This window comes from Corynebacterium tuberculostearicum, assembly GCF_046097255.1.
Lineage (GTDB): Bacteria > Actinomycetota > Actinomycetes > Mycobacteriales > Mycobacteriaceae > Corynebacterium > Corynebacterium tuberculostearicum_J.
In genome coordinates, this window is sequence record NZ_CP175770.1 from 336,518 (window position 1) to 392,669 (window position 56,152).

The window sequence follows — 56,152 nt, forward strand, 5'->3', positions numbered from 1 at the left end:
TTATTCAGCTCCCCTGTACCGTCGTCAAGCTGCGTGGCGCCCGATTTAAGCATGCTCGCCTGGGCCTGCGCGCGGCTGGCCGCCTCGGCGGCTTCCTTTACCTCTGGCGAGGCGGAATTTTCCCGCGGCGCACCAAACGGCTGCGCGGCACTAGACCAGGTGTGGGCGGGTTCCCACTGCGCAAGGCCCGCCACCGCAGCGCCGATAATGAGCGGCAGGGCGAGCAGGAGGATCAAGAGGACGCTGCGCCACCGGGAAGGGGACGCAGCGTCTGGGGAAGCAAGGCGTGAGGTCATGGTACTGAACCTATCCGTGCAGGTCACTCCCCTGTTGCAGGCGCGCCGAGCACCCCCGCAATAGCAGTTCCTCTACGATATATGGCATGTCCCACAATTATTCCCTGACCCCTTCCCGCTACCTCGCCGCCGCGGCCATCGCGCCGCTGTGTTTCAGCCTTGTTGCCTGCTCCAACGACGCCGATACCTCGGCAGAACCGGAGTTCTCCGACGCCACCGCCGCAAGCTCGTCGGCCGAGGAGACCACGAGCGAGCCCGCTACCTCGGAAGCCGCAGACACCGTCACCGAGACCGCAGCGGCCGAGCCCACTTCTGCGGAGGCAGCTCCCGCTGAGGAGACCGCGGAATCCGGCAACGCGGAAAGCGAAGCCCCGGCCGCCGTACCCGCCGACACCGGCCGCGGCGACTGCTCCCCAGAAGCGCTACAGCCCGCAGCTCCCACCATGACCAATATCCGAGTCAATAACTGCGATGGCCAGTGGGCCCACTTTGCCAAAGACAGCACGGACTGGACTGCTTGGGCGCGCTACGAGGGCGGCCAGTGGGTAGCCATTGAATCCATTGGCGAGGCAACCTCCGGCATGGCCGCCCCGTGCTACGACGTGGATAAGTGGGCCGCCGAGGGCGCTCCCGCCTTTGTTACGGAAAAGATGCGCCGCTGCGACTAGCCGCACAGCAAACCGCCCCCGTACCGTGCAGTAAAGCAACTCGGTACGGGGGCGGCGTCGTTAGCGCACAAGCGCTGCCGGGAAAAGATTACTTCTTCTCGGCGTAGACCTCGCGCACGCGCTGGCCAAGGGCTGGGTGCACGTTGGTCCAGTATTCGTAGACGCGCTCCTCGGTCTCCTCGGATACACCGGCCATCGCGTTGGTGATATTGGTGACCAGGCGCTCCTTGGCGGCATCGTCATAGACGTTCTCGTACAGGTCGCGCGCCTGCACAAAGTCATCGTCCTCGGCGTGGCGAACGTACGGTGCACGCACCAAGTCGCTGCCGTGGGACTCCGGATTGATGTAGAGCTCTGCCGCGGTGGTGGTCTCGAGCTGGGAGCGGTCGTTTACAGCGGCGTCGTCAAGCACGCCCGTACCCTTCTCATGGCGGTTGGGCGAGTAGACCGGATCCTCCGGAGCATTGAAGAGGAACTGCATGCTGCCCTCGTGCTCGTAGGTATTGACCTCGTCCACATTCTGCGGCTGGTTAACCGGCAGCTGCTTGTAATTCGCGCCGATGCGGTAACGCTGCTGGTCAGCGTAAGCAAAGACGCGGGCCTGCAGCATCTTATCCGGAGACAGGCCAACGCCCGGCACGATATTGGACGGGTCGAGTGCTACCTGCTCAATCTGCGCGAAGAAGTTGCGCGGGTTGCGGTTGAGCACAAAGTAGCCCACATCGTGCAGCGGGTAGTCCTTCTTGGACCAGACCTTGGTCAGGTCGAAGGGGTTGAAGCGGTAATTCTCCGCCTCATCCAGCGGCATGATCTGCACCTTAACGTCCCAGATCGGGTAGTTGCCCTCCTCGATGGCGTTATAAAGATCCTCGCGGTGGCAATCCGGGTTCTGGCCGGCGGTGGTGGTGGCCTCTTCATCGGTGAAGTTCTCCACGCCCTGGCGGGACTTGAAGTGATACTTCACCCAGAAGGCCTCGCCTTCCTCATTGACCCACTGGAAGGTGTGGGAGCCGTAGCCATTCTGGTGACGGGTGGACTTCGGAGTGCCGCGGTCACCCATCAGATACGTGACTTGGTGGGCAGACTCTGGGTTGCGGGTCCAGAAGTCCCACTGCATATCGGCATCGCGCAGGCCATTGGTGCCCAAGCGCTTCTGGGAGTGGATGAAGTCTGGGAACTTAATGCCATCGCGGATGAAGAATACCGGGGTGTTATTGCCCACGATGTCGAGGTTGCCTTCTTCGGTGTAGAAACGCAGGGCAAAGCCGTGCACATCGCGCCAGGTATCCGGGGAGCCCTGCTCGCCGGCCACAGTGGAAAAACGGCCCATCATCGGGGTGACGGTGCCCTTCTGGAAGACCTTGGCCTTGGTGTAGGCAGACACATCTTCCGTGATGTGCAGCTCGCCAAAGGCGCCGTGGCCCTTAGCGTGCGGCGTGCGCTCTGGCACGCGCTCGCGGTTGAAGTGCGCGAGCTTTTCAATGAGGTGGATATCATTGAGCGCCACCGGGCCCTGCTGGCCGGCGGTCACCGAGGTATTTTCGGACGGCACCGGCTGGCCCGAGGGACGAGTGGTATTTCCCTTGCCAGCGGGGCGCTGGCCCTTGTTCAGGATGTCATCAGCGGTAAAGTCACTCATTTTTGCCTCCTGGCAATTCGCGGTCAGTTCTTCCCAGTGTGGCAAAACTTTGCACGGTTGTCAGGGCTCGCCAAAGAGAGTAAAGGGTGCTGGTAGATTCATTCAGGTGACTCACCACTCCGCAGCAGACGACGCCCGCGTCACCGACCTCGCCCTTCGGGCCGGTCGCGGCGACCGCGCGGCGCTGACGGAGTTTATCAAGGCCACCCAGGATGATGTGTGGCGCTTGCTGGCGCACTTGGGCGGGCCCGAGGGGGCCGACGATCTCACTCAGGAGACCTATCTGCGCGTCATCAGCGCCTTGCCGCGCTTTGCGGCGCGGTCCTCCGCCCGCACGTGGCTGCTCTCTTTGGCCCGGCGCGTGTGGGTGGACAATATTCGCCACGATATGGCCCGGCCGCGAAAGTCTGCCACCGAGTACGAAGACGCGATGGGTGCGGCGCCGGAAGAATCCGCGGCGTGGAGCGAGTGGATCGATGCCCGCACGCTTATCGACGCCCTCCCGGCCGACCGCCGCGAAGCCCTCATCCTCACCCAGGTACTGGGCTATACCTATGAGGAGGCGGCCAAGATTGCCGGCGTGCGCGTGGGCACCATCCGCTCCCGTGTGGCGCGCGCCCGCAAGGATCTCATCGCGGGGACAGGATAATACCCCCAATTAGCCCCCTGCGATTGCGGAGTTAATTTCACTCCCAAATTGTTACGCTCTGGTTACCTTTCGCCCCACGGGTCCCAAAATTTGGCACTTAGCTGCGCTTTGCGTACTACGGCCGGGGTGAACGAGACCACAGTTGTGGCGATTCTTGCCCGAAATACCTGTCCGATGTGTGGTTTATTAGATGTGAACACACGTGATAAATCGACCGTCGATCCGGGCCCGCGCGATACCAATGGCGGGCCCGGCGCGTGTGAGTAAGAGAGTTTCTCCCTTTCATGTTAAAACGCGCAATCGGAATTTCCATGGCGTTTATCGGCGTCGTCGTGGGCGCAGGCTTCGCCTCCGGCCAGGAGGCCATGCAGTACTTTGTGGCCTTTGGTAACTGGGGCCTGTGGGGTATCGCCCTAGCCGCTGGTTTGATGATGATCACCGGCATCTCCATCCTGCAGCTCGGCTCGTATTTCCAAGCCGAGGAGCACACCGCTGTCTACGACAAGGTCGCATCGCCATTTACCGCCAAGATTTTGGACTGGTCCACCCTGGTGACCTTGTTCGCCATCGGCTTCGTCATGTTTGCCGGCGGTGGTGCGAATATCAATCAGCAGTTCCCGTCCATCCCCGTGTGGGTGGGCGCCACCGCCATGCTGATTTTGGTGCTGCTCGTCGGCCTCATGGATGTCGACCGCGTAACCGCGGTCATCGGTACCATCACCCCATTCATCATCATCTTTGTGGTGATTGCCACCGGCTATACCATCTTGAACGCAGACGTTGATTTCTCTGCCATGAATGACTGGGCGGTCAACAATGTTGATACCTCGCTGCCTAACTGGTGGCTAGCCGCACTGAACTACACCGGCCTGAACGTGATGACGGCAGTATCCATGTCCATCGTTATTGGCGGTAACTTCCTGGATAACCGTGCAGTCGGCATCGGTGGCCTCATTGGCGGCCTGCTCTACCTAATCCTGTTGGCCCTGCTGGTCTTTGCGCTCTTCTTCGAGGCCGAGACCGTCAACGGCCAGGATATGCCGGTGCTAAGCCTGATTACCAGCATCCACCCGGTACTCGGCGTACTGATGACCTTTGTCATTTATGGCATGGTCTTTAATACCGCCATCGGCATGTTCTACGCGCTGGGCAAGCGCTTGACCCGCAATAACCCCAAGCGCTTCTACCCGGTTTATGCCGGCGCCTGCATCATCGGCTTCATCTTGTCTTTCGTGGGCTTCCAGGCCTTGGTCAGCAACGTCTACCCGATCCTGGGCTACCTCGGACTGCTGATGATCGTGGTGATGGTCTTCAACCGCATCAAGAACGGCAGCAAGCTCTCAGATGAGTCCGACCGCCGCATGCGCGCACACGAGCTGGTGTCCCGCCGCTTGGACCCGCGCAAGCGCTTTACCAAGAAGAACGAGCGCGAGCTGCGCAAGCTGGCTGCAGCATCCAATATGGAAACCACCGAGTTTGTCACCAATATCGCAGAAGAGATCCACGAGGAGCTCGAAAATGATGAGGATATTGAGTATGACCGCGAAGATCCGGAGCCGTCCGTGACCTACGTGCAGCACACCAAGCCGGAGGTTCCGTCGTCCACTAGCGACCTCGACTTTGGCAAGAAGAGCACTGGTGCCGACTCCGGCACTGGCACCGCCAAGCCGGTTTCTGAGGACTAGCCCCCTCGTCCACGGCTGATAGGCCAAAAGCTCGGCGCCCTCCTTCCCTTGCTATTAGGAAAGGAGGGCGCCGAGCTTTGTAATGCGACAGGCGGCGAAGTAGCGCTGTGCTAGACGAGCAGCTCTGCAATCTGGATGGTGTTGAGAGCAGCGCCCTTGCGCAGGTTATCGCCGGCGACAACGAGCACGAGGCCCTTGTTATCGTCCACCGTCTGGTCCTGGCGGATGCGGCCGACCAAGGACTCGTCGATGCCGGTGGCGGCGAGCGGAGTGGGGACGTCGGCAAGCGTAACGCCCGGAGCGCCACCCAACAGCTCGGTGGCCTGCTCTGGGGTGATGGGCTTATCGAACTCGGCGTGAATGGTCAGAGTGTGGCCGGTGAAGACCGGGATGCGCACGCAGGTGCCCGCGACCTTCAGCACCGGAATATCCAGGATCTTGCGGGATTCGTTGCGCAGCTTTTGTTCCTCATCGGTTTCCAGGGAGCCGTCATCGACGAGGTTGCCGGCCATCGGCAGGGCGTTATAGGCGATAGGTGCCACGTACGGGCCAAAGTCTTCGTCATTAAGCGCGGAACCATCGTGAACCAAGCCCACATTGTGCTCGCCAACGGAATAGACCTGTGCGGCCAGCGCCTGCACGCCAGCCAAACCGGAGCCGGACACCGCCTGGTAGGAGGACACGTGGAGCTTATTCAGGCCAGCGGCATCGTGGAGGACCTTCAGCACCGGCATGGCCGCCATGGTGGTGCAGTTCGGGTTCGCGATGATGCCCTTCGGGGTGTTCTTGGCTGCCTCGGGGTTGACCTCGGAAACGATGAGGGGAACCTCTGGGTCCTTGCGATAAGCCGAGGAATTATCCACCACGGTCGCGCCGGCCGCGGCGAATACCGGGGCCCACTGCTTAGAGGTGGAGCCGCCGGCGGAGAACAAGGCGATATCGACGTCGGCAACGGATTGTTCGGTGACCTCAGCGAGGTCTTCTACGGTAATCTGCTCGCCGCGAAAATCCAGCTCGGTGCCGGCAGACCGGGAGGAGGCGAAAAAGCGCACCTTATCCGCCGGGAAATTGCGTTCTTCCAAGATGGAGCGCATAACGCGGCCGACCTGGCCGGTAGCGCCTACGACTGCAACAGTGGTCATGACTTAAAAATCCTCTGTAGTTGCTTTTGGGTGTTTAACGTCCGGTTCCAGCATAAACCGTGGCTTCTTCTTCGCCACCGAGCTGGAACTTATCGTGCAGCGCACGGGCGGCCTTATCCAGGTCGGCCTCGCGGGTGAGCACGGATATGCGGATTTCGGAGGTGGAGATGAGCTCCATATTGACATCGACGTCGCGCAGGGCCTCGGTAAACTCGGCGGTCACGCCCGGGTGGGACTTCATGCCGGCGCCGACGAGGGAGACCTTGCCCACCTGGTCGTCGTAAAGCACATTGGCCCAGCCGCCCTCGGACTTCAGCTTGGTCAACAGCTCCATGGCGCGTGGGCCGTCGGCACGCGGGCAGGTGAAGGTGATATCGGTGGTGCCATCCTCCAGGGAGGAGACGTTTTGCAAGACCATGTCAATATTGATCTCTGCATCAGCAATGACACGGAAAACCTTCGCCGCCTCCCCGGGGCGATCCGGGATTCCAAGGACGGTGACCTTTGCCTCGGACTTATCGGTTGCTACACCAGTGAGTACTGCTTCTTCCACAGGGATATCCTCCATCGATCCGGTAACTAGGGTGCCGGGGTCATTTGAATAAGACGAGCGAACTCGCAAGGGTACATTGAACGCGCGGGCGTACTCCACGCTACGCAGAACCAAAATCTTGGAACCTACCGCGGCCATCTCCAGCATCTCCTCGAAGGAGAGCTTCTCTAGCTTCTGCGCGTCCGGGACGATGCGCGGGTCTGCGGTATACACGCCATCGACATCGGAGTAAATCTCGCACACGTCCGCATTCAGCGCGGCCGCTAGCGCCACCGCGGTGGTATCGGAACCGCCGCGGCCCAGCGTGGTGACATCGCGCGATTCCTTATTAACTCCCTGGAATCCGGCGACGATGCAGATCTTGCCCTCATCCAGCGCTTCAGTCAGGCGGCCTGGGGTAACGTCCACAATGCGGGCATTGCCGTGGCGCTCGGTGGTGAGCACGCCGGCCTGGGAACCGGTAAAGGACTGGGCATGGGCACCCAAGGATTCCACGGCCATGGCCACCAGCGCATTGGAGATGCGCTCGCCCGCGGTCAGGAGCATGTCCATTTCGCGCCGTGGTGGCACGGGGTTGACCTGGGCGGCAAGGTCGAGCAGATCATCGGTGGTATCGCCCATGGCGGAGCACACCACAACAACGTCGTTGCCCTGCTTCTTGGTGGCCACGATGCGCTCCGCAACGGCGCGAATGCGGTCTGCGGATTCGAGGGATGAGCCGCCATATTTTTGCACGATCAGGGCCACGGTAAGGATGCCGCCTTTCGTCTTTCAAGGCACCCTGGCGCGCGCGTCCGCACACCACCAGAAATACCTGTCGGTCACTAGTCAAATACCCATGCTACCCCGCAGGGGTCTAGTCCTCATCATAATTCCTAGACAATGCTTGCTTTTTATTCACACGCCTCAAGGGTAAAGCGCGCCATGCGCCGGCCGCCTCCAAGGAGAAAAACGCGCGCCATACAGCGCAGAATATGCATATAACAGGAATCTTTACTACCGTTGAGCGGGTGTTAAGCAACCTCCTCGCCATCTTTTTCGCGCTCGCATCCGCGCTGACGGTTGCTTGGGGCACGGTCATCCGCCACCGCATCGCCCTCGACGCCGATGATTCGGTCATGCGCGCCGCCATGTCTAACCCCTTGTGGTGGGTGGGCACCGCGGCCGCAATTGGCGCCTATGGCCTGCAGGTTATCGCGCTCGGCTTCGGCACCTTGCTGGTGGTCCAGCCCATCTTGGTACTGTCCTTGATGTTTACCCTGCCGCTATCGGCGTGGTATTCCGGCCGCAAGATGCCCTTCCACGAAGTTTTCTGGTCCATTGCGCTGACCATCGCGGTGGGCATCATGGTCATCTACGGCCGGCCGGTTGCCGGCAATCCCCGCCCCGAATGGAGCGACTGGTGGCCGGCGCTCCTTGTAGGGTTGGCCACCCTCGCAATCCTCGGCGCGGCGGCCGCAAAGCTACCAGATCAGCGCCCCTTAGCATTGGGCACGGCCTGCGGCGTTATCTATGGCTTCGTCGCCCTGCTCTCGAAGGCCGTGGTGGATATTTTCACCCACGAAGGCCTCACCACCCTGTTGGCCAGCTGGCAGTTCTACGGCCTCATCGGCCTCGCGCTCACCGGCACGGTGGTACAGCAATATTCCTTCAACGCCGGCCCCCTGGCCCATTCCCTGCCGGCCATGACCATCTTTGAGCCCATCGTGGCTTTCGGCTTGGGATACATGGTTCTGGGAGAGAAATTCCTCATCGATACGGCCGTCGGTTGGGCAATTATGCTCATCGCCCTGACCGTCATGGTGCTGTCCACCATCGTGCTCTCCCGCAGCCCGGTAAGCCAGCGCGGCTAGATGGCCCACTCAAATACGCCGAGCATGTAGGCCGAAAACCACGCGCCAAACAGGGCCCAGGCAAAAACCGCGACGCTTGCCGACGCCCCCTTTTTCACCCACGGCAACAACACGATCACCGCCGGCAGGAGCAGCCGGGGCCGCGAGTGCATAATGCCATCAGAAAGCAGCACATTGGCCATGAGGACGGCAGAAAATAGCCAGGCCGCCAACGGCAGGCGGCGCCACGCCAGCACCAGGCATACCGGGGCAGCGATCATTACGCCGGCGCTGAGCAGGTAGCCGCCATTGGTGGCCCCGGTGAGCGTCTCCCACAGCCAAATGGCCGTGGCTTTGCCGCCATCGAAGCCGGAATTCCAATGTTCCTTCTGAATGCCAAAGTAGCCGCCGACATCTTTCAAGTGGCTGCTCGACCACCACAAATAGCCCACCAGCGGCACGACGGAAAACACTACTGCGGCCCAGGCTCGCCAGTCCTTTCGCGCCCGCAGCAGCACCATGAGCCCAAAGACCGCAACGAGATCCACCGCGGTAAGGCGCACGAGCCCGGCCACAAAGATATACGCCGCGGCGGCCCACCAGCGCTCGCCCGCCAGCGCTACTACCGCCCAGATGGCCAGCGCCCCAAAGAGCGCCTCGGTATACGGCATGGAAAACACGATGGACATCGGCGCGCTGGTTACCACTACAGCGCTGAGCACTTGGGCCCACTTGCCCATGCCCATCTGCGCGGCCAAGGCCATCACACCGGCGGCCAGCGCGATGCTAAAGAGCACGTTAAGCGCAATAGCGGTGCCGGCCTCGCCGGTTCCCAGGATGCCGCTTATCGCACGCACGAGGAAAGGAAAGCCCGGAAAGAAGGCCATGGTCGTCTCGTGGACAGGCCCATCCGTAGAGATATCCGCACCGAAGTACCCGCCGCGGGCGATTTCTACGTAGTGCTTGGCGTCCCACTTATTGAGCAGGCCCCAGAGCTTATCGTCCTGCACGGCGGCCACCACCGCGAGCAGGCCCACGCGCACCGCGGCTCCGATAAGCGCAACGAGCGCGGCAGGCGCCCACAAGGTGCGCACTAAGGATGGCGAGTTGGATGCGGCATGGCGGGCTGTAGACACGAAAAGCATAGTACCGCACCGTCATCGCGTCTCACTGAATGAAATCTCTTGCCACACAGTGAGAGAGCCTGTAGTGTGACCGATATGACACAGCGGATTGACCTACTCCTTATCTTCCGCGGCGGGATTTCGGCCTAAGCACTGGCCAGCGCCCCGTCGCGGAGTCCGGCTGCCCAAGCCCAGCTGGCCGTCTCCCCATAGACACCACAGACAAGGAAACCGCACCATGTCCCCCACTGACTCTTTTATCAGCGCCCCTCGCGATATCACCACCCCCAACGGCCCACGCCGCGAGGGACAGCCCGCGTGGAATAAGCAGCGCGGCTCCGCCATGCCCCACGAGCGCTACCAGCCCTTCGCCGTCGAGGTGGAAGACATCGACCTGCCGGACCGCACGTGGCCCAGCAAGAAAATCACGCACGCCCCACAGTGGTGCGCGGTGGATCTGCGCGATGGCAACCAAGCGCTCATTGATCCCATGAGCCCAGAGCGCAAGCACCGCATGTTCGACCTGCTGGTCAAGATGGGCTACAAGGAAATCGAGGTCGGCTTCCCGTCCGCCTCCCAAACGGATTTCAGCTTCGTCCGCGAAATCATCGAGGGCAATAAGATTCCCGATGACGTCACCATCCAGGTCCTAGTCCAGGCCCGCGAGCACCTGATCCGCCGCACCTTTGAGGCCTGTGAGGGCGCCAAGAACGTCATCGTGCACTTTTATAACTCCACCTCGAAGCTGCAGCGCCGTGTGGTCTTCCGCAAGGACAAGCCCGCCATTAAGAAGCTGGCTACCAACGCCGCCGAGCTCATCAAATCCATCGCCGCGGACTACCCAGACACCACGTGGCGCTGGGAGTACTCCCCCGAATCTTTTACCGGCACCGAGCTGGACTTCGCCCGCGAGGTTTGCGATGAGGTAGTAGAGATCATGGACCCCTCCCCGGATAATCCGATGATCATCAACCTGCCCTCCACCGTGGAGATGATTTCACCCAATGTCTACGCCGATTCCATCGAGTGGATGCACCGCAACCTGGCCCGCCGCGAGGACATCTTGCTCTCGCTGCACCCGCACAATGACCGCGGCGAGGGAATCGCCGCTGCCGAGCTGGGCTTCATGGCCGGCGCGGACCGCATCGAGGGCTGCCTGTTTGGCAACGGCGAGCGCACCGGCAACGTCGATCTCATCACCCTGGGCCTGAACATGCTCACCCAGGGCGTGGACCCACAGATTGACTTCTCCGATCTGCCGCAGATCCGCGAGACCGTCGAATACTGCAACCAGCTGCGCGTGCCAGAGCGCCACCCCTATGGCGGCGAGTTGGTCTTTACCGCCTTTTCCGGTTCCCACCAGGACGCCATCAACAAGGGCTTGGATGCGCTGGCGGCCACCATCCGCCCCGGCGCGAACAATACCGAGGTCTCGTGGGAAGAACTGCGCGAGGCCATCTGGGAGGTTCCCTACTTGCCCATCGATCCCAAGGACGTGGGCCGCGACTACCAGGCGGTCATCCGCGTCAACTCCCAGTCCGGCAAGGGCGGCGTTGCCTACATCATGAAGACCGACCACGGCATCAATATGCCGCGCGCCATGCAAGCAGAATTTTCCACCGTGGTACAAGAAATCACCGACTCCGAGGGCGGCGAGGTCAATTCCAAGAATATGTGGGACATCTTCGCCACAGAATTCCTGGACCGCGAGACCCCGCTGGTCGTGGAGGCCTTCCACATAGACAATTCCCCGGCCGCTGACGGTGACGGTGACGTCGCCGTGACCGCCACGGTGGCCTTCCGCGGGGAAAAGTCCACCGTCTCCGGCACCGGCAACGGCCCCATCGCGGCGTATGCCAACGCGCTGGAATCCCTGGGCATCGACTTCGAGGTCATGGAATACTCCCAGCAGTCCCGCTCCGCCGGCGACGACGCTGAGGCCGCCTGCTATATCGCTGCCGACGTCAACCAGAGCAAGGTGTGGGGCGCCGGCATTGCCGGATCCACCACGCGGGCTTCCATTAACGCGATTAACTCCGCCGTCAACCGCGCCTTGGCCTAAGCGCGCTCGCCGGCGCTAAACACCAGCGTCGCGCCCCAGCGTGGTAGAAGGGTGGGTATGCCTTCTTCTACCTACCTCATTCCGCACCGCGGCTTGGGCGCCGTGCGGGCCCTGCCCATCTATGGTGCGCAGACGAAGGAAAACCAAGAGTTCACCGTCACCTTGGCGCCCCGCCAGGACGGTGGCCTGGAGGTGCGCACCGACTCCCCCATCGGGCACATCACCAGTGCCGACCGCGCCGAATACCCCGAGATAGATCTGCTCTTTCGCGCCGGGCTCACCCCTGCAGCCACGGCCGCGCCGCAGCCCGATGGCTCACTGTCACTGCTGCTGCCTCGGCCGGGCCTCTGCCTGCCGGCCAATAATCCGCCAGCGGGCCCGTGGACAATGCTGGGCTATGCCCCGCCCATCAATATCACCGATCTCCCCGCAGATCTGGATATTCCCGCCCAAGCCCGCATGCACGTATTGGTTACGCTCTCGCCCAGCACCACCGGTTCCGGCACCGATGCCTACCTGGGCCCGCGGTGGGTGGGGCGGTTGGAAGGGGTGGACGTCGCCAAGCAGGGCATAACCCTAGCCCACGCCTACCATGCGCCGCGCAGCACTGGCCGCGTGCTCAGTATCTATGCGGGTGCGCCGCTGCCGGATTCAAAGGAAGCCTCGCTTGCCGACGCCACCCCTACCTCCCCCGCCGCCACCGAAACCTTCGAAACCACGAGCTTCCGCGCCGTCAACGTCGATGACTCCGCACCGCGCCGCCAGCAGTGGTGGCCCACCCTCATTGCCCTGCTGGTAATTGCAGCGCTTATCGCCGTGCTTATTTTTATTCTGTAGAAACTTTTGGGGCAAGATAACACCCCTTTCTCGCCGGGTTGGGAAATTGGAAATCGCCCCTAGAGACGCTTAGAATGCAAAATAACTATTGTTTTGCATGGAAAGGCCCCAATGACTTCGCTGGATTCCGCCACCTACGTGGTCCCTGACCACGGTTTTGGCGTGATCCATTACCTGCCCATTGTGGATGTGTCGCCGGAGATTTTCAGCGACTTGCTCGAATCCACAGCCACGGAAGATGGTTACCTATCCGCAGAACTCGGCCCCCGTACCGCCGAGGAAGGCTTCGCGGTTCGGATCGATGACTCGCTTGTGGGCCACCTCAGCGCCGCCGATTCCCAGGCCTACGCCCTCTTTGACTGGATCCTCAGCGCCGGCCTGCGCCCGCGCGCCACCGCCCATGTGAGCATGACAGATGCCTCCGGCGAAGAATGGCCCACGCTCAACCTGCTCCTGCCGGCGCCACACCTGTGCATCCCCGCCAATAACCCGCCGGCGCAGCGCTGGACCATGCTACCCGGCGAGACCACCGCCACGATGACGGAGTTTTCCAAGGACGTCACCGCCTTTCCGCAAACTGACGAGCACTACCTTGTTTCTTTGCGCACCCGCGGTTTCCTGCGCCGCAATACCGTCGACGTCTATATCAATAGCACCTTCTTGGGCTCCCTTCCCCGGGAGGCCGCCCGCGAGATCGCCCCTGCCGTGCTCGACTGCACCAAGTCCGGCCGCCTCGCCATTGCCCACGGTTACTTCCATTACAACGCCGATGACCGCCCCGCGCTCACCATCTACGCGCACAACGCCGCCAATAGGCACCACGCCGGCCTAATTTTGGGTGTCGTCGCCGGTGGCACCGCCGTCATGTCCGCTGCCACCGCAGCCCGCGCACAGGCCGCATCCGCTGTTCCCGGCGGCCCCGCTGCCGGTGCCACTACCGCCGGCGCTTCCGCAACCGGCGGTTTCAGCGTCGCCTCTGCCGCCGGCGCATCCGGTGCCGTGACCTCGAACCTGCTGGCCGCAGCCGGCGTCGCCGTGCTCGTTGGCGGCGGCGCCACCGCAGCCACCAACCTGCTGAGCGACGACGAAGCCCTTTCGGACACCAACGCGCATTCCACCGCTCCTGCTCCGGAAGGCAACCATTCTTCCCACTTCGACGGCAATGGCCCCAAGCGCCCCGCGCACCCCGCCACGCCGCGCATCCACGATGCCGGCCCCACCAGCGGTACCTCGGCTCAGCCCTCGCTTGCCGACGCCCCCTCTTTTCCAGCACCGCACCACCACACCTACCCTTCGCAGACCACGAAAAAGCCCAGCGCGACGCACTCTCCTCATGCTGACCGTGCCCAGGCCGCTGCCTCCGACAACCGACGTGGCCACCACAGCGAACCCCGCGGCGGCCACCACGGCGACAGTTCCGACGCGATTTCTCGCGCCGCCTCCACCGCCGCTGCTGCCGCCAGTGCCGCAGCCGACAACGTCGACTCGGTCCGAACCTCTGCCCCGGCACCCGCACCGTCTCGGACCACGCCTGCCTCGACGCCATCCTCCAGCTCGGAACCCGCACCCCAGGTAGCGGCCAAGGCGCCGACCGCAACCTCCTCGTCCTCCCAGTCTGCCGAGCCTTCCCAGACCACGAAGTCCACGAAGAGTACGCCATCTGCGGAGCCGTCCTCTGAGGCATCCTCGCCTGCCGAGCCGTCCGACCTGCCGACCTCAAGCACGTCTACCTCGGAAAAGACAACTTCCAAGAAAACGACAGCTGAAACTACCACCGCAACCTCGACGGAAAAGCAGACCGCAAAGCCTTCCCAGACCACCGAGTCCACGAAGAGCACGACATCTGCAGAGCCTTCCCAGACCACGGAGTCCACGAAGAGCACGACATCTGCGGAGCCCTCCTCTGAGGCATCCTCGCCTGCCGAGCCGTCCGATCTGCCGACCTCAAGCACGTCTACCTCGGAAAAGACAACTTCCAAGAAAACGACAGCTGAAACTACCACCGCAACCTCGACGGAAAAGCAGACCGCAGAACCTTCCCAGACCACGGAGTCCACGAAGAGCACGACATCTGCGGAGCCTTCCTCTGAGGCATCCTCGCCTGCCGAGCCGTCCGATCTGCCGACCTCAAGCACGTCTACCTCGGAAAAGACAACTTCCAAGAAAACGACGGCTGAAACTACCACCGCAGCCTCGACAGAAAAGCAGACCGCAGAGCCTTCCAGCTCCGCCACCAGTTCTGCCACGAGCGAGCCAACGTCTGAGCCGACCCAGGCTGCAGACTCGTCTACGTCTACCTCTACCTCTGCGTCCTCTACGTCCACTTCGGCACAGCCCGAGCCCGAATCTTCAGAGCCTGCGTCCTCGGATTCAAAGCCCTCGGAGTCGACCGCACCTACCACGACGTCTCCGTTGCTGACCTCGGAGTCCGAGCCTGAGCCTAAGCCGGTGCCGGTTACCACCGCGCCAAGCACCACTATCGCAGGTTCCGAGCTCGAGCCGACGCCAGAGCCGGAGACTACTGCTCCTACGACGACGATCCCTGGCTCAGAAATCGACCCCACCCCCGAACCAGAGATCACTGTAGAGCTCGAACCGGAGGTGCCGCTGGTACCGTCCGAGCCGGAAGAGCCGGAAGAACCGGAGAAACCGGCAGAGCCAGCAGAGCCCGCAGAGCCGGAAGCACCGGGGCGGCCTGAGGAGCCCGAGGAGCCAACGACTCCGCCGAAGGCCATCGTCATCGTCGTGGAAAATTAAGCGGCGCGCCCTGTCCCCCTGCACGAAATGCGGGATACTACACTGAGTTTAATGAACAACACACCTGGCCCCTCCCCGCAGCACACGCCGGCGTCGGCCCCAGCGCCGTCGCCCGCGACGGTGGCTTCGCGCCACGCGGCCAGGTCCACAGCGCCCAAACCAGGCGCAGAACAACGACGCACTCGGCCGCGCCGCGCGGTGCGACCGTCCGGCGAACCAGACGCCGCAAAGCCCAAGCCAAAACCGAAGCCGAAACCGCACCCACCTGCCCGTCACGAGCGACCTGCCGCGCAGGAAACGGCTAATAAGAAGCCACAGCAGCCGCAGCAGGCCGACTCATCCACCGATGCGGCCGACTACCCCTACGTGGCGCTGACCCTACAGACCACCGGCATCCACCCCAGCACTGGGCGCATCGTGACTATCGACGCCGTTGCTTTCAACGACGCCGGCGAACAAGGCCAGCTCTTTCACGCCGTCCTTAAACCCGATATCGACGCCGGACCGCGCCACCTCCACGGGCTGAGCACCACCGATATTGAGCAGGCGCCAGCTTTTGGCAAGATCCTTAAATCGCTGGACAGGCTTATCGACGGCCGCACGCTCATCGTCCACGATCTCCCCTATACCTGGGGCTTTCTCGTCGCCGAGGCCCGCCGCGCCATGATGGCCGCCGCGCGCCAAAACCGGGCGCGCAACCGCGGCCGCAACAAGGGCCGCCGGCGCCGCCAGAAGGTCGGACACGTCCCCACGCCGGTGCGCATCATCGATACCTTGGCCACCTCGTATGCGCAGCAGGTGCGGTCGAACGATGTGCGCTTAGGGGGCGTCGCCAAGCAGAGCGGCCTGGACGCCACGCCGAAAGCCTCGGTGGAGCGCGCCGGCCGGCCCGAGCCAGAAACCTCGCGCGAGAACACCGAGCTGCTCATCGCGCTCTACCGCCAGCAAGAAGGCGGCACTGTGCGCAGCTATGCGCCGGAGGACGTGCGCGCCGATCGCTTTGGCCTGCAACGCTCCCACGTGCGCGTCGACGCCGCCGAGGCCCCCGTCCAGCACCACAATCCCGGCAAATATGAACCGGGCAAGGAGCTGCGCCGCGGCATGGAAATCGTCGTCGCACCGGAAATCCTCGAGGACCCAGACACCATCATCGCCGCGCTCATGCGCGAGGAGCTCAACTATTCCGAGAAGCTTACCCGCGAGTCCTCGCTGGTCGTCTGCAATGTCACCACGGATCTGGTGGGAAAACCCATGCATGCCCATCGCAAAGGCATCCCGCTGATGTCGGACGCCGCGTTTCTTGACGCCCTCACACGCATCGAAGACGCCGAGCCCGAACCCGAACCCACTAAACCATCGCCGCGGGCCCAACGCTCGTCTCAGAGCAACAAAAAGGGCGGCGGCAAGAACCAGAAGCGCCGTCGGCGCCGCGGCGGCCGCGGTGGTCGCGGCAGAGGCCGACGAAATTCTGGCGGCTCGGCGGCGAAAAAGAACGACTAAGCCGCCCGCCCGACTACCCTAGGGGACATGAGTTTTAGAGTCCCGGGTGCGCTGAAGAAGTTGCGCACCACCACCGCCACTACCGCCGCGAAGCTGGCCACCACCGCTTCCCGCGCCACCGGCCGTGGCGCCGGCGGAATGATCGGTGGTCTAATCGCCAATGCCATTGACCCTTCCATCATGACCAACCTGGGCGGTGGGCGTCCGGCCGTGCTGGTTACCGGCACCAACGGCAAGTCCACCACCACCCGCATGTTGGCCGCCGCTGTCCGCGCCGAGCACACCGTAGCCACCAACGACGGCGGCGACAACATGGACGCCGGCATCATCTCCGCGCTCATGGCCGGCAAAGATGCCTCCCACCTGGTCCTCGAGGTAGACGAGCTCCACGTGCCCCACGTAGCCGATAACCTCAACCCGCAGGCCCTAGTCCTGCTCAACCTCACCCGCGACCAGCTGGACCGCGTGGGCGAAATCAACAAGATTGAGCGCGCCCTGCGCGGCGCCGTGGAGGCTCACCCAGACATGCTCGTCATCGCCAATTGCGACGACGTGCTCATGACCTCCGTGGCCTATGACGCCAAGAATGTCATTTGGGTCTCGGCCGGCGCCGGCTGGCTCGGCGATTCCGTCACCTGCCCACGCACCGGCGGGCACGTCGTGCGCACCGAGGATGACTGGTACGCCGTTAAGCCGCTTGCCGACGGCCGCGAATTCCGCCGGCCGCAGCCTACCTGGGGCGTCGATAAGCATGGCATCATCACCCCGACCGCCAAGCGCCCGCTGAACCTGGCGCTGCCCGGCCGCGCGAACCGGGGCAACGCCGCCCAAGCCATTGCCGCGGCCGTGCAGGGCTTCGGTGTGGACCTCGATAAGGCCATTGCGGCCGCCGAGGGCATCGACGACGTCGCCGGCCGCTACTCCACCATCCACTGGAAGGGCCGCGAAATTCGCCTGCTGCTGGCCAAGAACCCGGCCGGCTGGCAAGAAGCCCTGTCCATGGTGGACCGCAGCGCCGATGGCCTGGTCATCGCCACCAACGGCCAGGTGGCCGATGGCATCGACATGTCCTGGCTGTGGGACGTGAAATTCGAAGGCTTCAATGGCTTAAGCGTCAAGGCCGCCGGCGAGCGCGGCACCGACCTGGCCGTGCGCCTGGTCTACGCCGATATTTCCCACGAGCTCATCCCGGACCCGATGGACGCGCTCGCCGCCTGCCCGGAGGGCCGCATCGAGGTCCTCGCCAACTACACCGCCTTCCGCGATTTGAAGAAGGCGCTTTCCAAGGAGGCCACCAATGCTTAATATCGGCCTAGTGCTTCCCGACGTCCTCGGTACCTACGGCGACGACGGCAACGCCCTCGTCCTGCGCCAGCGCGCCCGCATGCGCGGCTTCGAGGCGGAGATTCACCCCATCCGCTTGGGCGAGCCCGTGCCCGAGACGCTGGATATCTACACCCTCGGCGGCGGCGAAGATACCGCGCAGATCCTGGCCGCGGACCACCTGATTTCCGATGGCGGCCTCACCCGCGCCGCTAACGCCGGCCGCCCCGTCTTTGCCATTTGCGCCGGTCTGCAGGTCCTGGGCGAATCCTTCCGCGCCTCCGGCCGCATCGTCGACGGCGTCGGGCTGCTCGACGCCACCACGGCCGGCATGCAGGACCGCGCCATCGGCGAGGTAGCCTCCGAGCCCACCCGCGCCGGTGTCACCGCTGACCTCACCGAGCCGCTGACCGGTTTTGAAAACCACCTAGGCGCCACCATCCTCGGCCCCTCCGCGCAGCCGCTCGGCACGCTCACCCGCGGCAATGGCAATGCCGACCAGGCCGCCACCGCCGATCTGAGCGACGGCTCCGCCCAGCGCACCTACGAAGGCGCCGTCCAAGACAGCGTCATCGCCACCTATATGCACGGCCCGGCGCTGGCTCGAAACCCGCAGCTGGCCGATCTCCTCCTCGCCCAGGCCATGGGCGTGGCCCTCGCGGACCTCGAACCGATTGAGATCCCGGCCGTCGACCGCCTGCGCGTCGAACGTTTTAACGCCTCCGAGCCCCCGCGCTCCCAAAGATAGGCCCGCGCCTGTGGATAACTTCGCCCGGCGGCCCCACAACCCCCGAGTTATCCACAGGCTCGGCCGCTTCCCCTTGTAGGCGCGTGCCCCCGCTCATAGGCTGCGGGGCATGACGTTATTGGAGCAGCTGGGCGACATCGCTAAGCGCGGCGTGGAACTTCTCGAAGAGGCCCACGCCGCCTCCAGCCTGCCCCTGCCCGCGGACCAAGCGCGCACCGTGCGCCGCACCGCCGCGGCCTTCCTCTCGCCCACCAGCCACTCGCGCTATCAATCCCGCGCCCTGGCCGCCGCGCGCCGCAACCAGCACAGCCTGGAAACCCTCGCGCTCATCGCCCGCCGCTCGCGCGGCATTTCTGACCCCACCAAGCGCTGGCAATTCCGCGAGAAGCTATGCGCCACCGCCGGCACCACCGCGCAGGTCTCGCGCGCGGCGACGCGGCTGCTGCGCGAAATCAACCCGCCGCCCGAGCGCGAAGACGGCGGCCGCCGCATCATGCACGGCGAGAAAACCACCCTGAGTTTCACCGGCCCCGCCGCGCAGATGGCCGATATCTGGGCCGCCGCCAAATCCGACCCGCTGGCCTGGCTCACCGGTTCCCGCGCCGCCGCGCCCGCGACCGTGACCACCAATGTCATCATCGAGCTGCCGGATTACCTGAAAATCCTGGCCGGCGACGGCGACGACATCCGCCTCGCTCTCACCAACGGCGCTACCATCACCGGCGCCGAACTCGTCCGCCGCACCCTCGCCGGCGCCGGCCTTTTCACGCTCATCCACCCCGAGCGCGGGCCGGTCAACCTCTACCGCACCCGGCAGGCCTCCGCGAAGCAGCGCCGCATGCTCGAGGCCGAAGGCGCCCGCTGCGCCTGGCCCGCTTGCCGACGCCCCGCCTCCGAATGCCAAGCCCACCACCTCTTCGAATACTCCCGCGGCGGCCTCACCCACCCCGAAAACATGACGCTGCTGTGCCCATATCACAACTCCATCAACGGCCTGCCGGGCCGCGGCCGCATGGCCCGCGTCAATGGCCGAATCGCCTGGCTTCCGCCCGCCAGCCGGCACAACGCTTCGCCAAGCAGCATGCATAGCGGCCACAGCGGTTTACACAGCAGCGCAGATAACGGGACGGCAAGCAAAGCACACGGGCCGCCAGTGTTCACCGGCCGCGGGCGAACCGGGCCCACGGCCGCCGTCCCCTAGCCCGCGCTAAATGGTCAGGCGGCCAGAGAGCGCGCGGGACAAGGTGAGCTCGTCCACGAACTCCAGATCGCCTCCGAGCGGCATGCCGGAGGCCAATCTGGTGATCTTCAAATCAGGGAAGTCGCGCAGCAACCGCACCAGGTATGCGGCGGTGGCTTCGCCCTCCGTATTGGGGTCGGTGGCGAGGATGACTTCGTGAATGGTGGGGGTGGCGTCGTAAAGCGGGGCTTCAGGGGTGGAATCCGCCAGCTCGCGGTCCGGCAGCACACCACCGAGGCGCTGCAGCAGCGTGGAAATATTCAAATCGCGCGGGCCCACATTCGCCAGCGGGTCCAGCGCGCCACCCAAGACGTGGTAGCGGCCCTCATACTCGCCGGTGCGCTCGATGACCTGGATATCCTTCGGCTCTTCCACCACGCAAATGGTCGAGGCGTCGCGCTGCGAATTAATGCAGATGCGGCAGACATCCTCGCGGGAAATATTGCAGCAGATGCGGCAGAAGGTCACGCCGTCGCGCACCGCGCCCAATGCGTTCTGCAGCCGCTCGATGTCCTCGGGCTCCATGTGCAAAACGTGAAACGCGATGCGCTGCGCCGACTTCGGCCCGATGCCCGGCAGGCGCGAAAACTCGTCGATGAGGTCTTGCAGAGGTCCTTCAAACATCAATTACTCCCAAAATCAGCAAAAGGCCGCGGCCCCACCCGGGGCAACGGCCTTTTATCGTATCGCGCGGACTACTGGTTGCCGCCGAAGACATCCTCAAAAGACGGGCCACCCTGGCCGCCCATGCCCTGGGACAGCGGGCCAATCTTCTCCTGTGCCAGGCGGCCGGCCGCAGCGTGAGCCTCCTTGAACGCGCCCATGACCAGGTCCTGCAGGGTGTCGACGTCCTCTGGGTCCACGACGGACTTATCGATCTGCAGGTCCACGAGCTCGGCGCCGCCGGTCATGGTCACCTTAACCAGGCCGTTGCCTGCCTGGCCCTCGACGTTGGTGGCGAGGATTTCTTCCTGCGCCTTCTGCAGGTCCGCCTGCACCTGCGCGGCCTGCGCGATGAGATCGTTCATGTCATTTGCCTGCTGCATTGGGTCTTGGTCAGCCATGTTGTTTCCTTTCTAATTCAACTGTAAATTTCGCTACCGCCCGAGTGTACCGTGCTTGCCGGTTAGGCACGCCGTGCGCCCAGCTCGCGCTCCAGCAGCTCCATAGCTACCTCGGTAGCGCTGCGATGATCCATCTCGCCGGTCGACTGCGCGGCCTCCATCATGTCCCGCTCTTCGTCATCGCGGGTATAGGCCGGCGGCTCCTCGGGTGGAGCGCCAAAGTCTGGCTCAGGCTCGGGCGGCAGCGGCACGCCATTGCTGAACTGCGATTCATCGCGCTGCTTGGCCGCCTGCGTCGCCCGTGCGATGCGTGAGCGCCACCCGGGCGCGCTTTCCGGCTTACTCTCCGCCTCCTGGTCGTCGGCCGGCTCGCGCGCCGGCTGATTCGGCGTCCACGCTTCCTTGCGCTGTGGCGGCCGCGGAGCATCGAAACCGGCGGTCTTCGGGTCGGTGCCCACCACACAGGTCACGGCCACATCGCGCTGGAACTCCTCCTTGAGCACCTCCACAATGACGGCATTATTGGCGGGCGCGTTGATGCGCTCGGCCAGCGCGCCGGTGGTGTGCCCCAGCGTCAGGGTGCCATCGCGGAAGCCAAGCACGCGGGCTTCGGCCAGCATGATTTCGGCCACCTTATTCCGCTTTCCGACGCTCCCCCTCAACGCCACCCATTTCTCCCTCACGGCCTCTGCGAAGTCACCCGCCGGCTCCTCCGCCGCCTTCTCTGCGCCAGACTCCGCCGCAGATTCCGGCTTGGTTTCCTGGACAGATTCCTCCGCGCGGGCCGGCACAGGCTTCTCCAGTGGCTCGCGACGCTCCTGCTGGTCCGGTGCCGGCTGCGGCGTTTGCTGCGCGGGCGCTTCTGCTTGCGGGATTTGCCGCTCACGCTGCCACGGGTCCCCAGCCTCTTGCTGCTGTTCCTGCTTTGCCGGCTGTTTTGCCACAGCCACTTCGTCCCGTTGCGGTTGCGGCTCTTGGTCCTGAGGCTTCTGCGTGCGTTGCGGCTCAGCGGCCGCCGGCTGCTCGGGTTGCGCCTTCGGCTGCGCATCCGGTTGCGGCTGAGCGGCCGGTGCAGAGGTTGGAGCAGAAGACGGGGCAGAAGCCTGCTGCTCCTGGGACTTGGCGCGGCGGCGAGCGATGATGGCAGCAGCGGCGGACTGGGGGTCTTGGGCACCGGCGACGGCAGAGTTGGCCGCGGGAGCACCGCCCGGGGTCGCAGGGCCAGCCGGCGCGGGCGAGACCGCGGCAGCATTGGCAGCGGGGGCGGAAGCGGAAGCCGCTGCGGATGCAGGCGCGGCAGCAGCGGGGCCGGTGGACCCGATAAGCAGGTGCGCGCACATGATTTCTAGCAGCAGGCGCGGCGAGGTCGCGCCGGTGAGGTCACTGATGCGGTCGTTGACCGTGGATGCCAGGTAGGTCAGCTGCGGCCCGGAAAAGCGCTGCGCCTGGGCGGTAAGCACCGAGGCGCGGTCGGTGGGCGCGGAGACGAGGCCGGCGTCGATGGCGCCGGGCACGGCCTGCAGAATCATCAGATCGCGCAAACGGTCGAGCAAATCGACGGCGAAGCGGCGCGGGTCGTGGCCGGCCTCGATGACGTGGTCGACCATCGCGAAGAGGCCGGGTTTGTCTTGGTTGGCGAGGATTTCGATGGCGTCGTCAAGCAGCGAGACATCGGTGACACCCAAAAGCGGCCGGGCAAGGTCGTAGGTCAGACCATCGGGCCCGGCGCCGGCCAGCAGCTGGTCCAGCAGGGACAAAGTATCGCGCGGGGAACCGCCGCCCGCCTCAATGACCATGGGGTACACGGCGTCCTCGACACGCACACCCTCGGCCGCAACGGTGCGCTGCAGCAGGCCCTTCATGGCCGGCGGGGTCAGCAGGCGGAAGGGATAGTGGTGGGTACGCGAGCGAATGGTGCCGATGATCTTCTCCGGCTCCGTGGTCGCGAAGATGAAAATGACGTGCTCGGGCGGCTCCTCCACCACCTTGAGCAGCGCGTTCGCACCGGAGGGCGAAATCATATGCGCCTCGTCAATAATGAAGATGCGGTAGCGCGATTCGGCCGGCGCGTAGTAGGCGCGGTCGCGCAGCTCGCGCATGTCCTCCACGCCGTTGTGCGAGGCGGCGTCGAGCTCCGTCACGTCCAGGTTGCCGGGACCGCCGGGGGCGAGGGAGACGCAGGAATCGCACTTGCCGCACGGCGTCGAGGTCGGCCCGTGCTCGCAGTTGAGCGAGCGGGCCATAATCCGCGCTGAGGAGGTCTTGCCGCAGCCGCGCGGGCCGGAAAAGAGGTAGGCGTGGTTGATGCGCCCTGCATCAAGGGCGGCGGATAGCGGCGTGGTGACCTGCTCTTGGCCCACGACCTCCGCGAACGTTGCTGGACGATATTTCCGGTATAAAGCCACGGTTAGCCAGTTTACCGGCTAACCCTCGCGCGACCAGTCCAGCAGGTCAATGCCCTGCTCGGCCACCGCCGCCTGCAGCTTGCCGACGCCCTCTTCTACCCCAAACGCATATTCCGAATCCGTCAACATGACCAACTGCAAGATGAGGGTCAGGCGGCCCTCCTCGCGAAACTGCGGGGTCTGCCCGCCCCACAAGTACGGGGCGATGAACAGGCCGTGGTGCACGGTGATATCTGGGACATCGAGGATGGACGGCAGCATCACGCCCGGCTGCGCCGGAAGCAGACCGTCGGCCTTTTCGAAAGTATCGGCCGCGGCGTTTACGGCGGCGGCCACCTCGGGCTGCCCGGTACGCGCCACCGTCAACAGCTCGCAGCGCACATCGGTGCCGTCGTCCTGGCTCTGCAGGCCGGTGTCGGTGTTGTTGAAGGTGGTGGTGAGGGCGAGCGATTGGGCGTCGGCAAGCGCGGCGAGGCCTAGCCGGCGCTCATCGACGTAGCGGAACTCCAGCGGAGCCGGGATAATCTCGCTCAGCCACAGGGCAGACTCGTCGGCGTTGATGTTAGGCCCCCAACTTCTCCACGGCGGCGAGCAGCACACAGGTAGCGACGCCATCCATCGCCGCCTCGACCTCTTCCTGCGGCGGCAGGGTTGGGGCGAGGCGGATATTGCGGTCATTATCGTCCTGGCCATAAGGGAAGGCCGAACCAGCCTGGGTAAGCAGGATGCCGGCGTCGCGCGCAAGCTCCCAGACGCGGTTGGCGGTGCCGTCGACGACGTCGAGGGAGATGAAGTAGCCACCCTTCGGGTTGGTCCACTGCGCCACCTCGTACTCGCCCAGGCGCTTTTCCAGGATGCGCAGCACCGCATCGAACTTAGGCTTAATCAGCGCGGCGTGGCGGCGCATCACCGCGCGCACCCCTTCTGCGGAGCCGAAGAACTCGTGGTGCGCGAGCTGGTTGATCTTATTCGGGCCGATGCCGCGAATGCCGGCATGCTCTAGGTACCACTCGAGGTTATCCTCCGAGGTGCCGAAGAAACCCACTCCCGCGCCCGCGAAGGTGATCTTCGAGGTAGAAGACATGGCCCAGAAGCGGTTCGGATTGCCTTCCTCCGCTGCGATATCCAGAATCGGCAGGATTTCCGGGAAGTCCTCGGTCAGGGTGTGCACCGCGTAGGCGTTATCCCACACGATGCGGAAATCCGGCGCGCCGGCCTCCATGCGGGCGAGGCGGCGGGCCTTGTCCTCAGAAATCACAGCGCCGGTGGGGTTGGCGAACATCGGCACTACCCACATGCCCTTGACTGCCGGGTCCGCCACCAGCTTTTCGACGGCCTCTACATCCGGCCCGTCCTCCTCCATCGGCACCGTGACCAGCTCGAAGCCGAATTGCTCCGTGATGGCAAAGTGACGGTCATAGCCCGGCACTGGGCAGATCCACTTGAGTTTTTCTTCCTTGCTCCACGGCTGTGCGGAGTCATTGGTGCCGAAGAGAAAGGCCCAAGAAATCAGGTCGAACATGATATTCAGCGAGGAAGAGTCTGCGGCAACCAGCAGCTCTGGGTCCATGTTGGTCAGCTTGCCCCAGATGTCGCGCAATTCCTTGATGCCCTTTTGGTTGCCGTAGTTACGCAGGTCGTTTCCGGCCGCATCGGTGTAATGTCCTTGGCCGGGCAGCGCCAGCAAATCATTGGAGAGGTCCAGCTGTGCCTTGGCCGGCTTTCCGCGGGTCAGGTCCAATTTCAGGCCCTTAGCCTTAAGGTCCTCGTAGTCCTTACGGACTTGGGCGGCGAGCTCCGCGAGTTCGGACGATTCCAAAGTAAGAAGCGACATGCGTATGTCTACCTTCCATGTATAGGGCGACTTTTAGCCCCCAATAGTAACGCACGCCATACAAAAAGGGGACCCCGCGCACCCGCCAGAGCCTCCTGACCCTTGCTGCATTCCTGCCCTGGGGGAGTTCAGAGGATGGACGCCACGCGGAATCCTGTCCCATACTTTAACGCCCGCGCGCCGGTTTAGCCAAATGAGCCTCCGGCCGCATGGGCCGCCACCGCCCACCGGCGCGCAATCCAAGGACCATCCGACATAAAACGGCTTTAGATCGCCGAAAATGGGCCCTGACCTGGCGATTGGTAAAATAATTGCCACGGCTGCTAATGTTTCTTCTCGGAGGATTCGACTAGCGGCCTATGTCACACGCCTGGAACGCGTGCGGGGTTCACGCCCCTCGTGGGTTCAAATCCCACATCCTCCGCCATTGTGAAGTCTCGAGACATCGTTACTATTTCGATGTCTCGAGACTTTCTTCGTTTTGGGGATTAGTTTGGGGTTAAGGGGCAGAAAGGGATTAAGCATCAACCAACGCCGACGCAAGCTGCTACTTTCACAATCCTAAAAATGTCGGCACCCCCAGATGTCCCTCAAGCCGGGGAACGAACCCTGCCGAGGGTGTAGAAGTTGTAACGACTTTCGCTTCACGGTTTAGAGTATGTGAGTCCCCTATGGCGCGAGCGCCATCCCCTACGTGTACCTTCATTCGAGGAGTTACCCGAACATGCCAAGACCGGTTGATTCACACACCTCCTATGTCCCGGCCATCGACGGCCTTCGGACCGTCGCCGTGCTCGGCGTTTTGATTTACCACCTCAACCCTGCATGGTTGCCAGGTGGCTATTTGGGTGTCGGCATGTTTTTTACGTTGTCGGGCTACCTCATCACCGCAAACTTGATGCGAAGCTACCGCCGTGGCAAAGGCTTGGGCTTGCCCACGTTCTGGTTGCGCCGCTTCCGCCGACTCGTTCCGGCGGTTGCGCTCATGCTGGTAACGGTTTTGCTACTCACTATCTTCTTCGACCTGCCCAAACTGGGCGAAAATGCCAGGTTCTCCTTAAGTTCGCTGTTTTATGTCAATAACTGGCATGTCATCGCAGAAGGCCAATCCTATTTCGACCGCTTTGCTGGACACGCGCCGCTGGACCACATGTGGTCGCTGTCCGTGGAGGAACAGTTCTACCTGTTCTGGCCGCTCGTGTTGTTTGTGCTTCTTAAGCTCACCGGCGGCAAGCGCGCCCCATTGGTCGTCAGCACGCTGGTACTGGCTGCTGTGTCTTTTGGTTGGATGGCCTTCCTCTTCAACACCGGATCCGATGCCACCCGCGTCTATGAGGGCACCGATACCCGCGCTGGCGGGATCCTCTTGGGCGCCGCGTTGGCCATCGCGCTGACTAACGCGCAGGGTTACCGCATTCCGCCGCGCCTGCTCACCATCCCCGCCGCGCTGCTCGGCGTGCTGGGCATCGCCGCCCTCTTCTGGCTGCTGCCAGATTACTCACCGCACCTGTACAACTGGGGCCTTCTAGCCCTCTCAGCGGCCAGCGTCGCAGTGATCACCGCTGCCCTAGACAAGCGGACACTGACGTCCAAGTTCTTTGGCCTCACGCCGCTGCGCTGGATTGGTGAGCGTTCCTACGGCATCTACCTGTGGCACCTGCCCGCCATCGTCTTCATTCCCCAGTGGGAAAACCTGCCGTGGGCTCATCCTGCGCTGGTCACCGTGGTGGCCGTTGCGCTGGCACACATTTCTTGGACGCTGGTGGAGGATCCGGTCCGCCGCAACGGCGTACTCGCGCCCTTGAAACAATGGTGGGACAAGCGCAATACGCTGCCGCGCATGGCCCTCGCCATTCCGGCTACGCTGCTTGCCGCGGTAGTATCCATGGGCGTTCCCGCTGCGTGGAATAATTCCCTCAACCAGGCCGAGCAGCCCGGCGCACAGCAGATGGGCGTCCAGATTGGTGGCGACGGCCCGGCCCCGTCCGACTCAGAGGAGAAAGATTCCTCCGCTAAGGCTTCCGGACAAGCTTCTCCTTCCGCGGAGAATGCGACCCCAGAGGACGGCAAGACCCGCTGCACCACCGTCATTCACGTCGGCGATTCCACGTCCATCGGAATGTTTGATGATGACTACCTCTCCGATCCCCAGCGCAACGCGCAGGTGACGTACAAGAACGTCGGCGCGCACGAAGTGGTGGCTGATGTCACCGGTGCACGCTCCACCGTGGAGTCTTTGGAGGGCGATCCCTCTATCCGTGATTCTGTCCAGCGTCTTCTGGACCAGGGCTACGGCGAGGACGCCTGCTGGATCATCGGTGCCGGCGTGAACGACGCCGCCAACCGCGCCGTGGGCGGATCCGGCGAGGAGGGCTGGCGCGTGGACCAGATCATGGAACTATTGGGGGATGCCCCCGTCCTGTGGCCGACTGCCGCGACCAACCTCAATTCCGGCCCCTACGATAATGCCAACATGGCGCCCTTCAACAAGGCACTCCTTGCCGCCCGGGATCGCTACCCAAACCTTATTGTCTATGACTGGGCTTCCGACGTTCGCCCCGAATGGTTCCTCCCAGGCGATGACGTGCATTACCAGACTGAAGGTAATGAAAAGCGCGCGGAGTACTTCGCCAAGGCACTCACGTTGGCCTTCCCCACGGATGGCTCCGCACCGGACGATCAGATAGTCACGGTAGATAAGTAGGCGTGGCCACGTCAGTTGACGACGGCTTTCATTCCACCAGCATCAAAAGCGTTGAGAACCTGATGGACGCGCTGCCGGGAAATACCGCATTGCTTAGCTACCTTTGACGAACTGCGACCTGGATGGCGTACAGCTTTGACTATGGCCATAGTGCCGTTGCTGTTGCATAGCAACGAAGCCGGTATTTCTGTTGTATACGGGCGCGCGGCCGCGCTTGCCGACGCCCCTCTCCCCTAATCGATGACCGGTGGCTCGTAGCCATCCGCCTTCAGCCAAGCGACGTGCGGCGGCGTATTCATCCCCCATTCGGTGCGCGCCCAGAGGAAAGCCTGGGAGACCTCGGCCTCGGAATAGCCCCCATCGCGCAGGTATTGCCGGAAGCCATTCGGGCCTGGGTCCTTGATCCAGAGCCAGACGTAGTCGTCGAGGGAGTCGTCGGCAAGCAGGCCTTCTAGCCCAGCCGGCACAAACTCGCGCTCGGTGCGCACGCGGTCCGCTAAGTCCTGGTCAAGGAAGTCGTAGAGGTAATCCAGCGCGTCCTCAAGCTGCGCATAATCGAAGGCATCCATGCCGCCCAGCCTAGTGGCGCTTGGTGCCCAAGACCATGCGGTCGATTTCCTCGAGCACCTCGTCCACAATGGCCGGGTTATAAGCCCGATCGCCGCGCATGCGTAGCAGCTCCTCCTGCGCCGCCGCCAAAGCGGTCCGGCGGGCCTCCAGAGCCACGTGGCGGGCCTGCCAGGCGCGCTGCTTGCGGGAGTCATCGGAAACATCCTCGCCATCGCCGAGCCGGTCCTCGAACCACTGAATCACGTTGGCGGAAATTTCGGGGTCGACCTTCTCGGCGTCGGCAGTAATGTGGCCGTCCGGCCGGAAGTGCGACAGGGCCTCGATGCTGGCCGCACGCGCGCGGCTCACCACGGCGGCGCGCATCTTATCGCTGGCGATCTGGGAGGCCTCCGTGAGATCGAGGCGCTCCATCAACCACGGCAGCAGCAGGCCGGGCACCACCATCGTGACCAACAAGACGGTCAGCGCAATGACCGCGAGCTCGTGGTGGAAGCTGAACACGCCGGCCGGGATGGACAAAACCAGCGCCAGGGTGACGAGGCCGCGCATGCCGGACCACGTCATCAGCAGCACCTCCTGCAGGCGCAGCGGCGCCACGCGCGGGCGGCCGCGGGAGACGTTGATGCGGTAATAGATGTACATCCACACCAAGCGGACGATAAAGGCCACGAGGGACAAGATGACGCCCACCACCACGGAATGCCACAGGTCCGATCCCACTTCGCCGATGGCGGTATTGACCGTCAGGCCAATGAGCCCGAAGGCGACGCCGGTAAAGAGCAGCTCGATGGTCTCCCAGAAGGACTGGCCGGACAGGCGGTCCTCGGCCTGGATATCGGCGCGGGAATTAAGCTCCACGGCCGCGATGACCACGGCGATAACACCGGAGGCGCCGAGTTCCTCCGAGATGAGGTAGACCGCAAACGGCGTCACCCAGGTCAGCGCGTTGCGCGCAGTGACGTCGTGGACGTGGGTGATAAACAGCGCCACCAGCCGGCCGACGACCCACCCCAGGCCACACGCAACGAATGCGGAGTAGAAGAAGTTGAGCACGCCGCCGCCGAAGGAAAGCTCATCGCCTTGGGTCACGGCCGTCAGCGCGAGATTGAAGGCGACGATGGAGGCGGCGTCGTTAAACAAGCCCTCGGTCTGCAGGGTGGTGATGATGCGGCGCGGAATGCCGGCGGGCTCGGCCACGGCATCGACGGCGACGGGGTCCGGCGGGGCGATGGCCGCACCGATGAGGATGGCCGCGGCCAGACTGATGCCGGGCAGGAAGGCATAGGCCGTGAAGCCAACGGCCAGCGTGGTGGCGACCACCAGCAGCACGGACAGGCTCAAGATGGTGACCCATTGTTCGCGGATAACGCCCCACGAGGTGCGCCGGGCCAGCGCCCACAGCAGCGGCGGCAGGAAGATGGGCAGGATGAGCTCGGTGGGCGGCTCGAACTGGGGCAGGCCGGGCACGAAGACCGCGCAGGCGGTAATAATCGTCAGCAGGGCCGGCCACGGCAGCCCAATCTTGTCACCGATGGCGACGACGAACACGGTCAGCAGCATGAGCCCAATGAGCACCAGTAGAACTTCCATGGGCTCAGATTTTACCCGCGCCAGATATAAGGCTCAGGGCTGAGTCGATCGGGCGCGAATTGCGCGAGCAGCTCCGCGGCACTGTGAGCCTCGTACCCCAGCGAGGCCGCCAGCTGCTTGACGACGTCCCCCTCCTCCCCCATCTCCCGCATGGTCACTGCCCCATCGCGCTTGGCCAAACGCTCGCCGGATGCATTGAGCACGAGCGGGACGTGGATATACTCCGGCGGTTCGATGCCGAGCAGCGAGGCGAGGTAGGCCTGGCGCGGCGCGGAGGAGAGCAGATCATCACCGCGGACCACTTGGTCGATGCCTTGGTAGGCATCATCGACGACGACGGCCAAGTTATAGGCCCAGCCGGTGTCTTGGCCGCCGCGGCGCAGGATGAAGTCATCGACGTCGCCCGTATAGGTGCCGTGGAGGGCGTCGTGGATGGTGAATGTGGGGACGTCGGCAAGCAGGCGAAGGGCGGGCTGGCGATTCTGGGCCGCAAGCTCGGCGCGCTTGGCCGCACGCTGGTCCTCGGTGAGGTTGCGGCAGGTGCCCGGGTACTGGCCGGGAATAGCGTGCGGGGCGCGGGAGGCCTCGCGGATGTCCTTGCGGGAGCAATAGCACTCGTAGGTGGGCAGCTGGGCCAGGGCCTGCTCATAGGCGGCGTCGCGATCGTGCTGGTAGATGACCTCGCCGTCCCAGTCCAGCCCGAGCGCGCGCAGATCCGCCAGCTGGCGCTCGGCCGATTCCTGGGAGGAGCGCTGCTTATCGATGTCCTCCACGCGCACCACAAAGCGCCTGTCCGTCGACCGGGCGAAAAGCCACGCCAGAAGCACCGTGCGGAGGTTGCCAAAGTGCAGATCGCCGGAGGGGCTTGGCGCGTAACGGCCGGCGCCGGTGGTCGCAGAATTCATGCCCATAGTCTACGGGCTGGCACAATGGCGGGCATGGAAAAATCGAACGGCGCTGAGGTGCGCTTCATTCCCGTCCGCTCCACCCTCTACCCCTGGCTGGTCACCGTGTTTGTGGTGACCTTCCTGATTTCTAATATCAACGCCACCAAGGGCGTGCAGCTCGGCCCGCTGGTTACCGACGGCGCCTTCTTCCTCTTCCCGCTGGCTTATATCGTCGGCGACGTGCTCTCGGAGTGCTATGGCTTCAAATCCACCCGACGCGCGGTCTACATCGGCTTTGCGATGGCCATCCTGGCGGCCGTGTGCTTCTATATCGCCATCTGGCTGCCGGCGGCCGACTTCTACGAGGGCCAAGAGGCCTTCGCCGCCACGCTCGGCCTGATGCCGCAGATCCTGGCCGCCTCGCTGGCCGGCTACCTAGTGGGCCAGCTCCTCAACGCCTGGACGCTGACCGCGATGAAGAAGCGCTCCGGCGAAAAGGGCCTCTTTGCGCGCCTCATCGCCTCCACCGTGGTGGGCGAGTTCGGCGATACGCTGCTCTTTTGCGCCATCGCCGCGCCGGTCATCGGCGTGGACACCGTGGGCGGGTTCATCAATTACGTCATCGTGGGCTTTGTGTGGAAGACCCTGATGGAGGCCGTCATGCTGCCGGTGACGGCCGCGGTCATTAAGTGGGTGAAGAAGCGCGAGGACTACTTGCCGGCGTAATAGCGGCCGAGGAATTCATCGCGGTAGGCCTCGTAGTAGCCGCCGTCGATGGCGGCGCGGATATTATCCACCAGGCGAATCATGAACTCCACATTGTGGATTGTGCACAGCGTGCCGGCGAGGAATTCCTTCGCCTTGAGCAAGTGGTGCAGGTAGGCGCGGGAGTAATTCTCGGATACGTAGCCGCCGAACTCCTCGTCCACGCCGGCAAAATCCCGCTTGAAGCGCGCATTGGTGAGGTTCATGCGGCCATCCAAGGTGTAGACGCCGCCGCGGCGCGCCAAGCGGGTGGGCGCCACGCAGTCGAAGGTATCGGCGCCGGCCTCGACGGCGGTGAAGATATCGTCCGGCTCGGAGATGCCGAGCAGGTGGCGCGGCTTGTCCTCGGGTAGCTCATCACACACCCATCCGACAATGGTGCCCAGGTTTTCCTTCTCCAGCGCGCCGCCGATGCCGAAGCCGCCGAAGCCGCGCTTGCCGTCTTCGCGGGCGGCGCGGTCGAGGTCGAGCAGGCCGCGAGTGGCCTGGCGGCGCAGGTCCTCGTACTGCGCGCCTTGAACAACGCCCCACAGCGACTGCTTCGGGCGGTGGGTGCGCTCGCGGGTGAGGCGATCGTGCTCATCCAGGCAGCGCTTGGCCCAGCGATGCGTGCGCGCGACGGATTCTTCCTGGTAAGTGCGCGTATCAACGAGCGTGGTCAGCTCGTCGAAGGCAAACATGATGTCTGCGCCCAGCCCGTGCTGGATCTGCATGGACTTCTCGGGGGTAAAGCGGTGCTTGGAGCCGTCGATGACGGATTTAAAATCCACGCCATCCTCGTCCACCTGCGCCATGCGTTCCTTCTTTGCGGCGCGGATGTCCTTATCGCTGAGATCCGCAATATCCATCGCCAGGACCTTTTTGAAGCCCACGCCCAAGGACATGACCTGGAATCCGCCGGAGTCGGTGTAGGTCGGGCCATGCCAATTTTCAAACTCGGCCACGCCGCCGGCCTCGTCCACGATGTCGTGGCCCGGCTGCAGGTAGAGGTGGTACGCATTCGACAAGATGGCCTGCGCACCAGTGGAACGAATCTGCTCCGGGGTAAGCGTCTTGACCGTGGCTTTGGTGGCCACCGGGATGAAGGCCGGGGTCTGGATATCACCGTGCGGGGTGTGGATGACACCGCTGCGGCCGTGCTTGCCGGGGCCTTCGGGCAGACGCTTGCCGACGTCGAAACTCAAGTCCATGATTATTCTTCTTCCTTGTGTGCAGGGCTAGGGGTTGGGGCCGGGGTGGCGTGTTTAGCTTCCCATTCTTCTTCCAGGGCGGTGCCTTCGATATCCAGGGTGGGCAGAATCTTCGCCAACCACTTCGGCATCCACCACGTCGCGCGGCCCATGAGGAACATGGTGGCGGGGACGAGGGTCATGCGGATAAAGAAGGCGTCGAAAAGCACGCCGGCGGCCAAGGCAAAGCCGAAAATCTGGATGAAGGGCAACGGCTGGTTAATAAACGCCACGAAGACCGAAATCATAATAATGGCCGCGGCCGTTACCACGCGGGCGCCTTGAGTAAAGCCGGTGATGGTGGCCTCGTCGACGGCGCTATACCGCCCGCCGGTGCCCTCCGGGTGGCGAGAAATGTGCTCGCGCATGCGGGTGACGAGGAAGACCTGGTAGTCCATCGCTAGGCCGAAGGTCACGCCGATGAGGAAGATGGGCATGAAGGAAATCAGCGGGCCCGGCGCGGGAACCAGGTTCCACAGACCTTCCTGCCAAACCAGCACGGTCAGGCCGAAGGCACCGCCGACGGACAGCAGGAAGCCCAGGCCCGCAACCAGCGGCACCAGGATGGAACGGAAGACCAACAGCAGTAGCACGATGGCCAGGCCCACGACGATGGCCAGGTACGGCGCCATGGCTTCCTCGAGGCGCTCGGTGATATCGAGCTGCACGGCGGTCAGGCCGGTCAGGCCGATGTCGGTGCCGGTGGCGTCTTCGATCTCGCTGGTGGCCGAGCGCAGCGCGTGCGCAACGTTAACCGTCGCGGCGTCCGTCGGCGCGGTTTCTGGGGTGACCATGATCTGCGCGGCCCGCTGGTCCTTACTCAGGCCGACGATCTGCGCGTGCTTCACGCCGCCCAGTCCCTTGAGCTGGTCCGCGGTGTATAGGAAGGACGCGAGCGCGGCCTTATCCTCCGGCGAGGAATTGTCCGCAGCGTCTGCGGAGGTGTCTACTACCTCGGCGGCCGGGGCGATTTCCGGCTCGGCCTCGGGCTGGTCCGGCTGCGGCTGCTCAGGGGCTGCGTCCTCCGGCGCAACGTCCTGCGGCGCACCGTCCTCTGGTGCAGCGCCCTCGGGGGCGGGGGCTGGTTCGGGCTGGGATTGGGCGTCGACAAGCGGGGCGAGGGCGCCGGCATCCGCGTTGACCGTATGGGCATCGACCACGGCGAGGAAGGGGCCATTGACGCCGGGGCCGAAGCCCTCGGACATGATGTCGGCGGCCTTGCGCTGGGTGGTATCGGGATTGGAGGTGGTATCGGCCGGAAGGGCGAGCTCCATGTGGAGCACCGGCGCGGTCATCGCGCCCAGGGAGAGCACAACCAGCGCCATGGCCAGGCCGGGGACCTTCTGAACCAGGCGCACCCAGCGGTTGCCCATAGTGGGACCACGGCGGCGCTTGCCCTTGCGGGTCGGGTTGCCGGCCACGCCGGGGATGCGGCCGTTGAAGGCCTTATCGCCCAGCAAGCCCAGCATGGCGGGGATGAGCGTAAGCGAGACCAACACGGCGATGGCAACGGTGCCTGCGGCGGCCAGGCCCATGGCCGTGAGGAAGCCAATGCGCGCAATGAGGAGCGCAAAAAGCGCAGTAAAGACGGTCGCGCCGGCAAAGACCACGGAGGAGCCGGCGGTTCCCACCGCCATGCCTGCGGCATCGGGCCCGTCCATGCGGCGGCGCTCGGCACGGTAGCGCGACAGGATAAACAGCGCGTAGTCAATGCCCACGGCAAGGCCAATCATGATGGCCAGGACCGGGGTCATATTATTGAGCTCAATCCAGTGGGTGGCGATGAGCATGCCCAGCGCGCCGAGCCCCACGCCGATGACGGCGGACACCAAAGGCATGCCCGAGGCCACTAGGGAGCCGAAGGTAAAGATGAGCACGATAAAGGCAACGCCGAGGCCGATGATCTCAGAGGTGGAATTGACCGCGATTTCATCGCCAAAGCCGGCACCATTGCCTTCTACCGTGAGGCCGCGGTCGCGGGCAATATTCATTGCGTCGGTAACGGTGTCTTTGTCGGCCTGTTCCACGCTATAGGGCGACTCGGCGTCGAAATTGAAGGTGGTATAGGCAATGGTCTCGTCATCATTGACCATAGCGAGGTTGTCTGCGTCCGCGCGGGCGGATGCTTCCGGCAGCCCCATATCCGTGAACTGGTGGATCACCTGGTCCTGCAGGCGAGGCGAAACCTCAAGCGGGTTGCCAAAGCGCGTGGTATCGCCCATCTCCAGGTTGTCCTCGAGGTAAGAGATGGTGGCATCGATGGCCTCGCGGTTTGCGGGATCAGAAAGCTTCTGGCCGTCTGGGGCCTTGAAGACCACGTTGACCGAGGGCGAGTTTGCAGGGTTTCCGCCCTCTGGGAAGAGGTCCATGGTCTTGTAGGTGGCGTCGATGGACGGGGTTCCCTTGATGGAGAACTCGCTCGTCATCGGTTTCATCAACAAGGCGGCGGCACCGCCGACGGCGGCGAGCAGCAGCAGCCATGCCACGATGACCTTCCACTTATGGAGGAAAGACCAGCGCCCAAGACGATAAAGCAGTTTAGCCACGGGTAGATGTACCTTCGCATTCGCGTGGGGGACGGGTTGAACTTTGCCCTAGTGTAGTGGCCATACCCCACAATCCCCTATCACGAAGCCACCTGCGTCCCAGTTTTCACAGCTGGCGGCCAGCCAGCCGGATTCCCCGCGCCTGCCGGAAAATTGGACAAAAGAAAATCCCGACCTGCGTAAACAGGCCGGGATCCCGGTGCGGTGGCGGCGGGATTTGAACCCGCGGTTGGGGGTTACCCAACAATCGCTTTCGAGGCGATCACCTTCGGCCGCTCGGACACGCCACCGCGTTCCAGATTACGGGAGTAGGCCCGAGCGACAAAATCGCTGCGCCGGCGGGGTGCCAGCGCAGCGAGATGCGGAAACGAGGGACGAGGATTAGTCGTCCTTCAGGCCACCGATAACCTCGTTGGCCTTGTCCTTGATGCCTTCAGCGGCGTCAGACAGCTTGTCCTTAGCCTCGGAGGTGACCTGGTCGGCCTTGCCCTCGTTAGCTACGTCCTTGTTGTCGGTAGCTTCGCCGTAGGCTTCCTTTGCCTTGCCTACGAGGCCATCCTTCTTGTTTTCCAAATCGCCCATAATCACTCCTTTGAGTAGACAGTTGTTGTATGACCACCAGTGTACGCACGTTTAGCGCAGGCCGTCGAAGAAGTTTCGGAGCAACCCAGCGCACTCGCCTTCGAGGACGCCGCCGCGGACCTGCGGGGTAAAGGGGGTGGTGGGGGCACGGAGGACATCGATAAGCGAGCCGCACGCGCCCGTCTTGGGCTCAAAGGCGCCGAAGACCACGGAAGACACCCGCGCGGCCTGCAGCGCACCGGCACACATGGCGCATGGTTCTAGGGTGACAACGAGTTCGCAGCCGGAAAGCCGCCAGCCATCGCCGTGCACGCGGACGGCCTGGCGAATGGCCTCGACCTCGGCGTGGGCGGTGGGGTCCGCAAGCTCTTCGCGGCGGTTGACGCCGGTGGCAAGTTCGGTTCCGGCGGCGTCGTACAGTACCGCACCCACGGGGACGTCGCCGGCCGGCGCACGCTTGGCGACGTCGAGGGCGCGGCGCATCCGAGCCTCAGCGCGCAGCAAGGGCTCAGGCGTTATCAATGACGTCTTCCAACTCATCGCCAAAGCCGAGCTCGCCGGCGATGCGCAGCAACATATCGGAAGGCCAGTCCTCATCATTGTCAATGATGTATCCCACCTGGTCCTCGGATAGACCAAGATCAGCGAAGATATCGAAATCGCCCTCGCCATAAGGATCGGCCTCTTCGGGGTCCACATCCGGGATTTCATGATCGTTGATATCCATGAAATCGGCGGCGAAGTCATCGTCGACACCATAGGTGGCGTCCGAGATGAGCATCTTTACCCCGCCCGGCACTGGGCGCACGGCAATAAAATAGGCATCCTCCACGCACAGCAGCGCGAACGCAGCGCCCTCGGAACGCAGGCTGCGCACCGCATTGATGGAGGTCTGCGGATCCTCAAAGTCATCGTTGAAGCTGCGCACCAGCCATTGGCCCGCGTTGCGGGCGACGGTTACTGCGAAGGAGTAATTTTCGTTGCTCATACCTCGTGAGATTAGTCGTGTTGTGCCACAATTGTCATCGTGAGTTCTCAAGATGTTCAACGCCCTATCTGCATTATTGGCCTCGGCCTCATCGGCGGCTCTTTGCTGCGCGATCTCGCCGGATACAATCACCCCGTTTTTGGATACAACCACTCCACTTCTGGCGCCCGCACTGCAGTAAAGCAGGGTTTTGACGTCACCGATGATCTTCCGACGATTTTGACCCGCGCGGAGACGGAGAACGCGCTCATTGTCATAGCCGTGCCTATGGGCGCGGTGGGCGAGGTGCTCGACGCTATTCAGGAGCACGCGCCGAGCTGCGGTATTACGGACGTCGTTTCCGTTAAGACGGCCGTGCGCCAGCAGGTACTGGAGCGCGGTATGGAGTCGCGCTATGTGGGCGGCCACCCGATGGCGGGCACGTCCAAGTCCGGTTGGGATAACTCGCAGAAGGACCTGTTCCGCCGCGCGGCGTGGGGCATTACCTATGACTACGCCGCCGAGTGTGAGGCGCGCGGGGAAAAGATTCCGAAGCAGTGGATTGAGACCTTCACCGAGGTCGTGCGCATGACCCAGATGGTGCACGCAGAGGCGGTGCCTATCCGCGTGGCTAATCACGATGCCGCGGTGGCGCGCATTTCCCACCTGCCACACGTCTTTGCGGAGATCCTCGCCGTGGTCGGCGATAATGGCGGAATCCTGGCACAGTCCCTGTCTGCCGGTTCTTTCAAGGACGCTACCCGCGTGGCCGGCACGCACCCAGAGCTGGTACAGCAGATGTGCGAGACCAATGCGCCGGCGTTGGTGGAAGCATTGGACGAAGCCTTGGACTTGCTGCGCGATGCCCGCGAGAAGCTCGACTCCCCCGAACCTTCCATCGCTGAGCTTTCCGACGCCGGCTATCGCGCCCGCACCCGCATCGATGCCCGCTCCGGCGCGCGCAAGGAATCGGTTTCCCCGGTCAAGATTTCTTCCCGCCCGGTGCTGCGCCTGCATCCAGGCGGCCCGAAGTGGGTGGCGCAGCTACGCCAGTCCGAGTCCCTGGGCGGACGCATCGAGATTTTCTAGCCCTTGCGGCTGCGGTTGCGCAGGCGGGGAATCCGCGCCAGCACCGCGGCGGCGATCAGGCCGATGGCGGCTATGCCCGCATAGAGCCCCGCACGATCTGCACTGGTCTGCGGGGTTTTCGGCGGTTCAGGGGTGGTCTTAGCGGAGAGGATGGCGTCTTTATCGCGGCCGCTCACCACGCCTTCTATCCAGTCCTTGGTACCGGCCAGCGTGGTGATTGCCGCGCTTGGCGAGGGCAAGTCCGGATCCCCATTCGCCGTTCCCGCGGTGGCCAAGCCGGCAAGCTTTCCGTCGACGAAGAAGGGACCGCCGGAGTCGCCGCCCTGCATGCCGGCGCGGCCGGTGGAGTGCACATCGAGGATCGCGCTTTCGATCAGCGGCATCGCTTCGCCGGCCGGTACGCTTTCTGCCCCCTCTGGTGCGCTGAGCCCCGGCATGGCCTCGGCCGCGGGAACACTTTCACCGCCAGCGGCATCCTCGGCAGCAACTTCGGCGCCATCCTCGGCGACCCCTTCGGCAGCGTCTGCGGCACCTGGTTCAGGGGAGTTAGCGGATCCGGCAGGGCCGGCGCCGAGGAGCTCGGCCACTTCCATCTCCGCCTGCGGCAGCTGGCCGCGACGCGCCATCGAGGAACTGCTGCTCCAGCCGTAAAGCGTGCCGCGCTGGCCGGGTTCTGGCACGTGAGTGGAAATCTCGGCCGGGGTGGTGTCGGTGACGGGGGCGGTGAGGTGGAGAAGGGCGGCGTCGGAAAGCGGGGATAGCGCCCACGAATCTGCATCGTAGGTGGTGCCATTGATGCGGGCCTGCGTGCCTTCGTTGTTGACGGACTCGAGGCAGTGGCGGGCGGTGAGCACCCACTGGGCGGCCACCAGGGTGCCGGTGCAATCGCCGAAGCTGCCCACGCGCCCGATTTTCAATTGCGCCACGGTGCGAGCCTCCGCCGAGTCTGGGGCCGGCTCGCCGTGCTCGAGGGCGCTGGCAGGGGTAGTGGTTAATGCCACGATGCCCGCAGTAAGCAGGGCGGGGAAGATTTTGTGCTGCATGATTAGTCCTTCTTTCCGGCAGGAACGGCGATGGCGATGGTCTTAGCGACGGCCCATTCGGCCGGCCCCTTCCCTATCAGGCGGCGCCATAGGCTCGCGAGGACGAGGAAGAGGGCGATAAACGCGCAGGCCCAGCCGGTATTGTGGAGGGAGACGTGGCTCTGCCAGTAGTAAGCGGTGAGCACATGCAGGATGTAGATGCTCAGCGACATTGCCCCCAGCGCAGCAAAGGGATACGCCAGCTTAGGCACCACTCGACCGATAAGCAGGCATAAGTGCAGGACGATGGCGGCGACGGCGATGGATAGGACAATCTCTCCAAGCACGCCGGTGTGGCCGGTAAAACGCAGCCAGCCTGGCATATCCGGGGTAAAGCGGAAGTAAAAGCCGGCTGCCGCAACGGCCGCCGCGATGCCGGTGGACACCCACTGGGCAGCGGCACGAGAGCTGCGGATATAGACCTCATAGAGCAGCATGCCAGCAAGGAAATAGGCACAATAGGCCAGCAGCGGATAGACCTGCGGAAGGGTCAGCGGCGCATATTTTATGGTCGCGGCGGCGGTGGCAGCGGCGAGGAGCAGGAGCTTCCACCACCAGCGCAGCGGCGGGACCCAGGACACGAGGATCATCGTGATGCCGATGACCACGAGGACGATTTGAATCTCACCGCCCACGGGCAGGAGGGCGAGACCGATAATCGTAATTATGCAGCCGCGGGCGATGATGCGCAGGAACGTCGTCGCCGTGAAATCGCGGGAAATAAGCATCAACGTGACGCCGGCTAGAACGGCGAATAGTGCGGCGGGCAGGCCATTTAAAATGACCTTGGTATGCCACACCAAGGAGGCCATATGCAGAACTATCATGCCGATAATCGCAAGTGAACGGGCTATATCGAGCCCTACAATGCGCGAGGGTGCTAACACCTAGCGTTCTCCTTCAAGACGGAGGGGAACGCGTCGCCGCACTCCCCTTGTTAATAAAGACTTTCTTTTTCTACTAAGTCTGTCTGGAAGGTTGCTGCGAATATTTTATACTTGTCCTGCATTTTATAAGTGGATTGCGTGAGACTTGTGCCTGACTTATGCGGGTGCCGTGAGGAGCGGCGTGGTGCGGACCTAGTCGCGGAAGGAACTATCGCGGCGCTTGCGCGAACGAGAAGGATCGGCGGCCAGTTTTAGGAGCGGGGTTGCAGCGACCCCAATGCCTAGGCCAACCAGGAAGAGCCAGAAAATGCCGGACCCCAGCCATAGCATGAGGCCAAGGATGACACCGGCGATGAGGCCGGAGACGAGGGCGGAAGACTTCATAGATCGAGACCTGGGTGGGACGGGGGCGGATTCTAGGGGTCGTTGCAACGATGATGGTTAGTTTGGTTTGATGCTACCGGTTTGTGTGAGGGCGTTGGTCATGACTTCGGCTGGGGTGCGCCAGTTGAGTGCTTTGCGTGGTTTGTGGTTGTGAATGTTGGCGATCATTTCTAGGTCCTCGGCGCTGTAGATGGACAGGTCGCTGTTTTTGGGAAGGTTTCTTCTGAGCCTGCCGTTGGTGTTTTCGTTGCTGCCGCGTTCCCATGGTGATCCTGGATGGCAGAAGTAGATGGGAATGTCAGTGGCCATGGTAAAAGCTTTATGACCAGCCATTTCGCTTCCTTGGTCCCAGGTAATTGATGACCAGATAGCTTTATCGATTCCTGTAACTGCCTTGTGCAGGGCTGTGAATACTTCTTTGCTGGTATGCCTTCCCGGTAAGTGGCCAAGGACAACAAATCGGCTGACGCGTTCTACTAGCGTGATTACCGCTGATTGGTTGTTTTTACCGAGGATGAGGTCGCCTTCCCAGTGGCCTGGCAAAATACGTTCACTTACCTCATCTGGCCGGTCGTCTATGAGGATCATGTCGTCGACGAAGCGTTGCTGGGCAGGTGTGCTGGAGCGGGTTTGGCGTTTCTTGCGTTTCTTTCTACCGGTCGGCAAGTCCAGGCCAAGGTCTTTGAGTCTTCCTTTGGCCTGCAGGTAAAAGGCGTCATAAATCGTTTCGTGACTAATGCGCATGTCCTTATCAGTGGGGTAGTCGATGGGCAGGCGATTAGAAATCTCCTCAGGTGACCATTGTGCCCGCAATTGTGCGCATACATAGTCCCATAGTCTTTTGTTGGCTAGTAGTTTCGGTATTTTCGGCCGCAACCTCCGCGCACAGGCCTTTAACTGGGCTGTTTCTGCACGATACGGGCCTTGAGCACTGTGGTTTCTGCGTACTTCACGCTGAATTGACGATGCACTTCGCCCTAAACGGCGCCCAATCTCACGCAGTGGCACATCTTCGCGGAGAAGATCGGCGATGATGACGCGTTCTTCGAAGCAAATGTAGCGATTGCTGATGCGTTTATACGGATCTACCCCGCTAGGTAAGGCGGGAGGGGCAAGCCTTCCGGATTCGATGACATCATGGCGTTGGCGCAGCGCTTTCATAAGTCTGTTATACGTGCTGGCGTCTTCGCCGACGGGTATGAACTCTTCTCGTCGACCCTGGGATTTGGTGAGTCCTTTTTCGAAATCTAAACGCAGTCGACGATCAATTCCTACTGCCGTGCCAGCATCACCACCAGGCAGGCTCGCCAGCCGAAGGCGCAGGTATTCCACTCTTAACTGCGTCTGGCGGACTTTCCGAGCATACTGACTTAACCGGATATGGCACCCAGCTTCCGTAGCTACGGCATACGCAGCGGTAAGATGCATCCCACATCTTTTAGCAGCTTGGCGTACCGACAGTCCGCTTCGGACTAGCTCTACAAGCTGGACAGCCTGGCTGCCGCGGCGATCAACTCGTTTGGCTTTATACACGACTGGCAATCCAAAGGCATGGCAAAAATTCAAAGCATGCCCGTAATGACAGCCAAGCTCACCAGCCGCCGAACGGACACTACGCCCACTGCCAACCAAGGCAACTAAGCCACGACGATCCGATTCAGACAACGAATGAAACGGGCCAACAACCCCAGACACAACAACACCCTCCTAAGGGAAAGTGTTGCAACGACCCTCTGAACTCAAGGGGCTGAGATACAAGAAAAGCCGCCCGAAGGCGGCTGATTTTGTGCGCCCGGAGGGATTCGAACCCCCAACCTTCTGATCCGTAGTCAGATGCTCTATCCGTTGAGCTACGGGCGCAGACCGTTGGTAAGCAGTGCGTGTGCTCTGCTGTGCAACGAGAATTTACTATACCCACGGTACGGAAAACTAACAAATCGCCTGTTCACCCGGTGTTTACCTGGCTGGAATGAGGGCGGTTAGGATCGGTTTTCCCGCTATCTAAAAATTCAGCCAGCACAGTAACGGATGTAGCCATTCCCTAATGACGCTGGTGCTCTTTAGGGAATGGCTACGGACTCCGCTCTGGAACTAGATGGACAGGCCGAAGATTGGCACTGCCAGCAAGTACACCGTCAGGGTGATGAGGACGATGCCGATGATATTGAGACCAAGGCCACCCTTGATCATCTCGCCAATCTTGACGTAGCCAGAGCCATAGGCAATGGCGTTCGGCGGGGTGGCAACTGGGAGCATGAATGCGCAGGTTGCCGCGAGGGCCACCGGAATGGTGAGGAGAAGGACGTTGATATCGCCATCGGCAGTAAGCCCCACACCCACGGCGACGCCACCCATAATCGGAATAAACGTAGCCGCCGTCGCCGTATTGGAGGTGATCTCCGTCAGGAAGAGCACCAGCGCAGCCACGGCAGAGACGATGAGGACAACCGGCAGGACGCTAAGCCCCTTGGCCATCTCACCAATCCACAGGGACAGGCCGGAGGAATTAAAGACCGAGGACAGCGATAGGCCGCCGCCGAAGAGCAGGAGGACGTCCCACGGCATTTCATTGGCCGTCTTCCAGTCCAGCAAGCGGATACGGCGCTGGTTGTCCGCGGGCAGGATAAAGAGCAAGATGCCGGCGGCGATGCCCACGATTGCATCGTCATAGTTCTCAAATTCCTTCAGGACCAGCGGCAGGGTAACCCAGGCTGCGGCGGCAAGGACGAAGATGATGCCGGTCATGATCTGGGGGCGGGTCCAGGGGCCGAGGGCCTCAATTTCATCGTTAATAAGCTCGCGGCCGCCTGGAATATCCTTCATCTCCGGCTTGAAAATGGTGATAAGCAGGGCCCAGGCAATTAGCAAGAAGATTGCCGCAAGCGGCACACCGACCGCCATCCACCGGCCGAAGCCGAGGGTAACGCCCCAGGTATCGGCCATATATGCATTGAGGAAGGCATTCGGCGGGGTGCCGATGAGCGTACCCAGCGAACCGATGGAAGCGGAGTAGGCAATACCCAGCATCAGCGCAGTGGCAAACTTCTTTTGCTTCTCCCAGCCGCCTACGGTTTCCGCGGTAAGCGCGAGCACCGAGGTACCGATCGGCAGCATCACCACGGCCGTAGCGGTATTAGATACCCACATGGACAAAAAGCCGGTAGCCAGCATGAATCCCAAGATCAGGCGCTTGGGCGAGGTGCCGATGATCTTCACCACGTACAGCGCTAGGCGGCGGTGCAAGTTCCAGCGCTGTAGAGCAAGCGCAATAAGGAAGCCACCCATGAACAAGAAAATGGTGGCGGACGCGTATGGGGCGCCTACTTCTTTAATCGTGCCCACACCGGAGAGCGGGAAGATGACCAGCGGCAGCAGCGCGGTGGCGGCGAGCGGAATGGCCTCGGTCATCCACCACACGCCCATCAAGATGGTTACGGCAGCGACGGTGCGGATGGCGCTGAGCGTGTACTCGGCTTCCGTATCTGCACCCGCGGATCCCTGTACGGTCTCGATCGCATTCGAGGGGAAGATAAAGAAGACCAGTACGGCCAAACCCAAGCCGATGAAAAGGCCGATGAACTGGCGGCGCCACTCGCTGCGCGGCGCCCCGGGGGCCTCGTCACCTTCGGTGTGGGCGGTAGATTCGTGAGTATGCGGGGTGGTCATACCGCGCGCTCCTTCACATAGAGAGGATTGTGCTGTGGGATATGCTCCGTATTTCCCAGTTTATTAGCTAGGCCGAGGCAGCAGACCGAAAGTTATCCAGTTCACTGCGAAGCATGCACTGACCATACAAAACATGTGACGCAGAAACCATATCCCGCCACACGCAGCCACCCCCGCACCCCCGTAGAGCACACACTGCACCTGCCCGAAACCGGAAATGACCCCACCACTTCCCTACCCCCGAACCGTAGGGAGGCGCGCTAGATACCCAGCACGGTCTTGGCAATCAGGAAGTAGATAATCAGGCCCGTGGCATCACAGAAAGTAGAAATGAAGGGGTTGGAAAAGACCGCCGGATCGGCGCCGATGGTCTTAGCCACGATGGGCATAAGCCCGCCCACGGTCGCGGAAATGGAACAGATCAAAAACAGCGTCGAGCCGATGACGAGGCCGATGCTTAGGCCATAAACCAGGGTGGCCAGCGCCAGGCCAGCTAGTCCCAGCACAGCGCCGAGCAGCATGCCGACGCGCAGCTCGCGCCACATGACGGCGAGGAGATCGCGCGTGCGGACGTCGCCCAGCGCCAAGGCACGCGTCACCGTGGTCGCCGCCTGGTTGCCGGTATTTCCACCGGTACCGGTCAGCAGCGGAATAAAGAGCGACAGGACCACGGCCTTGGCCAGTGTGCCTTCAAAGGAATCCAACACCTGCACCGTCAGCAGCGCAGAGACAGCCAGCACGAGCAGCCACACGATGCGCGAGCGCACCAGCTTGAGCAGCGGCGTGGACAGGTACGGCTGTTGGAGGGCCTCGGTACCGCCGGCGCGAGCGGAGTCCTCGCTATCTTCTTCCTCTACGATATCGGTGGCATCATCCCACGTCAGCAGGCCGACAAGGCGGTGCGACTCATCCACAACGGGCAGCGCCAGCATATCCAGCGGCAGGAACCACCGCGCGGTTTCCTCCGCATCATCGCCGGCCTGGGCAAAGACGGGTTCCTGCATAATATCGGCCATGGTGAGTGCGGCATCGGCAGTAAAAATCTCGCGCAGGCTGACCACGCCTACCAAGCGCCGGTCCTCGCGGGTAATGGGCACGGTATAGATGGTCTCTAGCTCGTGTGCGGTTTCCCGCAGCTTGTACAGGGCATCCCGCACGCTCATCTCTGGGTGGATGACGGGAACCTCGGGCGACATGCGGCGGCCCACCGATCCCTTGTCATAGCCCAGCACCACGCCCGTGACATCACGCTTGGATTGCGTCAGCGAGCGCAGCAGGCGGTCCGCAATTTCCGCGGGCAGCTCATCCAACAAGGCCACGCGGTCTTCTGGGTCGAGCTCATCAAAGAACTCATAGACATCGGAATTTCCCAGTTCATCGATGATATCCGCCTGGTGCTTGGCATCGAGGGCATCAAAGACGGCGATCGACTTTTGGCGCGGCAACAGGCGCAGGGCCAGCGCCGCGCGGATGGCATTTTGCCGCTCGACGACGGCGATAAGATCCTGCAGCGGCACCCTACCCAAAAGTTCTTGCAGGCGCGGGGCCTTCTGTGGATCGATGGCGTCTTCTTGCTTCAGCCACGCTTCGACGATATCGCTAGCCTGCTCGGTGGTCTCCGCCATCGCGCTGCCCCTGCCTTTCTTTCCTCTGGGATTGAGCTCCCTGAGTATTAATTACAGCCCATTTAGACTACGCCATACTGCAGGGAATGCCGCTAGCTGGCAACCTGCCGGTGACCGGTTACCTCAAGGTGCGGCGTATCCCCGTCCAGCGTGAGGTTTCCGGTGAATTCTTGGGTAGCGCAGCAGGCTGGGTCATCGTCAGCATAGGCACGCCAGGTAACGGTGACCGTGTCTTTGGTCCACTGCAGCTGCTGGATATGCCCGCGCGCTGGTGGCATTCCCTCGCGCTCCCAATCATCCACCTTGGTGATGTAGTTCAGATCGTTGTCATAGATAAGCAGGTTATCCGGCCATCCCGTACCGCCCTGATTACAGACGTAGGTAATGACGGCTTCGTCCCTGCCATCGCCGTTGATATCCGCGTAGGCGCCCTTTGGCGTATCGTCCTGATTCAGCTTCAGGCCCGCCGCGGCGACGTCAAAGAGCATCCCGGTCTTAAGATGCTGTGGCAGCTGGCCGCCTTCCAAGTTGCCCGCTTGGTTATTGCACAACGCCGGAACCCACAGGGAATCGAGGGCCTCTACCGGGATGATTTTATTTTCCCCGCCGCCCTCGGCGTCCTTGTCTGCATCGTTTTCATCTTTATCCGCTGCGGCTTTGGTGGTGGTTTCTTCTGCCGGGGAGTCCGTGGCCGAGGACTGAGACTCGGCCTCTGTTTCAGACGCGGCCGCCGCAGAGGAGCTCGGGGCAGTGCCGGTGAAATTCGGCTTATCCGCGGCCTCGGTGGAGTCAGTGGAATTGGAACAGCCGCTCAAGGCGGCAACGGCGGTCACCGCGAGGACGGCAAGAGGGAGAGATAGGGGTTTAGACATAGGCATAATATACAGCGCTGCGGCTTCCCGAGCTGGGCGAAAACCTAGGAGAAAAGCCCCCAGAGCGCGAAGGCAGCCAGCAGGGACACGAGCCCCGCGGTGCTCGCAAGGATGATGGCGTGAGGGAGGGAACGGTGGGTGGACAAGGCGGCGTCGACAAGCGAGGCACGCTGCCACACCGCCAAGGCCAATGCCAATACGCCCGCAGCGATAAAGACCAACGGCAAGAAGACGTGCACGCTTACCGCCCGCATAACCCCCAGCACCACCAAAGACAACGCCAAAAGGGTGCGCTGCCACGATAGGCGGGTGCGTTCGGGCTGCAGGCCGGGATCAAAAAGTGGGCTAGCCAAGGAATTCGCCTACTACGAGCGCACCCGCGACCACCACGATCGCCACGACGAGCACCGGGATGGCAAAGCTAAAGGGCAACGGGCGTTCCTCGCGCATCGCGCGTTCGGACTGCTTCCAGTGCACCCATGCCACCAGCGGCAGAATAATAGCGACGACCAGCATGAATACCGACACCGCAGAGCGCAATTCGGCCGGCAGGGGAACGTCAAAGGCCTCGAGCGCCACGCCGCCAGCAATCAACGCCAAGGAGGTGCGGATCCAAGCCAAGAACGTGCGCTCATTAGCGAGCGTGAAACGCGGATCAGGGTCGGTGCCAACCGCAAACACCGAGCGGGGAAACCTCGAGTCACTCATGTCCACCACCTTATATTCATTTTCGGTTTGAGTCCCAATAAAGGCGCACTGCGCAGCATCCTCCCGTATTCTCAACAGTGCAGGCCAGCCCCTACGCGAAGGAGCACCTCGCTATGTACCTGCCCCAAAGCCCCCTGCAATTCGATACCTCGCCGGGCCTGCGCTTCGCGCGTGCCGCCCGCATCGCGGGCGTACACAAACCACACCCACACCCCAAACGCTCGGCCCTGCGTGAGGCCATTGCCGCCGCCGGTCCGGCGCCCGGACGCAATGCCTCCCTATCCCTCTTTATGGTCGTAGGGATGGTCTTCGGGCTAACTGGCATCCTCACCTCCGCTTTTCCTCTGGTGCTGCTGGCTGCCCGTGCGCCCCTTATTGGATTCTCCTTGCTCGGGATAATCCTTTGTGCAGCTATCTGGGGTATCCGCCGCGCATTGTCGTACCGCAAGCGAATCCAGCAGGCCTGGGATAATAACTGGCTAGTCTTCTACCCGGCCCTAGTAGGAAACCTGGTCAAACGCGGTTCCGAAACCAGCAACGGCAAGACCACCTATATGTACAGCACCTGCCTCATGGTGCTGCGCCCCGATGGCGGCACCGACATAGTAGAAGGCCTGAGCGCCACGGGCCTGCCGAGTCCCGCTCAATTGGAAAGCTCCGGCACCTGCCTAGCTGGCCACCCGGATGAGCTACGCGTGGATTTTGAACATAATAATGGCTGGACCCTCTACGCGGTGATAGACGGCGCCCCGATCGATTCCGGCACCATCGGCCATGGCTTAACCCACGAACAGATTGCCGCCGCCCTTACCGTAGCTGAACGCGACTGGGTGCCCCGCTTCATGAATTAAGGAGCACCACCAGGCACCACATCTAAGTTCACCGCCTGCACGCCGCGAGGTTATAGTCGGGCCCATGATTGAAGTTGCTGCCGTAGTTTTCCGCAATTCCTTGGGGCATGTTCTCACCGTACGCAAGGAATCCTCCACCAAGTTCCAGTTACCTGGAGGCAAGCTTGAGGCTGGCGAAACCCCCGCACAGGCCGCAGCCCGCGAGGTCGCAGAGGAAATCGGTGTGGAGGTCCGTCTCCCGGAGCTTTCCCCGCTCGGAACCTTCGACGCGCCGGCCGCCAACGAACCCGGAGAAACCGTGCGCGGACGCATCTTTACCTATCCGCGCCCCGTCCTTGCCCGCGCTGCCGCAGAAATTGCCGAAATCGCGTGGGTAGACCCGACCAACCCGGATCGCGAGCTCGCCCATCTCTTGCGTGACGAGGTCTTTCCTGCCCTAGAATCCTAAGGCCCCGCTTAGTCTCTTGGGAATTTCCTATTGCGGCTCTTAAGAGGGCAACCTAGAGTTATTTTCATCAGAATTGAGTGATGAAAGGACTGACCCCCATGCCGCAGCAATCCACACCGGGACCTATCGTGACGATTACTTTCCTCGCCCTAGGAGTCATTAGCTCTGTTATCGCCATTCTCATGGTGCCTGCCCTCTTCCACGAGGTCACTTCCCTACGCGCTGCGGCTTTTACCGGAAGCTTCATCTTCGGCGTTGGCATGCTCACGCTCTTCCGCCGCTGCGCCAAGTACCAGCGCAAATAGCAGATTTCTCCGCTGCACGGAGCCGACGAGAATAGAAAACGCGAATTAAAAAATCCCGAGCGCGCTCGCTCGGGATTAGATGGCGGAGATGAGAGGATTCGAACCTCCGGACCCCAGAAGGGTCAACTCCTTAGCAGGGAGCCCCATTCGGCCGCTCTGGCACATCTCCACGGTTCACAAGGAACCTCGTTTGAGAATACCTGCCTGCCCCGCCGCTGCCAAACTAGCCCCCTGCTTTCCCGCCCGCAGCAAAGGCGCAGGCCCTAAAGTGGGAGGCATGATTCGCCCAGACCTGAAAGCCATCCCCGCCTACGTCGCCGGTGCGCGCAACGATGACGCGCTCAAGCTCTCCTCTAACGAGGCCGCGCACCCGCCGCTGCCGGAGGCGGCCGCGGCCATGGCGGAGGCCGTGACGAAGGCCAACCGTTACCCGGATATTGCGGCCACCGCGCTGCGCGAGGACCTCGCCGCGCACCTAGGTGTGGATCCCGAGCAGGTAGCGGTGGGCACCGGATCGTCGGCGCTGTGCCAACAGTTGGTAGAAATTGCCGCTACCCCTGGTGAAGAAGTCCTCTTCCCGTGGCGCTCCTTCGAGGCCTACCCCATCTTCGCCCAGGTAGTCGGCGCCCACCCCATCCCGGTTCCGCTAGGTGCAGACCAGCGCGTGGATCTACCGGCAATGGCGCACAAGATTACGGACAAGACCCGGCTTATCTTCGTGTGCAACCCCAATAACCCGTCCGGCACCACGGTGACCAAGGACGAGTTCGCCGCTTTCATGGATGCCGTGCCTGCCGACGTCCTCGTTGCCCTCGACGAGGCCTATATCGAATACAACCGCGCCACCAACATTCCGCTGGGTACGGAGCTAGTGGGCACCTATCCCAACCTGGTGTGCCTGCGCACCTTCTCAAAGGCTTATGGCCTGGCCGGGGTGCGCATCGGTTATGCCTTTGGCCCGGAAAATATTATTGAGGCCCTCAATAAGGTGGCCATCCCCTTTTCCGCCAGCACCGTGGCGCAGGTTGGCGCCCGCGCAGCCCTGGCAGCGCAGGATTCGCTGCGGGAGCGCACTGATGAGGCCGTCGCCCAGCGCGAGCGCCTAGAAGAAGCCTTGCAGGACTGGGGAGTGCCGCATTCCGAGGCAAACCATGTCTGGCTGCCGGCCGCGAATCTGGCCCGCCTTGGTACCCCGCAGGAAGTGGCCGCTCGCCTGGCCGAACGCGGCGTGCTCGTGCGCGCGTTTAGCGAAGGCATACGCATTACCGTGACCACCGAAGAAGAAACCGACACCCTGCTGCAGGCGTGGAACGCAACCATAGGAGGCTAAATGCGCTCACTCATCAACTTTGCCCTGAATGTCTTTGCCATCGCGGTGGCGCTGTGGGCGGTAGTTGCCGTCATTCCCGGCATCACCATCACCCCAGCAGAGACCGGCAACTTCATCGCCATCGCCATCGTCTTCATCATTATTAATGCCGTGGTCATGCCGGTCCTGCGCGTCCTCGGCGCGCCGCTGACCTGCCTGACGCTCGGACTTTTCTCCCTCGTCATCAACGGCGCCGCGCTCATCATCGTGGAGTGGACGCTCAATTCCCTGGACCTGGGAATCGGCCACCTCGTCATCGACTCCTGGGGCGCCGCGATCATCGGCGCCATCGTGCTGTCCATAGTCAGCAGCGTCATCAACTTCTTTACTAGCCCGCTGCGGCAGCGCGACTAGCCGCCCGCAAACGGCGGCAGGACGTCCACCCGGGTAACACCAGCCAGCGGGGAATCCATGGCGGTGTTCCCGGCGCCGTCGATAAGAAAGCTACAGCGCCCCAAGACCTCTTTCAGGCTCATGCCGGCCTCGGTGGTGCCGGTATGCTCCTCGCTCAGCTGCGCCACCAGATCACCCAAGGTGGCGGGGGCTTCTACCTGCTCAGAAGCCACGCCCGCAGCGGCGCGGGCGGCGGCGAAATAGTGAACGGTCAACATGCCCTCTACTATGCCCCGCACGCCCATGCCATGTCGAGACCGCGGGTAAACTAGCCGCCATGCGCACACCCGAGACTCACGCGCGCGAGGTCGCAGCGGCCCTGCCCGCACGCCAAGCCACCACCGTGCCCCTCACCCAGGCGCAGGATATGGTTCTAGCTGCAGACATACACGCCGGCTTCCCCTCCCCTCGCTTTGATAACTCCCAGATGGATGGCTACGCCCTCCCGCAGTGCGCGGCCGGGACCTACCCGGTGGGCCCCACCATCGCGGCCGGCACGGAGCCCGCCCAGGTACTCGACGGCCCGCTTGCCAGCGCCTGCCCCATCATGACCGGCGCCAAGGTGCCGGATGGAACTGCAGCAATCGTGCCCATCGAGCGCTGCGAACCACAAGAATTCCTCTCCCCGGGCGGCCGCATCACCGTGCCAAAGACGTCGCCAGGCCAATTCATCCGCCGCACCGGCTCGGACCTGGAAGAAAGCGCCCTCCTCGCCGCCCGCGGCGATAAGCTCACGCCGGTGCGCTTGGCCGCCCTCGCTTCCCAAGGAATCGACGAGGTAGAGGTCTACCGCCCCGCCCGCATCCTCATCTGCACCGGCGGCGCGGAAATCGGCCACGGCAGCGCCGCCATTCCGGATGCCAATGCGCCACTCTTAACGGCAATGGCCCGCCGCGCCGGCATCGACGTCGCGGGCTATATCACTACCGACGATGACCCGCAGGCCCTAGAACTAGCCTTCACAGAAGCCATCGCGCAGCACCGCCCGGACGCCATCATTACCTCAGGCGGAATCTCCGCCGGGAAATTTGAAGTAGTCCGCCAGGTGCTCGATGGCTGGTTCGGCCATGTGGACCAGCAACCCGGTGGCCCGCAGGGCATCGCCACTTTCCACAACACCCCAGTGATCTGCTTGCCCGGAAACCCCATTTCCACGTTGGTAAGTTTCCGCCTCTTCGTCGCGCCTGCGCTCGGCTGGGCACCAGAGCCTTTCCACGTCCCCCTGGCCGCGGGCATCGAGGGCCTCCCGCACAAGGACCAATTTCGCCGCGGGCGCGTCGATTCCCACGCCCATATCCTCGGTGGTGCCAGCTCCCACCTGCTCGCCCAAGCGGCAGACGCCACCCATCTCATCCGCATCCCTGCCGGTCAACGCCTTGAAGAAGGCCAGGAAGTGGAGGTTTACCCACTATGAGCGCACAGCGCACCGCCATCGTCATCGTCGCCTCTACTCGCGCCGCCGCGGGCATCTACGACGATCGCTCCGGCCCCATCGCGGTGGATTTCTTGCGCCGCAAGGGCTTTGACTGTCCCGACGCACGCATCGTCCCCGATGCCGAAATCGCCGCCGCCGTTGCCGCCGCCTTCGCCGAAAAGCCCGCGGTCATCCTGACCTCCGGCGGCACCGGGCTGACGCACGATGACCGCACGGTAGAGGCCGTCGCCCCACATATCACCCGCGAGCTGCCCGGCATAGCGGTGGCCTTCTGGCAGAAGGGATTGGAAAGCGTACCCACCGCGGTAGCCTCCCGCGCCATCGCCGGCGTCAATGACTCCACCTTTGCCATGACGCTTCCCGGTTCCACCGGCGGGGTAAAAGACGGCTGCGCGGTTTTGGAAGAATTAATCGTTCCGATCGTCGATATGTTAGAAGGAAAACATGAGCACTGATCCCTCCTATGTGGCCGAGCAAACCGGTTGCACCATTGGCACGCTTCTGAGCGATCAACCCCTTGAATCCCTCCTTGCCGCTGCCAAGGAAGAGGCCGCCACTGCCGCCATGGGTGCCGTCGTCACTTTTGAGGGCATCGTCCGCGATCACGATGGCGGCCGGCCGAATGTCACCCTTCTTTCCTATAGCGCCCACCCATCCGCGCCGGAGAAGCTACAAGAAGTCACCGATTCCGTCGCTGCCAACCACCCAGTGCGCCTGTGGGCCGCCCACCGCACGGGGGATCTCAAGGTCGGCGACCTCGCCTTTGCCGTAGTAGCGGCCGCCGCGCACCGCGGCGATGCCTTCCGGGCCGCCGAGGAATGCGCCGATCGGGTCAAGGCGGAAGTCCCCATCTGGAAGGAACAAAGCCACGGCGATGGCTCCACCAATTGGGTGGGCCTGGAATGAGCATCCGCTATGCCCGCCAGGAAGCGCTCTGGGGCGAGGAAGGCCAGCGCAAGCTCAGCGACGCGCACGTAGCGGTCATCGGCGCCGGTGGCCTGGGATCCCCGGCCCTGCTTTACCTCGCCGGCGCGGGGGTGGGCCGCATTTCGCTTTTCGACGACGACGTGGTCTCCCCCTCCAACCTGCACCGCCAAGTCATCCACACCACCGCCGCCATCGGCACACCGAAGACCGATTCCGCCGCGGCCGCCGTCCGCGCACTCAATCCAGAGGTGGACATCACCTGCCACGGCCGCCTCGAATCGGCGACGGCGATGAAACAATTGCGCGGCTGCGATCTCATCCTCGATGGCACCGATAATTTCGACGCCCGCTACCTCAGCTCCTGGGCCGCCCACGAGCTCGGCATCCCGCACGTATGGGCCTCCATCCTCGGCTTCGATGCCCAGCTCAGCGTTTTCTGGTCCGGCCACGGCCCCGTCTACGAGGATGTCTTTCCTACAGCTCCCGCACCCGGCGAGGTTCCCTCCTGCTCGCAGGCCGGAGTCTTAGGCCCAGTGGTCGGCGTTGTCGGCTCAGCCATGGCGCTCGAAGCCCTCAAACTCATCACCGGCGTAGGCACCCCACTCATCGGCACGCTCGGCTACTTCGACGCCCTATCGGGTACCTGGGAATACATTCCCCTCCAGTCCACCGGCGCGCAACCAACCCAGCCTGCCGACGCCCCCGAGGTCCGCGAGATTCCCCCACACGCCCCGCTTATCGACGTCCGCACCTCCCCCGAGCGTGCCCAATCCGCAATCCCCAATTCCACGCACTTTGAACTCGACCGCATTCTCGCCGGCGAAGATCCCGACATCGAACCAGATGCTGCGGCCGTTATCTACTGCGCCAGTGGCATCCGCTCCGCCCAGGCCGTCGATGTCCTCCGCAAGCGCGGCTTCCCCCACGTCGTGTCCTTGCGCGGCGGCATCAATTCCTGGCTCGAGCAGCAGTAACCGAATGCCCCTTGGCAAGACCGCAGCCTAACGGTCGATTTTGGTCTTATGTTCCTTATTCCTCGCAAAAAGGAACCATACGAGTGGCCCGAGGAACGGGTAGGCAAACGCCGCCATCGCCAGCAATATCTTGACGCCTCCGCTATATCCCGAACGGATGATGGAAATGAGAGAGGCCACCCAAAAGACCAACAAGGCGATGACGATGACGGCTCCTAGCCCGCTCCATAGCCAGTCATACGATGCCGGTATCTGGTCCTCGGCCAAGTAGGAAATATAATTTGTCATAATCGCCTCAAGGTTAAGGGTGTTTGCAAGTCCGTAACTCAAGGTAGGAGATCAATGTAAACGCTTTATGGCTCCTGACTTAATTTTCACTGTCTCCCGGCACATCCGTCCCAAAACGTGAGTAGGCACCCTACCGAATCGGTAGGGTGCCTCAATACTGCACTCCCTCACTCAGAAGCTAAAAGCTTCTATGCTCCTTTAACTTAGAAAGGAAGCTTAGGCAGCTGCGGCAGCTGCAGGTTCAGCTGCTTGCCCAGGAACGGGAAGATAGCTGCTACAGCACCCAGCACGCCGAGGACGATGCCTGCGATGCCCAGCGGGGACAGCTTGGAGGACTTGTCCTTCGGGTCCTTGTTCGGGTTCTCAGTCTGCTCATTGTCTGCAGGGGTCTCAGGGGTCTCAGAGGTCTCAGGAGCCTCAGTAGCGTCCTCTTCCTGCTCCTTCTCCGCAGCCTCCAGCTCGGCAGCAATCTGCTTGGTAACCTCGTTGTCCTTGTTCAGGACAAGCTTGAGTGCCTCTTCCCACTCAACAGCGCTGAAGGAGTTTGCGTAAGCGTTGGTCTTGGTAGCGGTGCGCATTGCGTCAAAGGCCTTAGCCTCGCCGTCTTCCTTAGCGCCGTCGAAGTTGTCCAGGTCACCGTTCCAGCCGTCCAGCAGGTTCTTTTCGGTGTTGCTCAGGGACTGTGCGTAGTCGGTGGTGTTCTTGTTCAGGGTAGGAAGAACGTTCCAGTAAGCCTGACGCAGAGTGATGTCCTTGCCGTCGATGGTGATGTTGCGGTCAGCATCGGACTCGCGCAGCTCAATCACGCGGGTCAGTACGGTGAAGCGTGCCTCGTACAGGCGCAGTACGTGAACCTGAGCGCGTGCCCGATCAAGCAGTGCCTGGCGAACCAGAACGTCGGACTTCTGAGACTCGCGGGTGGCGTCCTTCGCAGCAGCAGTTGCCTGCTCGACAGCTGCCTGAGCATCTTCAACCTTCTTCAGCTGAGCCTTGGTGGTTGCGATGAGGTCCTCAAGCGGTGCGAGGTAGGAACGCGGAATGAAGTTGTTCTCAGCCTGATCAGCATCGCGCTCACCAGCGTGGTCGTATGCGTCTTCGTAGGTCTTGAGTGCAGCCTTGATTTCCTTAACGGAAGCTGGGGATGGAGCCTGCAGGTCAGCCAGGCCACCCTTGCGGCCCTCAACGTTTACTGCATCCACCTTGGCAGAGATGGCTGCTGCAGCAGCAGACTGTGCAGCGTTCAGTTCAGCCTTCTTGTTGTCAACGTTCTTCCAAGCAGCGTCAGCAGCGTCGTCCTTCTGCTTTGCGAACTTCACAGCAGCGCGTGCGTCCTGCACGTTCTTGCGAGCCTTAGCCAGCTCCTGGGTAGCTACCTCGCCCTGCTTCTTGAAGTCACCGTAGGTAGCTTCCTCAGATGGGTCGATGCCATCTTCAGCGTCCTGCAGAACTTCGTCGATGATCTGATCCAGCTGAGCGTGACCATCGATGTAGTCCTTGGTAGCGCCGGTAGCCTTCAGCAGAGCTGCCTCGGTGTTGTCGATAGCCTTGACCTCTTCAGCCGCAGAGTTGTCAGCCTCGTTGAAGCCCTCGCCCTGGGTCTGAGCGACTACGTTGTCTTCTGCGAAAGCAGGAACAGCCAGACCGGAGACAC

General features: G+C 62.7%; 54 protein-coding genes, 4 tRNA genes and 1 other RNA gene (2 of these 59 cut by a window edge). 24 read left to right on the plus strand and 35 right to left on the minus strand.

Translation table 11 applies throughout. The annotated features are described in order from the left end of the window. Positions 1–296, minus strand: the beginning of a protein-coding gene (locus ACKFRY_RS01760; protein WP_239236562.1) for a hypothetical protein. Its footprint begins 1,153 nt before the window's first position; 296 of the gene's 1,449 nt are visible here — the first part of the coding sequence; it begins with the start codon at positions 294–296; the stop codon falls past the left edge of the window. A gap of 86 nt (positions 297–382) precedes the next feature. On the opposite strand from ACKFRY_RS01760, the gene ACKFRY_RS01765 reads away from it, so the two are divergent. After that, positions 383–964, plus strand: coding sequence for a hypothetical protein (locus ACKFRY_RS01765; RefSeq protein WP_408923061.1), 582 nt, complete (start codon positions 383–385; stop codon positions 962–964). A gap of 88 nt (positions 965–1,052) precedes the next feature. Here ACKFRY_RS01765 and ACKFRY_RS01770 read toward each other — a convergent pair whose 3' ends face one another. Continuing rightward, on the minus strand, positions 1,053–2,603 hold the full coding sequence (locus ACKFRY_RS01770; RefSeq protein ID WP_005323147.1) for a catalase: 1,551 nt from the start codon (positions 2,601–2,603) through the stop codon (positions 1,053–1,055). Positions 2,604–2,709: 106 nt separating this feature from the next. Here ACKFRY_RS01770 and ACKFRY_RS01775 point away from each other — a divergent pair, with 106 nt between their 5' ends. Together ACKFRY_RS01775 and ACKFRY_RS01780 are read left to right on the plus strand one after the other, a co-directional pair. After that, the gene (locus tag ACKFRY_RS01775; protein WP_005323148.1) at positions 2,710–3,252 is read left to right on the plus strand and encodes an RNA polymerase sigma factor; all 543 of its coding nucleotides are present in this window, start codon (positions 2,710–2,712) and stop codon (positions 3,250–3,252) included. 284 nt (positions 3,253–3,536) lie between these two features. Then, on the plus strand, positions 3,537–4,937 hold the full coding sequence (locus ACKFRY_RS01780) for a hypothetical protein (protein WP_408923062.1): 1,401 nt from the start codon (positions 3,537–3,539) through the stop codon (positions 4,935–4,937). Between the two features lie 110 nt (positions 4,938–5,047). Here the strand turns inward: ACKFRY_RS01780 and ACKFRY_RS01785 are convergent, their stop codons facing one another. Both ACKFRY_RS01785 and ACKFRY_RS01790 read right to left on the minus strand, forming a co-directional pair. Beyond that, positions 5,048–6,079 (minus strand): aspartate-semialdehyde dehydrogenase, encoded by a 1,032-nt coding sequence (locus ACKFRY_RS01785; RefSeq protein ID WP_200436067.1) that lies wholly within the window; start codon positions 6,077–6,079, stop codon positions 5,048–5,050. A 34-nt stretch (positions 6,080–6,113) separates the two neighbouring features. Beyond that, the gene (locus ACKFRY_RS01790; RefSeq protein WP_150850711.1) at positions 6,114–7,379 is read right to left on the minus strand and encodes an aspartate kinase; all 1,266 of its coding nucleotides are present in this window, start codon (positions 7,377–7,379) and stop codon (positions 6,114–6,116) included. A 227-nt stretch (positions 7,380–7,606) separates the two neighbouring features. On the opposite strand from ACKFRY_RS01790, the gene ACKFRY_RS01795 reads away from it, so the two are divergent. Continuing rightward, positions 7,607–8,485: a DMT family transporter gene (locus ACKFRY_RS01795; protein ID WP_005323152.1), complete on the plus strand. Its 879-nt coding sequence runs from the start codon at positions 7,607–7,609 to the stop codon at positions 8,483–8,485. On the opposite strand, the gene ACKFRY_RS01800 is transcribed toward ACKFRY_RS01795, so the two are convergent. Continuing rightward, the gene (locus ACKFRY_RS01800) at positions 8,482–9,609 is read right to left on the minus strand and encodes a mannosyltransferase family protein (RefSeq protein ID WP_408923063.1); all 1,128 of its coding nucleotides are present in this window, start codon (positions 9,607–9,609) and stop codon (positions 8,482–8,484) included. The genes ACKFRY_RS01795 and ACKFRY_RS01800 overlap by 4 nt on opposite strands. A 217-nt stretch (positions 9,610–9,826) precedes the next feature. Between ACKFRY_RS01800 and leuA the strand changes: the two genes are divergently transcribed. From leuA to ACKFRY_RS01835, 7 genes are all read left to right on the plus strand, one after another. Then, on the plus strand, positions 9,827–11,650 hold the full coding sequence (gene leuA / locus ACKFRY_RS01805; protein WP_408923064.1) for a 2-isopropylmalate synthase: 1,824 nt from the start codon (positions 9,827–9,829) through the stop codon (positions 11,648–11,650). Positions 11,651–11,707: 57 nt separating this feature from the next. After that, a complete protein-coding gene (locus ACKFRY_RS01810) occupies positions 11,708–12,487 on the plus strand; it encodes a hypothetical protein (RefSeq protein ID WP_408923065.1) in 780 nt (259 codons plus the stop codon). 111 nt (positions 12,488–12,598) lie between these two features. After that, positions 12,599–15,244, plus strand: a complete 2,646-nt coding sequence (locus tag ACKFRY_RS01815; protein ID WP_408923066.1) for a hypothetical protein — start codon at positions 12,599–12,601, stop codon at positions 15,242–15,244. 198 nt (positions 15,245–15,442) lie between these two features. Next, positions 15,443–16,744 (plus strand): DNA polymerase III subunit epsilon, encoded by a 1,302-nt coding sequence (locus tag ACKFRY_RS01820; protein WP_408923406.1) that lies wholly within the window; start codon positions 15,443–15,445, stop codon positions 16,742–16,744. Between the two features lie 27 nt (positions 16,745–16,771). After that, complete coding sequence (locus ACKFRY_RS01825) at positions 16,772–18,049, plus strand: MurT ligase domain-containing protein (RefSeq protein WP_005323158.1); 1,278 nt, start codon at positions 16,772–16,774, stop codon at positions 18,047–18,049. After that, positions 18,042–18,815: a type 1 glutamine amidotransferase gene (locus ACKFRY_RS01830; RefSeq protein WP_408923067.1), complete on the plus strand. Its 774-nt coding sequence runs from the start codon at positions 18,042–18,044 to the stop codon at positions 18,813–18,815. The genes ACKFRY_RS01825 and ACKFRY_RS01830 overlap by 8 nt, the downstream gene beginning before the upstream one ends. A 109-nt stretch (positions 18,816–18,924) precedes the next feature. Beyond that, positions 18,925–20,016 (plus strand): HNH endonuclease signature motif containing protein, encoded by a 1,092-nt coding sequence (locus ACKFRY_RS01835; RefSeq protein WP_200436062.1) that lies wholly within the window; start codon positions 18,925–18,927, stop codon positions 20,014–20,016. A gap of 6 nt (positions 20,017–20,022) precedes the next feature. On the opposite strand, the gene recR is transcribed toward ACKFRY_RS01835, so the two are convergent. The 6 genes from recR to ffs form a co-directional block, all read right to left on the minus strand. Continuing rightward, the gene (gene recR / locus ACKFRY_RS01840; RefSeq protein ID WP_005323161.1) at positions 20,023–20,679 is read right to left on the minus strand and encodes a recombination mediator RecR; all 657 of its coding nucleotides are present in this window, start codon (positions 20,677–20,679) and stop codon (positions 20,023–20,025) included. A gap of 71 nt (positions 20,680–20,750) precedes the next feature. Further along, positions 20,751–21,119, minus strand: a complete 369-nt coding sequence (locus ACKFRY_RS01845; protein WP_005327377.1) for a YbaB/EbfC family nucleoid-associated protein — start codon at positions 21,117–21,119, stop codon at positions 20,751–20,753. 62 nt (positions 21,120–21,181) lie between these two features. Continuing rightward, the gene (locus ACKFRY_RS01850; protein ID WP_408923068.1) at positions 21,182–23,524 is read right to left on the minus strand and encodes a DNA polymerase III subunit gamma and tau; all 2,343 of its coding nucleotides are present in this window, start codon (positions 23,522–23,524) and stop codon (positions 21,182–21,184) included. Between the two features lie 18 nt (positions 23,525–23,542). Continuing rightward, on the minus strand, positions 23,543–24,139 hold the full coding sequence (locus ACKFRY_RS01855; RefSeq protein WP_408923069.1) for a hypothetical protein: 597 nt from the start codon (positions 24,137–24,139) through the stop codon (positions 23,543–23,545). Beyond that, positions 24,087–25,358, minus strand: coding sequence for an aminotransferase class I/II-fold pyridoxal phosphate-dependent enzyme (locus tag ACKFRY_RS01860; protein ID WP_408923070.1), 1,272 nt, complete (start codon positions 25,356–25,358; stop codon positions 24,087–24,089). Before ACKFRY_RS01860 ends, ACKFRY_RS01855 begins: the two co-directional genes overlap by 53 nt. A gap of 60 nt (positions 25,359–25,418) precedes the next feature. After that, an RNA gene (gene ffs, locus ACKFRY_RS01865) (signal recognition particle sRNA small type) lies at positions 25,419–25,517 on the minus strand. A 179-nt stretch (positions 25,518–25,696) separates the two neighbouring features. Between ffs and ACKFRY_RS01870 the strand changes: the two genes are divergently transcribed. Both ACKFRY_RS01870 and ACKFRY_RS01875 read left to right on the plus strand, forming a co-directional pair. Next, positions 25,697–25,785 (plus strand) — tRNA-Ser (locus ACKFRY_RS01870). A 297-nt stretch (positions 25,786–26,082) separates the two neighbouring features. Beyond that, entirely contained in the window at positions 26,083–28,062 is a 1,980-nt protein-coding gene (locus tag ACKFRY_RS01875) for an acyltransferase family protein (protein WP_408923071.1), read from the plus strand. An 11-nt stretch (positions 28,063–28,073) separates the two neighbouring features. On the opposite strand, the gene ACKFRY_RS01880 is transcribed toward ACKFRY_RS01875, so the two are convergent. The 4 genes from ACKFRY_RS01880 to gluQRS form a co-directional block, all read right to left on the minus strand. Further along, positions 28,074–28,211: a helix-turn-helix domain-containing protein gene (locus ACKFRY_RS01880; protein ID WP_408923072.1), complete on the minus strand. Its 138-nt coding sequence runs from the start codon at positions 28,209–28,211 to the stop codon at positions 28,074–28,076. Between the two features lie 84 nt (positions 28,212–28,295). Next, a complete protein-coding gene (locus tag ACKFRY_RS01885; RefSeq protein ID WP_250413144.1) occupies positions 28,296–28,631 on the minus strand; it encodes a hypothetical protein in 336 nt (111 codons plus the stop codon). 10 nt (positions 28,632–28,641) lie between these two features. After that, on the minus strand, positions 28,642–30,222 hold the full coding sequence (locus tag ACKFRY_RS01890) for a sodium:proton antiporter (protein WP_250413145.1): 1,581 nt from the start codon (positions 30,220–30,222) through the stop codon (positions 28,642–28,644). A gap of 11 nt (positions 30,223–30,233) precedes the next feature. Continuing rightward, positions 30,234–31,127, minus strand: coding sequence for a tRNA glutamyl-Q(34) synthetase GluQRS (gene gluQRS / locus ACKFRY_RS01895; protein ID WP_005323170.1), 894 nt, complete (start codon positions 31,125–31,127; stop codon positions 30,234–30,236). 33 nt (positions 31,128–31,160) lie between these two features. On the opposite strand from gluQRS, the gene ACKFRY_RS01900 reads away from it, so the two are divergent. Further along, the gene (locus ACKFRY_RS01900) at positions 31,161–31,835 is read left to right on the plus strand and encodes a queuosine precursor transporter (RefSeq protein WP_179387271.1); all 675 of its coding nucleotides are present in this window, start codon (positions 31,161–31,163) and stop codon (positions 31,833–31,835) included. On the opposite strand, the gene tgt is transcribed toward ACKFRY_RS01900, so the two are convergent. The 6 genes from tgt to ACKFRY_RS01930 all read right to left on the minus strand — a co-directional run bounded on the left by tgt (position 31,820) and on the right by ACKFRY_RS01930 (position 37,219). Then, complete coding sequence (gene tgt / locus ACKFRY_RS01905; RefSeq protein ID WP_200436056.1) at positions 31,820–33,064, minus strand: tRNA guanosine(34) transglycosylase Tgt; 1,245 nt, start codon at positions 33,062–33,064, stop codon at positions 31,820–31,822. The genes ACKFRY_RS01900 and tgt overlap by 16 nt on opposite strands. Positions 33,065–33,066: 2 nt before the next feature. Further along, positions 33,067–35,649: an MMPL family transporter gene (locus ACKFRY_RS01910; protein WP_408923073.1), complete on the minus strand. Its 2,583-nt coding sequence runs from the start codon at positions 35,647–35,649 to the stop codon at positions 33,067–33,069. Between the two features lie 202 nt (positions 35,650–35,851). Then, a tRNA-Ser gene (locus ACKFRY_RS01915) sits at positions 35,852–35,939 on the minus strand. 91 nt (positions 35,940–36,030) lie between these two features. After that, complete coding sequence (locus ACKFRY_RS01920; protein WP_005323174.1) at positions 36,031–36,231, minus strand: CsbD family protein; 201 nt, start codon at positions 36,229–36,231, stop codon at positions 36,031–36,033. Between the two features lie 51 nt (positions 36,232–36,282). Continuing rightward, a complete protein-coding gene (locus ACKFRY_RS01925) occupies positions 36,283–36,714 on the minus strand; it encodes a nucleoside deaminase (RefSeq protein ID WP_408922271.1) in 432 nt (143 codons plus the stop codon). A gap of 25 nt (positions 36,715–36,739) precedes the next feature. After that, complete coding sequence (locus ACKFRY_RS01930; protein WP_005323176.1) at positions 36,740–37,219, minus strand: tRNA adenosine deaminase-associated protein; 480 nt, start codon at positions 37,217–37,219, stop codon at positions 36,740–36,742. A 39-nt stretch (positions 37,220–37,258) separates the two neighbouring features. Here ACKFRY_RS01930 and ACKFRY_RS01935 point away from each other — a divergent pair, with 39 nt between their 5' ends. After that, a complete protein-coding gene (locus ACKFRY_RS01935; RefSeq protein WP_408923074.1) occupies positions 37,259–38,287 on the plus strand; it encodes a prephenate dehydrogenase in 1,029 nt (342 codons plus the stop codon). On the opposite strand, the gene ACKFRY_RS01940 is transcribed toward ACKFRY_RS01935, so the two are convergent. The 10 genes from ACKFRY_RS01940 to ACKFRY_RS01985 all read right to left on the minus strand — a co-directional run bounded on the left by ACKFRY_RS01940 (position 38,284) and on the right by ACKFRY_RS01985 (position 47,511). After that, entirely contained in the window at positions 38,284–39,330 is a 1,047-nt protein-coding gene (locus ACKFRY_RS01940; protein WP_408923075.1) for a trypsin-like serine protease, read from the minus strand. The genes ACKFRY_RS01935 and ACKFRY_RS01940 overlap by 4 nt on opposite strands. A 2-nt stretch (positions 39,331–39,332) precedes the next feature. Beyond that, positions 39,333–40,196: a DUF418 domain-containing protein gene (locus ACKFRY_RS01945; protein ID WP_408923076.1), complete on the minus strand. Its 864-nt coding sequence runs from the start codon at positions 40,194–40,196 to the stop codon at positions 39,333–39,335. A gap of 252 nt (positions 40,197–40,448) precedes the next feature. Next, positions 40,449–40,640: a hypothetical protein gene (locus ACKFRY_RS01950; protein WP_005323180.1), complete on the minus strand. Its 192-nt coding sequence runs from the start codon at positions 40,638–40,640 to the stop codon at positions 40,449–40,451. Between the two features lie 57 nt (positions 40,641–40,697). Next, positions 40,698–42,335, minus strand: coding sequence for an IS30 family transposase (locus ACKFRY_RS01955; protein ID WP_179386291.1), 1,638 nt, complete (start codon positions 42,333–42,335; stop codon positions 40,698–40,700). A 92-nt stretch (positions 42,336–42,427) separates the two neighbouring features. Continuing rightward, positions 42,428–42,500: transfer RNA gene (locus ACKFRY_RS01960), tRNA-Arg, on the minus strand. A 231-nt stretch (positions 42,501–42,731) separates the two neighbouring features. Next, a complete protein-coding gene (locus ACKFRY_RS01965; protein WP_408923077.1) occupies positions 42,732–44,306 on the minus strand; it encodes an SLC13 family permease in 1,575 nt (524 codons plus the stop codon). A gap of 260 nt (positions 44,307–44,566) precedes the next feature. After that, a complete protein-coding gene (mgtE, locus tag ACKFRY_RS01970) occupies positions 44,567–45,931 on the minus strand; it encodes a magnesium transporter (protein ID WP_408923078.1) in 1,365 nt (454 codons plus the stop codon). Positions 45,932–46,023: 92 nt separating this feature from the next. Then, on the minus strand, positions 46,024–46,803 hold the full coding sequence (locus tag ACKFRY_RS01975) for an LppP/LprE family lipoprotein (protein WP_250413159.1): 780 nt from the start codon (positions 46,801–46,803) through the stop codon (positions 46,024–46,026). Between the two features lie 44 nt (positions 46,804–46,847). Next, positions 46,848–47,156 (minus strand): DUF202 domain-containing protein, encoded by a 309-nt coding sequence (locus ACKFRY_RS01980; protein ID WP_150851118.1) that lies wholly within the window; start codon positions 47,154–47,156, stop codon positions 46,848–46,850. Further along, positions 47,149–47,511: a YidH family protein gene (locus ACKFRY_RS01985; protein WP_236882844.1), complete on the minus strand. Its 363-nt coding sequence runs from the start codon at positions 47,509–47,511 to the stop codon at positions 47,149–47,151. The genes ACKFRY_RS01980 and ACKFRY_RS01985 overlap by 8 nt, the downstream gene beginning before the upstream one ends. A 113-nt stretch (positions 47,512–47,624) precedes the next feature. Here ACKFRY_RS01985 and ACKFRY_RS01990 point away from each other — a divergent pair, with 113 nt between their 5' ends. From ACKFRY_RS01990 to ACKFRY_RS02000, 3 genes are all read left to right on the plus strand, one after another. After that, positions 47,625–48,362, plus strand: a complete 738-nt coding sequence (locus ACKFRY_RS01990) for a hypothetical protein (RefSeq protein ID WP_005329725.1) — start codon at positions 47,625–47,627, stop codon at positions 48,360–48,362. 64 nt (positions 48,363–48,426) lie between these two features. Continuing rightward, entirely contained in the window at positions 48,427–48,810 is a 384-nt protein-coding gene (locus tag ACKFRY_RS01995) for an NUDIX domain-containing protein (RefSeq protein ID WP_005323190.1), read from the plus strand. 80 nt (positions 48,811–48,890) lie between these two features. Next, positions 48,891–49,115, plus strand: a complete 225-nt coding sequence (locus tag ACKFRY_RS02000) for a hypothetical protein (protein WP_034668758.1) — start codon at positions 48,891–48,893, stop codon at positions 49,113–49,115. Positions 49,116–49,195: 80 nt separating this feature from the next. On the opposite strand, the gene ACKFRY_RS02005 is transcribed toward ACKFRY_RS02000, so the two are convergent. Continuing rightward, positions 49,196–49,284 (minus strand) — tRNA-Ser (locus tag ACKFRY_RS02005). A gap of 108 nt (positions 49,285–49,392) precedes the next feature. On the opposite strand from ACKFRY_RS02005, the gene hisC reads away from it, so the two are divergent. Further along, entirely contained in the window at positions 49,393–50,445 is a 1,053-nt protein-coding gene (hisC, locus tag ACKFRY_RS02010) for a histidinol-phosphate transaminase (protein WP_200436051.1), read from the plus strand. After that, positions 50,446–50,838 (plus strand): phage holin family protein, encoded by a 393-nt coding sequence (locus tag ACKFRY_RS02015; RefSeq protein WP_005323193.1) that lies wholly within the window; start codon positions 50,446–50,448, stop codon positions 50,836–50,838. On the opposite strand, the gene ACKFRY_RS02020 is transcribed toward ACKFRY_RS02015, so the two are convergent. Further along, a complete protein-coding gene (locus ACKFRY_RS02020; protein ID WP_005329732.1) occupies positions 50,835–51,095 on the minus strand; it encodes a MoaD/ThiS family protein in 261 nt (86 codons plus the stop codon). The genes ACKFRY_RS02015 and ACKFRY_RS02020 overlap by 4 nt on opposite strands. Positions 51,096–51,154: 59 nt before the next feature. Here ACKFRY_RS02020 and ACKFRY_RS02025 point away from each other — a divergent pair, with 59 nt between their 5' ends. From ACKFRY_RS02025 to ACKFRY_RS02040, 4 genes are read left to right on the plus strand one after another with little or no spacing between them, the layout of a single operon-like run. Next, positions 51,155–52,291: a molybdopterin molybdotransferase MoeA gene (locus ACKFRY_RS02025; protein WP_005329733.1), complete on the plus strand. Its 1,137-nt coding sequence runs from the start codon at positions 51,155–51,157 to the stop codon at positions 52,289–52,291. After that, complete coding sequence (locus ACKFRY_RS02030) at positions 52,288–52,767, plus strand: MogA/MoaB family molybdenum cofactor biosynthesis protein (protein ID WP_005323196.1); 480 nt, start codon at positions 52,288–52,290, stop codon at positions 52,765–52,767. The genes ACKFRY_RS02025 and ACKFRY_RS02030 overlap by 4 nt, the downstream gene beginning before the upstream one ends. Further along, entirely contained in the window at positions 52,757–53,218 is a 462-nt protein-coding gene (locus ACKFRY_RS02035; protein WP_005323197.1) for a molybdenum cofactor biosynthesis protein MoaE, read from the plus strand. The genes ACKFRY_RS02030 and ACKFRY_RS02035 overlap by 11 nt, the downstream gene beginning before the upstream one ends. Further along, on the plus strand, positions 53,215–54,213 hold the full coding sequence (locus ACKFRY_RS02040; protein WP_200436050.1) for a ThiF family adenylyltransferase: 999 nt from the start codon (positions 53,215–53,217) through the stop codon (positions 54,211–54,213). Before ACKFRY_RS02035 ends, ACKFRY_RS02040 begins: the two co-directional genes overlap by 4 nt. A 27-nt stretch (positions 54,214–54,240) precedes the next feature. Here the strand turns inward: ACKFRY_RS02040 and ACKFRY_RS02045 are convergent, their stop codons facing one another. Both ACKFRY_RS02045 and ACKFRY_RS02050 read right to left on the minus strand, forming a co-directional pair. Further along, positions 54,241–54,501 (minus strand): hypothetical protein, encoded by a 261-nt coding sequence (locus ACKFRY_RS02045; protein ID WP_408923079.1) that lies wholly within the window; start codon positions 54,499–54,501, stop codon positions 54,241–54,243. A 203-nt stretch (positions 54,502–54,704) separates the two neighbouring features. After that, positions 54,705–56,152, minus strand: the 3' portion of a protein-coding gene (locus tag ACKFRY_RS02050) for a hypothetical protein (RefSeq protein ID WP_408923080.1). 58 nt of this gene lie beyond the right edge of the window; the window shows 1,448 of its 1,506 coding nt (coding positions 59–1,506); its start codon lies off the right edge, out of view; its stop codon occupies positions 54,705–54,707.

Coding starts and splice junctions, on each gene's coding strand:
- ACKFRY_RS01765 (WP_408923061.1), top strand. CDS start 383: ATGTCCCACAATTATTCCCTGACCCCTTCCCGCTACCTCGCCGCCGCG.
- ACKFRY_RS01770 (WP_005323147.1), bottom strand. CDS start 2,603: ATGAGTGACTTTACCGCTGATGACATCCTGAACAAGGGCCAGCGCCCC.
- ACKFRY_RS01780 (WP_408923062.1), top strand. CDS start 3,537: ATGTTAAAACGCGCAATCGGAATTTCCATGGCGTTTATCGGCGTCGTC.
- ACKFRY_RS01785 (WP_200436067.1), bottom strand. CDS start 6,079: ATGACCACTGTTGCAGTCGTAGGCGCTACCGGCCAGGTCGGCCGCGTT.
- ACKFRY_RS01795 (WP_005323152.1), top strand. CDS start 7,607: ATGCATATAACAGGAATCTTTACTACCGTTGAGCGGGTGTTAAGCAAC.
- ACKFRY_RS01800 (WP_408923063.1), bottom strand. CDS start 9,609: ATGCTTTTCGTGTCTACAGCCCGCCATGCCGCATCCAACTCGCCATCC.
- leuA (WP_408923064.1), top strand. CDS start 9,827: ATGTCCCCCACTGACTCTTTTATCAGCGCCCCTCGCGATATCACCACC.
- ACKFRY_RS01810 (WP_408923065.1), top strand. CDS start 11,708: ATGCCTTCTTCTACCTACCTCATTCCGCACCGCGGCTTGGGCGCCGTG.
- ACKFRY_RS01815 (WP_408923066.1), top strand. CDS start 12,599: ATGACTTCGCTGGATTCCGCCACCTACGTGGTCCCTGACCACGGTTTT.
- ACKFRY_RS01825 (WP_005323158.1), top strand. CDS start 16,772: ATGAGTTTTAGAGTCCCGGGTGCGCTGAAGAAGTTGCGCACCACCACC.
- ACKFRY_RS01830 (WP_408923067.1), top strand. CDS start 18,042: ATGCTTAATATCGGCCTAGTGCTTCCCGACGTCCTCGGTACCTACGGC.
- ACKFRY_RS01835 (WP_200436062.1), top strand. CDS start 18,925: ATGACGTTATTGGAGCAGCTGGGCGACATCGCTAAGCGCGGCGTGGAA.
- recR (WP_005323161.1), bottom strand. CDS start 20,679: ATGTTTGAAGGACCTCTGCAAGACCTCATCGACGAGTTTTCGCGCCTG.
- ACKFRY_RS01845 (WP_005327377.1), bottom strand. CDS start 21,119: ATGGCTGACCAAGACCCAATGCAGCAGGCAAATGACATGAACGATCTC.
- ACKFRY_RS01855 (WP_408923069.1), bottom strand. CDS start 24,139: ATGGCGTCGCTACCTGTGTGCTGCTCGCCGCCGTGGAGAAGTTGGGGG.
- ACKFRY_RS01860 (WP_408923070.1), bottom strand. CDS start 25,358: ATGTCGCTTCTTACTTTGGAATCGTCCGAACTCGCGGAGCTCGCCGCC.
- ACKFRY_RS01875 (WP_408923071.1), top strand. CDS start 26,083: ATGCCAAGACCGGTTGATTCACACACCTCCTATGTCCCGGCCATCGAC.
- ACKFRY_RS01880 (WP_408923072.1), bottom strand. CDS start 28,211: ATGGCCATAGTCAAAGCTGTACGCCATCCAGGTCGCAGTTCGTCAAAG.
- ACKFRY_RS01885 (WP_250413144.1), bottom strand. CDS start 28,631: ATGGATGCCTTCGATTATGCGCAGCTTGAGGACGCGCTGGATTACCTC.
- ACKFRY_RS01890 (WP_250413145.1), bottom strand. CDS start 30,222: ATGGAAGTTCTACTGGTGCTCATTGGGCTCATGCTGCTGACCGTGTTC.
- gluQRS (WP_005323170.1), bottom strand. CDS start 31,127: ATGAATTCTGCGACCACCGGCGCCGGCCGTTACGCGCCAAGCCCCTCC.
- ACKFRY_RS01900 (WP_179387271.1), top strand. CDS start 31,161: ATGGAAAAATCGAACGGCGCTGAGGTGCGCTTCATTCCCGTCCGCTCC.
- tgt (WP_200436056.1), bottom strand. CDS start 33,064: ATGGACTTGAGTTTCGACGTCGGCAAGCGTCTGCCCGAAGGCCCCGGC.
- ACKFRY_RS01920 (WP_005323174.1), bottom strand. CDS start 36,231: ATGGGCGATTTGGAAAACAAGAAGGATGGCCTCGTAGGCAAGGCAAAG.
- ACKFRY_RS01925 (WP_408922271.1), bottom strand. CDS start 36,714: ATGCGCCGCGCCCTCGACGTCGCCAAGCGTGCGCCGGCCGGCGACGTC.
- ACKFRY_RS01930 (WP_005323176.1), bottom strand. CDS start 37,219: ATGAGCAACGAAAATTACTCCTTCGCAGTAACCGTCGCCCGCAACGCG.
- ACKFRY_RS01940 (WP_408923075.1), bottom strand. CDS start 39,330: ATGCAGCACAAAATCTTCCCCGCCCTGCTTACTGCGGGCATCGTGGCA.
- ACKFRY_RS01945 (WP_408923076.1), bottom strand. CDS start 40,196: ATGATAGTTCTGCATATGGCCTCCTTGGTGTGGCATACCAAGGTCATT.
- ACKFRY_RS01950 (WP_005323180.1), bottom strand. CDS start 40,640: ATGAAGTCTTCCGCCCTCGTCTCCGGCCTCATCGCCGGTGTCATCCTT.
- ACKFRY_RS01965 (WP_408923077.1), bottom strand. CDS start 44,306: ATGACCACCCCGCATACTCACGAATCTACCGCCCACACCGAAGGTGAC.
- mgtE (WP_408923078.1), bottom strand. CDS start 45,931: ATGGCGGAGACCACCGAGCAGGCTAGCGATATCGTCGAAGCGTGGCTG.
- ACKFRY_RS01975 (WP_250413159.1), bottom strand. CDS start 46,803: ATGTCTAAACCCCTATCTCTCCCTCTTGCCGTCCTCGCGGTGACCGCC.
- ACKFRY_RS01985 (WP_236882844.1), bottom strand. CDS start 47,511: ATGAGTGACTCGAGGTTTCCCCGCTCGGTGTTTGCGGTTGGCACCGAC.
- ACKFRY_RS01990 (WP_005329725.1), top strand. CDS start 47,625: ATGTACCTGCCCCAAAGCCCCCTGCAATTCGATACCTCGCCGGGCCTG.
- ACKFRY_RS01995 (WP_005323190.1), top strand. CDS start 48,427: ATGATTGAAGTTGCTGCCGTAGTTTTCCGCAATTCCTTGGGGCATGTT.
- ACKFRY_RS02000 (WP_034668758.1), top strand. CDS start 48,891: ATGAAAGGACTGACCCCCATGCCGCAGCAATCCACACCGGGACCTATC.
- hisC (WP_200436051.1), top strand. CDS start 49,393: ATGATTCGCCCAGACCTGAAAGCCATCCCCGCCTACGTCGCCGGTGCG.
- ACKFRY_RS02015 (WP_005323193.1), top strand. CDS start 50,446: ATGCGCTCACTCATCAACTTTGCCCTGAATGTCTTTGCCATCGCGGTG.
- ACKFRY_RS02020 (WP_005329732.1), bottom strand. CDS start 51,095: ATGTTGACCGTTCACTATTTCGCCGCCGCCCGCGCCGCTGCGGGCGTG.
- ACKFRY_RS02025 (WP_005329733.1), top strand. CDS start 51,155: ATGCGCACACCCGAGACTCACGCGCGCGAGGTCGCAGCGGCCCTGCCC.
- ACKFRY_RS02030 (WP_005323196.1), top strand. CDS start 52,288: ATGAGCGCACAGCGCACCGCCATCGTCATCGTCGCCTCTACTCGCGCC.
- ACKFRY_RS02035 (WP_005323197.1), top strand. CDS start 52,757: ATGAGCACTGATCCCTCCTATGTGGCCGAGCAAACCGGTTGCACCATT.
- ACKFRY_RS02040 (WP_200436050.1), top strand. CDS start 53,215: ATGAGCATCCGCTATGCCCGCCAGGAAGCGCTCTGGGGCGAGGAAGGC.
- ACKFRY_RS02045 (WP_408923079.1), bottom strand. CDS start 54,501: ATGACAAATTATATTTCCTACTTGGCCGAGGACCAGATACCGGCATCG.